At 65.8% G+C, this 56,686-nt stretch carries 59 protein-coding genes and 2 pseudogenes; 9 read left to right on the top strand and 52 right to left on the bottom strand.

Features of this window, described 5'->3' with window-relative positions; all coding sequences use genetic code 11:
• Positions 1–142: 142 nt before the first annotated feature.
• The 8 genes from RMCN_RS03930 to RMCN_RS03895 all read right to left on the bottom strand — a co-directional run bounded on the left by RMCN_RS03930 (position 143) and on the right by RMCN_RS03895 (position 10,184).
• A complete protein-coding gene (locus RMCN_RS03930) occupies positions 143–1,054 on the bottom strand; it encodes a hypothetical protein (RefSeq protein WP_067387447.1) in 912 nt (303 codons plus the stop codon).
• Positions 1,051–2,982: a hypothetical protein gene (locus RMCN_RS03925; RefSeq protein WP_067387446.1), complete on the bottom strand. Its 1,932-nt coding sequence runs from the start codon at positions 2,980–2,982 to the stop codon at positions 1,051–1,053. Before RMCN_RS03925 ends, RMCN_RS03930 begins: the two co-directional genes overlap by 4 nt.
• Complete coding sequence (locus RMCN_RS03920) at positions 2,979–5,816, bottom strand: ATP-binding protein (protein WP_067387445.1); 2,838 nt, start codon at positions 5,814–5,816, stop codon at positions 2,979–2,981. Before RMCN_RS03920 ends, RMCN_RS03925 begins: the two co-directional genes overlap by 4 nt.
• A gap of 4 nt (positions 5,817–5,820) precedes the next feature.
• Positions 5,821–6,063 (bottom strand): hypothetical protein, encoded by a 243-nt coding sequence (locus RMCN_RS03915; protein WP_131808505.1) that lies wholly within the window; start codon positions 6,061–6,063, stop codon positions 5,821–5,823.
• 209 nt (positions 6,064–6,272) lie between these two features.
• On the bottom strand, positions 6,273–7,076 hold the full coding sequence (locus RMCN_RS03910) for a hypothetical protein (RefSeq protein WP_131808504.1): 804 nt from the start codon (positions 7,074–7,076) through the stop codon (positions 6,273–6,275).
• Positions 7,077–7,160: 84 nt separating this feature from the next.
• Positions 7,161–7,892: a hypothetical protein gene (locus RMCN_RS03905; protein WP_067387441.1), complete on the bottom strand. Its 732-nt coding sequence runs from the start codon at positions 7,890–7,892 to the stop codon at positions 7,161–7,163.
• Positions 7,889–9,817 carry a hypothetical protein gene (locus RMCN_RS03900; RefSeq protein ID WP_067387440.1) on the bottom strand — a complete coding sequence of 643 codons (1,929 nt, stop codon included), beginning with the start codon at positions 9,815–9,817 and terminating at the stop codon, positions 7,889–7,891. Before RMCN_RS03900 ends, RMCN_RS03905 begins: the two co-directional genes overlap by 4 nt.
• A gap of 31 nt (positions 9,818–9,848) precedes the next feature.
• Positions 9,849–10,184, bottom strand: a complete 336-nt coding sequence (locus RMCN_RS03895) for a helix-turn-helix domain-containing protein (RefSeq protein ID WP_110765747.1) — start codon at positions 10,182–10,184, stop codon at positions 9,849–9,851.
• Positions 10,185–10,500: 316 nt separating this feature from the next.
• On the opposite strand from RMCN_RS03895, the gene RMCN_RS03890 reads away from it, so the two are divergent.
• Both RMCN_RS03890 and RMCN_RS03885 read left to right on the top strand, forming a co-directional pair.
• The gene (locus RMCN_RS03890; RefSeq protein ID WP_067387439.1) at positions 10,501–11,100 is read left to right on the top strand and encodes a chymotrypsin family serine protease; all 600 of its coding nucleotides are present in this window, start codon (positions 10,501–10,503) and stop codon (positions 11,098–11,100) included.
• Positions 11,101–11,125: 25 nt separating this feature from the next.
• Complete coding sequence (locus RMCN_RS03885; protein WP_067387437.1) at positions 11,126–11,839, top strand: hypothetical protein; 714 nt, start codon at positions 11,126–11,128, stop codon at positions 11,837–11,839.
• A gap of 37 nt (positions 11,840–11,876) precedes the next feature.
• Here the strand turns inward: RMCN_RS03885 and RMCN_RS03880 are convergent, their stop codons facing one another.
• The 22 genes and pseudogenes from RMCN_RS03880 to RMCN_RS03780 all read right to left on the bottom strand — a co-directional run bounded on the left by RMCN_RS03880 (position 11,877) and on the right by RMCN_RS03780 (position 36,241).
• A complete protein-coding gene (locus RMCN_RS03880) occupies positions 11,877–12,596 on the bottom strand; it encodes a hypothetical protein (RefSeq protein ID WP_131808503.1) in 720 nt (239 codons plus the stop codon).
• A gap of 253 nt (positions 12,597–12,849) precedes the next feature.
• Entirely contained in the window at positions 12,850–13,614 is a 765-nt protein-coding gene (locus tag RMCN_RS03875) for an ESX-1 system-associated protein (RefSeq protein ID WP_067387435.1), read from the bottom strand.
• Positions 13,615–13,711: 97 nt separating this feature from the next.
• Positions 13,712–13,924 (bottom strand): hypothetical protein, encoded by a 213-nt coding sequence (locus RMCN_RS30775; RefSeq protein ID WP_131808502.1) that lies wholly within the window; start codon positions 13,922–13,924, stop codon positions 13,712–13,714.
• 181 nt (positions 13,925–14,105) lie between these two features.
• Complete coding sequence (eccA, locus tag RMCN_RS03870; RefSeq protein ID WP_067387434.1) at positions 14,106–15,944, bottom strand: type VII secretion AAA-ATPase EccA; 1,839 nt, start codon at positions 15,942–15,944, stop codon at positions 14,106–14,108.
• Between the two features lie 30 nt (positions 15,945–15,974).
• On the bottom strand, positions 15,975–16,709 hold the full coding sequence (locus RMCN_RS03865) for a hypothetical protein (protein ID WP_067387433.1): 735 nt from the start codon (positions 16,707–16,709) through the stop codon (positions 15,975–15,977).
• Positions 16,710–16,718: 9 nt separating this feature from the next.
• A complete protein-coding gene (locus RMCN_RS03860; RefSeq protein ID WP_067387432.1) occupies positions 16,719–16,976 on the bottom strand; it encodes a hypothetical protein in 258 nt (85 codons plus the stop codon).
• Between the two features lie 19 nt (positions 16,977–16,995).
• A pseudogene (eccE, locus tag RMCN_RS03855) lies at positions 16,996–18,583 on the bottom strand (type VII secretion protein EccE).
• A gap of 11 nt (positions 18,584–18,594) precedes the next feature.
• Complete coding sequence (gene mycP, locus RMCN_RS03850; RefSeq protein ID WP_067387430.1) at positions 18,595–20,280, bottom strand: type VII secretion-associated serine protease mycosin; 1,686 nt, start codon at positions 20,278–20,280, stop codon at positions 18,595–18,597.
• Complete coding sequence (eccD, locus tag RMCN_RS03845; protein WP_110765746.1) at positions 20,265–21,875, bottom strand: type VII secretion integral membrane protein EccD; 1,611 nt, start codon at positions 21,873–21,875, stop codon at positions 20,265–20,267. Before eccD ends, mycP begins: the two co-directional genes overlap by 16 nt.
• Entirely contained in the window at positions 21,872–22,897 is a 1,026-nt protein-coding gene (locus tag RMCN_RS03840) for a CpaE/TadZ family protein (RefSeq protein WP_110765745.1), read from the bottom strand. The genes eccD and RMCN_RS03840 overlap by 4 nt, the downstream gene beginning before the upstream one ends.
• A gap of 214 nt (positions 22,898–23,111) precedes the next feature.
• Entirely contained in the window at positions 23,112–23,624 is a 513-nt protein-coding gene (locus RMCN_RS03835; protein WP_067387428.1) for a hypothetical protein, read from the bottom strand.
• Positions 23,625–23,668: 44 nt separating this feature from the next.
• Positions 23,669–24,508, bottom strand: coding sequence for an ESX secretion-associated protein EspG (locus RMCN_RS03830; protein ID WP_067387427.1), 840 nt, complete (start codon positions 24,506–24,508; stop codon positions 23,669–23,671).
• Positions 24,509–24,638: 130 nt separating this feature from the next.
• The gene (locus tag RMCN_RS03825) at positions 24,639–24,923 is read right to left on the bottom strand and encodes a WXG100 family type VII secretion target (RefSeq protein ID WP_067387426.1); all 285 of its coding nucleotides are present in this window, start codon (positions 24,921–24,923) and stop codon (positions 24,639–24,641) included.
• Positions 24,924–24,959: 36 nt separating this feature from the next.
• Complete coding sequence (locus RMCN_RS03820) at positions 24,960–25,280, bottom strand: WXG100 family type VII secretion target (RefSeq protein ID WP_084377116.1); 321 nt, start codon at positions 25,278–25,280, stop codon at positions 24,960–24,962.
• 133 nt (positions 25,281–25,413) lie between these two features.
• On the bottom strand, positions 25,414–26,625 hold the full coding sequence (locus RMCN_RS03815; protein WP_067387422.1) for a PPE family protein: 1,212 nt from the start codon (positions 26,623–26,625) through the stop codon (positions 25,414–25,416).
• A 5-nt stretch (positions 26,626–26,630) separates the two neighbouring features.
• Positions 26,631–26,933, bottom strand: coding sequence for a PE domain-containing protein (locus tag RMCN_RS03810; protein WP_067387420.1), 303 nt, complete (start codon positions 26,931–26,933; stop codon positions 26,631–26,633).
• Positions 26,934–27,059: 126 nt separating this feature from the next.
• A complete protein-coding gene (locus RMCN_RS03805; protein ID WP_067387418.1) occupies positions 27,060–27,428 on the bottom strand; it encodes a histone-like nucleoid-structuring protein Lsr2 in 369 nt (122 codons plus the stop codon).
• Positions 27,429–27,558: 130 nt separating this feature from the next.
• Complete coding sequence (eccCa, locus tag RMCN_RS03800) at positions 27,559–31,785, bottom strand: type VII secretion protein EccCa (protein WP_067387416.1); 4,227 nt, start codon at positions 31,783–31,785, stop codon at positions 27,559–27,561.
• Between the two features lie 64 nt (positions 31,786–31,849).
• Complete coding sequence (gene eccB, locus RMCN_RS03795; RefSeq protein WP_067387415.1) at positions 31,850–33,343, bottom strand: type VII secretion protein EccB; 1,494 nt, start codon at positions 33,341–33,343, stop codon at positions 31,850–31,852.
• Positions 33,344–33,346: 3 nt separating this feature from the next.
• On the bottom strand, positions 33,347–34,243 hold the full coding sequence (locus tag RMCN_RS03790; protein ID WP_067387460.1) for a transglycosylase: 897 nt from the start codon (positions 34,241–34,243) through the stop codon (positions 33,347–33,349).
• On the bottom strand, positions 34,236–34,580 hold the full coding sequence (locus RMCN_RS03785) for a DUF2710 family protein (protein ID WP_067387413.1): 345 nt from the start codon (positions 34,578–34,580) through the stop codon (positions 34,236–34,238). The genes RMCN_RS03790 and RMCN_RS03785 overlap by 8 nt, the downstream gene beginning before the upstream one ends.
• Positions 34,577–36,241: a DUF5631 domain-containing protein gene (locus RMCN_RS03780; RefSeq protein ID WP_131808501.1), complete on the bottom strand. Its 1,665-nt coding sequence runs from the start codon at positions 36,239–36,241 to the stop codon at positions 34,577–34,579. The genes RMCN_RS03785 and RMCN_RS03780 overlap by 4 nt, the downstream gene beginning before the upstream one ends.
• Before the next feature lie 400 nt (positions 36,242–36,641).
• Between RMCN_RS03780 and RMCN_RS03775 the strand changes: the two genes are divergently transcribed.
• Positions 36,642–37,373 carry a hypothetical protein gene (locus RMCN_RS03775; protein WP_067387411.1) on the top strand — a complete coding sequence of 244 codons (732 nt, stop codon included), beginning with the start codon at positions 36,642–36,644 and terminating at the stop codon, positions 37,371–37,373.
• Positions 37,374–37,866: 493 nt separating this feature from the next.
• Here RMCN_RS03775 and tnpB read toward each other — a convergent pair whose 3' ends face one another.
• From tnpB to RMCN_RS30770, 7 genes and pseudogenes are all read right to left on the bottom strand, one after another.
• Positions 37,867–39,324, bottom strand: a complete 1,458-nt coding sequence (gene tnpB / locus RMCN_RS03765) for an IS607 family element RNA-guided endonuclease TnpB (RefSeq protein ID WP_067387409.1) — start codon at positions 39,322–39,324, stop codon at positions 37,867–37,869.
• Positions 39,317–39,445: pseudogene (locus RMCN_RS03760) on the bottom strand (IS607 family transposase); the annotation flags it as partial. The pseudogene RMCN_RS03760 and the gene tnpB, both read right to left, overlap by 8 nt.
• A 111-nt stretch (positions 39,446–39,556) precedes the next feature.
• On the bottom strand, positions 39,557–39,817 hold the full coding sequence (locus RMCN_RS03755) for a hypothetical protein (RefSeq protein ID WP_067387408.1): 261 nt from the start codon (positions 39,815–39,817) through the stop codon (positions 39,557–39,559).
• Between the two features lie 8 nt (positions 39,818–39,825).
• Positions 39,826–39,990 carry a hypothetical protein gene (locus tag RMCN_RS30980; protein ID WP_165604408.1) on the bottom strand — a complete coding sequence of 55 codons (165 nt, stop codon included), beginning with the start codon at positions 39,988–39,990 and terminating at the stop codon, positions 39,826–39,828.
• Between the two features lie 8 nt (positions 39,991–39,998).
• Complete coding sequence (locus RMCN_RS03750) at positions 39,999–41,033, bottom strand: hypothetical protein (RefSeq protein WP_067387406.1); 1,035 nt, start codon at positions 41,031–41,033, stop codon at positions 39,999–40,001.
• Positions 41,034–41,630: 597 nt separating this feature from the next.
• A complete protein-coding gene (locus tag RMCN_RS30975) occupies positions 41,631–43,802 on the bottom strand; it encodes a DUF5631 domain-containing protein (RefSeq protein ID WP_165604407.1) in 2,172 nt (723 codons plus the stop codon).
• A gap of 96 nt (positions 43,803–43,898) precedes the next feature.
• Positions 43,899–44,483 (bottom strand): hypothetical protein, encoded by a 585-nt coding sequence (locus RMCN_RS30770; RefSeq protein WP_131808499.1) that lies wholly within the window; start codon positions 44,481–44,483, stop codon positions 43,899–43,901.
• 253 nt (positions 44,484–44,736) lie between these two features.
• On the opposite strand from RMCN_RS30770, the gene RMCN_RS03730 reads away from it, so the two are divergent.
• Together RMCN_RS03730 and RMCN_RS03725 are read left to right on the top strand one after the other, a co-directional pair.
• Positions 44,737–45,024, top strand: a complete 288-nt coding sequence (locus RMCN_RS03730) for a hypothetical protein (protein WP_067387404.1) — start codon at positions 44,737–44,739, stop codon at positions 45,022–45,024.
• Positions 45,021–45,350: a YlcI/YnfO family protein gene (locus RMCN_RS03725; protein ID WP_067387403.1), complete on the top strand. Its 330-nt coding sequence runs from the start codon at positions 45,021–45,023 to the stop codon at positions 45,348–45,350. Before RMCN_RS03730 ends, RMCN_RS03725 begins: the two co-directional genes overlap by 4 nt.
• 373 nt (positions 45,351–45,723) lie before the next feature.
• Here RMCN_RS03725 and RMCN_RS03720 read toward each other — a convergent pair whose 3' ends face one another.
• From RMCN_RS03720 to RMCN_RS03700, 5 genes are all read right to left on the bottom strand, one after another.
• On the bottom strand, positions 45,724–46,149 hold the full coding sequence (locus RMCN_RS03720) for a hypothetical protein (RefSeq protein ID WP_067387402.1): 426 nt from the start codon (positions 46,147–46,149) through the stop codon (positions 45,724–45,726).
• A gap of 1 nt (position 46,150) precedes the next feature.
• The gene (locus tag RMCN_RS03715) at positions 46,151–46,345 is read right to left on the bottom strand and encodes a hypothetical protein (protein ID WP_067387401.1); all 195 of its coding nucleotides are present in this window, start codon (positions 46,343–46,345) and stop codon (positions 46,151–46,153) included.
• Positions 46,346–46,688: 343 nt separating this feature from the next.
• A complete protein-coding gene (locus RMCN_RS03710) occupies positions 46,689–47,120 on the bottom strand; it encodes a PIN domain nuclease (RefSeq protein WP_067387458.1) in 432 nt (143 codons plus the stop codon).
• Complete coding sequence (vapB, locus tag RMCN_RS03705) at positions 47,117–47,338, bottom strand: type II toxin-antitoxin system VapB family antitoxin (protein ID WP_084377112.1); 222 nt, start codon at positions 47,336–47,338, stop codon at positions 47,117–47,119. The genes RMCN_RS03710 and vapB overlap by 4 nt, the downstream gene beginning before the upstream one ends.
• Before the next feature lie 76 nt (positions 47,339–47,414).
• A complete protein-coding gene (locus RMCN_RS03700) occupies positions 47,415–48,404 on the bottom strand; it encodes a hypothetical protein (RefSeq protein ID WP_131808498.1) in 990 nt (329 codons plus the stop codon).
• Positions 48,405–49,346: 942 nt separating this feature from the next.
• Here RMCN_RS03700 and RMCN_RS03695 point away from each other — a divergent pair.
• The 3 genes from RMCN_RS03695 to RMCN_RS03690 are packed head-to-tail and all read left to right on the top strand — an operon-like array spanning position 49,347 to position 50,608.
• Positions 49,347–50,150 (top strand): DUF4226 domain-containing protein, encoded by an 804-nt coding sequence (locus RMCN_RS03695; RefSeq protein WP_067387399.1) that lies wholly within the window; start codon positions 49,347–49,349, stop codon positions 50,148–50,150.
• Positions 50,147–50,296, top strand: coding sequence for a hypothetical protein (locus RMCN_RS30970; RefSeq protein ID WP_165604405.1), 150 nt, complete (start codon positions 50,147–50,149; stop codon positions 50,294–50,296). Before RMCN_RS03695 ends, RMCN_RS30970 begins: the two co-directional genes overlap by 4 nt.
• Positions 50,297–50,608 (top strand): type VII secretion target, encoded by a 312-nt coding sequence (locus tag RMCN_RS03690; protein ID WP_067387395.1) that lies wholly within the window; start codon positions 50,297–50,299, stop codon positions 50,606–50,608. It abuts the gene before it with no gap.
• Between the two features lie 39 nt (positions 50,609–50,647).
• Here RMCN_RS03690 and RMCN_RS03685 read toward each other — a convergent pair whose 3' ends face one another.
• Genes RMCN_RS03685 through RMCN_RS03645 form a run of 9 tightly spaced genes read right to left on the bottom strand, consistent with a single transcriptional unit; the run spans position 50,648 to position 54,593 of the window.
• Entirely contained in the window at positions 50,648–50,812 is a 165-nt protein-coding gene (locus RMCN_RS03685) for an antitoxin (protein ID WP_110765744.1), read from the bottom strand.
• A 15-nt stretch (positions 50,813–50,827) separates the two neighbouring features.
• Complete coding sequence (locus RMCN_RS03680; RefSeq protein ID WP_067387393.1) at positions 50,828–51,232, bottom strand: hypothetical protein; 405 nt, start codon at positions 51,230–51,232, stop codon at positions 50,828–50,830.
• Positions 51,232–51,528: a hypothetical protein gene (locus tag RMCN_RS03675; RefSeq protein WP_067387392.1), complete on the bottom strand. Its 297-nt coding sequence runs from the start codon at positions 51,526–51,528 to the stop codon at positions 51,232–51,234. Before RMCN_RS03675 ends, RMCN_RS03680 begins: the two co-directional genes overlap by 1 nt.
• A complete protein-coding gene (locus RMCN_RS03670) occupies positions 51,525–51,848 on the bottom strand; it encodes a hypothetical protein (protein ID WP_067387390.1) in 324 nt (107 codons plus the stop codon). Before RMCN_RS03670 ends, RMCN_RS03675 begins: the two co-directional genes overlap by 4 nt.
• On the bottom strand, positions 51,845–52,576 hold the full coding sequence (locus RMCN_RS03665; protein WP_131808496.1) for a hypothetical protein: 732 nt from the start codon (positions 52,574–52,576) through the stop codon (positions 51,845–51,847). The genes RMCN_RS03670 and RMCN_RS03665 overlap by 4 nt, the downstream gene beginning before the upstream one ends.
• On the bottom strand, positions 52,560–53,168 hold the full coding sequence (locus RMCN_RS03660) for a DUF4326 domain-containing protein (protein ID WP_084377110.1): 609 nt from the start codon (positions 53,166–53,168) through the stop codon (positions 52,560–52,562). The genes RMCN_RS03665 and RMCN_RS03660 overlap by 17 nt, the downstream gene beginning before the upstream one ends.
• 24 nt (positions 53,169–53,192) lie before the next feature.
• On the bottom strand, positions 53,193–53,612 hold the full coding sequence (locus RMCN_RS03655) for a hypothetical protein (RefSeq protein WP_131808495.1): 420 nt from the start codon (positions 53,610–53,612) through the stop codon (positions 53,193–53,195).
• Positions 53,613–53,667: 55 nt separating this feature from the next.
• Complete coding sequence (locus tag RMCN_RS03650; RefSeq protein ID WP_067387384.1) at positions 53,668–54,009, bottom strand: DUF4031 domain-containing protein; 342 nt, start codon at positions 54,007–54,009, stop codon at positions 53,668–53,670.
• Positions 54,006–54,593, bottom strand: a complete 588-nt coding sequence (locus RMCN_RS03645; RefSeq protein ID WP_110765743.1) for an HIT family protein — start codon at positions 54,591–54,593, stop codon at positions 54,006–54,008. Before RMCN_RS03645 ends, RMCN_RS03650 begins: the two co-directional genes overlap by 4 nt.
• 382 nt (positions 54,594–54,975) lie before the next feature.
• Between RMCN_RS03645 and RMCN_RS03640 the strand changes: the two genes are divergently transcribed.
• A complete protein-coding gene (locus RMCN_RS03640; protein WP_067387381.1) occupies positions 54,976–55,491 on the top strand; it encodes a hypothetical protein in 516 nt (171 codons plus the stop codon).
• A 207-nt stretch (positions 55,492–55,698) separates the two neighbouring features.
• Here the strand turns inward: RMCN_RS03640 and RMCN_RS03635 are convergent.
• The coding region (locus RMCN_RS03635; RefSeq protein ID WP_067387379.1) for an RNA-guided endonuclease InsQ/TnpB family protein at positions 55,699–56,686 on the bottom strand (988 nt) is incomplete at its 5' end.

Below are 56,686 nucleotides of genomic sequence, written 5' to 3'. Positions count from 1 at the left end.
GGCGACGATGAGAGCGATGACGCCGGGGCTCATCGTGACCACCCGTGGCGCGTGACCTTGGCAGCGGCATGATCGCGCGTGCAGGAGTCGGTCGCGATCGCCAGCGCTGCACCAGCAGTGATCGCCGTTCCGATGAGAGCGCTCATTGTTGCCGATCCTCCTGTGGGGCACTGTGTTCTGGCTGGCTGTCCTGTGTGATGCTCAGCGCGCTGGCGTTGGTGGGGATGGGCCAAAGTTGCACTCGTGCAGGTGTGCAGCAGCTGCCGGTGGTGAGCATGGCTTGCTCGCTGACGGCGACACCGAAGTGTGCGGCGCCGGCTGTGGTGAAGTCGTAGAGCACGATGTCGCCGGGCCGGATCTGCGTAATTGGCCAGTAGTCGAGGTAGAACTGGCGCGGATCGGCCTGTGTGGCGTCGGGGTCAACGGCACGCAGCAGGCCCAGCGCGTCGGTCACCGCACCTTCCAGGCCGGCCAGGTTCGCCGGCACTCTCCGGGCCGGTGCGGCATCGATTGCTGGTGTTGACGGTTCTGTCTTCGTCGCGCGACTAACGACGGCCGCGCAGGCACGGGCATAGTTGCCGCTTGGCTGGTATTGCGCTGGCGCAGCGTTGGTTTGGTCGGCAGGCAGCGGTGGCAGAGTATGAGCGCCGACAGGCAGCGGCGACACCGGCGGGTTACGCGCCCAGCGGTTGAGTTCATCGACCGGCAGGGTGCGCCAGTTGTCGATCGTGTTCAGCGACGTGACGAAGTCGTAGGCTTGCGCACCGAGCAGCGGTGGAGGCGGCGGGGCGGTCGTGGTGGTCTCGACTGTGGGGTCTTCGGCGCCTGCCGTGGTGGTGGTGGTGGTGATGGGCGCGGCGGCGACCAGCTCGGCGTCTGCGCCGCCGAACTCCGCAACGGTGGATTCCGGCTGCGGCGCGACACCGAGCACGGTGCGGCACGCCGCCACGATGTTGGTGACGTCGGTGGCAGCTTGTGGGCCACCCAGGAAAGCCATGAACGTAGCGGGAATCAGAAAGACCGCGGCCACCGCGATCGCCAGGACCTTGATCATTGCCGGCCCTTACGGAAATTGCGTGCGGCGTTACGCGCGGTGTTGATCGCGCCGGATCGGCGCAATGCCTGGTTCACTCCGGAGCGCGCCGGGCCTGCGGGTGGAGGTGCCGACCGTCCGTCACTGCCCCCGGCGGGCTGGACCGGTCCTGCTGAGCTGACCGGACTCTGTGGGGCGGCAACCGCGACAGCCGACGGCGATTCGGCGACGCTGGAGCTGCGGGCACCGGAGCTAGTGCGCAGCGGGGCCGGCCGGCTCGGCGGACGCACCGACGAGGTCCCGGCGGCGGCTGGGACGGACACCGATTCCGCGGCGCGGGTTTGTGCTCGGCGTTGACTGCTGCGCCGGGCAAGCTCGCGTGCGCTGCCAACGGCTCCCCCACCAGACCCGCCGTAGTTGACCGACTGCGCGCCGCCACCTCGACCGGACCCAGCCACACCGATCCCGCTACCGCGGCCGCTGCCGCCCTGGTGCACCGTGCGGTAGTGGTGCGCGGTGCGCAGCACCTCATGGGCGAATGCGTTCATCACTTGGGTGGGGATCGCGATTTCTGGGGCGACCGCACCGGCGCCGGCCTTGGCCGCAGCGCTCTTGGTCGCCACCCGAGCGATCTGGCGCCGGGTCCGGATCCCGTCAGCGGCGTAATGCGCCGCCGACAGCGCGGCATGCCGTGCAACTGCCGGCGCGCGTGATGGCTGGCCGTACATTCCCGGGCTGCCCGCCGGCAGAATCGCCCGTCCCGCAGCGTCTTTCCACCCACGCATGTTGGCCCCGGCGTAGCGCACGCCGCCGATCGCGAACCCGACCACGAGCAGTGTGATCAGCATGCCGACGTCTGAGGACGGCACCACTGTGCCGAGGATTCCGACCAGGGCCGCGGTTATGAACAGGATCAGCAGGTACCCGCCGAACACGAGTGCCGCGGTGAATCCGTCGATCACGTTCCGAATGAGGAACCGCTGCCCGACAGGTGTGCCGACAGCGATGAGACCCGGTTTGATGAACGCGGCGTGGATTAGCGCACCGACGGCGGTCGAGCCCATCTTCACCACGGCCATCGCGATGAGCACCGCAACCACGACCATGAACAGCGGGTACAGGATGCTTTCTGTGAGCGCCCCCGCAGGGTTCATCGCGTGGGCGTGCATCCTTGCACCCAGGTCACCTCCAGGACAGACCAGGGGGGCGTCCTTCATTTTGTCGGCGTCGCCGGCGCGGATCTTGTCGTCCCAGGCCCACCCGCACCCCAGCGAGTCGAGGTCCTGCCCGTACTGCCAGCGCTGGGTGGGTTTGCGCACGTATTCGTCGATGAGGCCGGCACTTGGGCTTACGGCGGCCGGGTGCCCGGTGACCGCGGTGCCGGTCTCGGCGGCGATATCGCGGCCCATCTTGAGTAGGTGCGCGGCCTCTCCGACGGGCAACACCATCAACACACCGATGCCAATGGCCACGATGGTCAATGCGACGTGATGCCAGGCTCTGTTGGCCTGGTTACGCAGCGCGTACACGGTGATGGTGATCAGCATGGTCGCGGTTACCACCCAGTAGATGAACTGCTCGCCGAACTGGTCGCTGATGCTGGTCGAGACGTTCTCGGCCACGCCGACGATTGGGGTGATCCAGTCCATTTTCTGGAAGAGGTTGAATACGGTGAACACCAGCCACCACCCGGCGATCCAGACGCCGAACATGATCGCGGCGAATCCGGCGGGAAAGGTGGTGTCGGGTGTGGCCGCTACGCCGAAAACACCTGCGCCGTAGTTGAATCCGAACAGGTAATCACCGATAGGGATGCCGTGTGAATCGGCCGGGGTGACACCGTCGCCGGTGTCGGCCATCGCCGCCGGCGCCGCGGCAACGGTCGCGACGGTCAGCGCCGCCAGCATCGCGACAGCGCTGCCGCCCAGCCTTTTCGCCGTTGCGATCATGCCGCCTGGTCTTTGCGCTTGCGCTGGTCGCGCTCTCGGCGGCTCATCGGTTTGGTGTTGATCGCTTCGCGCACCGTTTCATCGGCGGGCAGCAGGAATTGCACCTCGGTGACCTGGCTGACACCGGCTCCGTCGCCCTCGATGTCGTCGTCGTCGTTGATCATGGACATGAAGAACCGCCCGTTCTTCATCGCCATCACTTCGGCGATCGTGTCCTCAGTGATCGGCATCGATTGGAACCAGCCAAGATTGGCGATTGCCAGCTCTCTGTCCTCGGCCTTGCCGAGGAACTTGATGGTGATCAGCTTGTAGATGTCATCGGCCAGGTCGATGGCCGCTGCGTGGGTCATGAAGACCGGGATCAGATCGTGCTTGCGGGAGTCGCGCATCCGCGGCTCCATCAGCTCGTGACCCACGGGGGTTCTCGTGACGGTCCATGCCTCGTCGATGAACAGCCACGCCGTTCCGCCGCGCTGCTCGAACGCCGCCGACAGGAACGCCGCCACAAGCGGATAGATGGCCAGCGCGTAGCGCTCCTCGGGCTGCAGCTTTTTGTAAAGATGTTCGTTGAACACCTTCTGAGCCCCGGGCAGTGCGAACCCGTGGGTGCGAAACACCGTCCCTTGAGCTGTCAGCTTCAGTGCCGGCAGGTCCTCGTCGAACACGGCCGCCGCGAACGGGCGATAGGCCCACGCTGCGATTTTGCGTCCGACGAGCACCGCCGCCCGATCCGGTTGGGCCTTGAGGTAGCGTGACAAGGCCATCATCGAGCCAATGCCGTTGGCCGACAGACCCTCTGGATTCAGCGCCTCGGCCAGCGCCAGCTCCTGCTCATCGTCGGCGAGGTTGAGCAGTTCCATCAGCAGCGCATAGGCGCGCAGCGACGCGCGTTGCGGATCGTGCGCCCACACCCGCAGCGGATCCATCGTCCCCGGTGGGGCGGCGACGTCGATCACCTGAACCTCGCCGGCGGGCAGCGCCTCGGTGAACTTCACCCACTCACCGGTGCGCCGCGGCGGGGACACGCTGACCTCGATGTTGCTGCGGTCGATCGCTCCCCACGACTGGCGTCGACCGTGCGCGAGGTAGGCCAAAGTCTTTCCTGCAGCAGACTTTCCGCCTCCGGGGCTGGAGATGAAGGCCATGCTTGCTGACCGGTTGGATTGCAGCACCTTTTCGGCGGCCACCCGCACGAACTCGCGCAGGCCCGACGTGAGGTTTCGCGCCCAGATGGGGCCTGTGGCGTGTCCGATCGACGCGGTGGTGAAGGGGATGAACTCGGCGAACTCGTCGATGGTGGTTTCATCGGCTAGGCGATCGAGCACGGGGCTGCGCGGGGCGCCGGGTTGCATGGCCGCCCACAGCTGCTCCTGCTGGCCTGGCTGAGGCGCCCGGAACTTGATATTCATCCGCGAAAAGGTGGTCTTGAGCGATTCGATCAGATCCGCTACCTCTTTAGGCGTCTGGCCGCCGATCGCGATGAAGATCGTGAACGTGACGCTGTGGGCGTCGGGGTCTGCAGATAGTTTCTCCGAATAGATTTGCAGCAGCTGTTCCTCGCGGCTGAACGCCTTGACCTGCGAATTGAGGTGTTCTGTTTCTTTCTGGTTGTCGGTGATGATGGTGTCGGCCTTTTTGTTCTCCTCCTCCACCACGCCCCGGTCTTTCGGACTGCACCGAATCACGACGTCTATGGGCGCTTCCAGATGCGCGAACAGCGAGAACATGTCGGTGTCGGGCCAGTCGACAATGTCGGGCAGCTTCGCGGTGAGTATTGCCTGATACGCATGCCGGTTTCCGGTCGATACTTTCAGCACCGGCGACAGGTCACCGCCTGCGAAGCTGAACCGGCCCCGCAGCGAAACGTCGCTGCGCGCTCCGTCATCGAACTCCAGATCAGGCAACGTTTCGGGAATGTCGGTGCGACCGGCGGTGGGCACCAGCTCAGCTCCGCGCATGCAGTGCCCGTAAAGCGCCCAGTACATCTGTGCGGGGGTGGCCGGCACGAGGTGCCAGGTGAACGGCAGGCGCGCGATGATTTCGTCGCGGCGTGCCGCGGCACGCGCCTCGTCGTCGCCGACGTAGATGGCCACGGTGAACACCATTCGGCTCGGCCACACTGACGGGTCCTGCTTCGCCTTAGCCACGAGTTCGTCGAGTGTGCCGACGGTGGCGTGGACGTACATGCCGATCTGCTCCATGTCCTCGCCGGTGGGGTCATCGTCGGTGAAGGAATCTTCGAGCAGTTCGTCGTAGGGGATCGGTTCTTTGCTGATGCCGATGTGGTGGCCATGGCGCAGCAGGACCCGGAACAGCAGCTTGTGTTCCTCCAGCACTTCCAGACTGCGTTGCTCGGTCACCCGGCCGTTGGGCAGCGGGTGGGGCACCCGGTACTCGGCCCAGAACTTGCCGCCGACGTCGCGGATGTTGCCGTCCACGATGCGGGTGGTGGCCAGCAGCGGATGCTTTTTGACCTGCGGGGTGGCGGGGTGAAACGGGTTCGGCCCGCCCAGGTGCGTTGGGCGCGCCAAGATCATGTCGACGCGCGACGTCAGCCAGTCTTGCGGGGAGGCGTCGTCGGGCATCCGGCGCAGCCGGCGGATGATGCGCACACCGGTGTAGAGCACGACGCCGGCCCCGAGAATCCCGACCCCCAGCCCGGTGACCTTGCCGAGGGTGAATCCGACGGCCAGGATCGAGCACGCCAGAAAGACCGCGACCGCGGCGACGGGTAGGTCGCGGTCGGCGCGGAAGGGGCCACCGAACAGGGGCTCACCGCGTCCGGTCGTGCCGACGAGCCGCGCCACACGCCGGATTGCTGTGTAGATGTGCATCGGCTCAGAACAGCGATTGCCACACGTTCATAATCAGGCTGCCGAACTGATTCCAGGCGCCCGGAATGAGCATGATCGCGCCCAGCGCCCACCAGGAGGTGATTCGCTTCCAGCCGCTGATGTTGATGTCGTCATTGCCATTGTTGGCCGCGTGTACGGCGAATCCACCTTTGAGCATGCAGAACACCCCAGCGGCCATTAATCCGAGGTTCAGAATCGACATCAGGAGGTCTTGCGCTTGGTTCACGGTTTATACACCTCCGTGCAATTTCTGGAATGTTGCTGTGACGCTGAAGGGCCACATTCGCGCCGTTTTCGTACACGGCGACAGCGAAAGCCACTTTCCGTCATGCCGGGGACATTACGTCCGTTAGCCGACCTGGGCCACTCACCCTTAGCACGCTGCGATTAACAGGCTTCGCAGCCGTGGCGGGACCGCTCGCTGCCCGCCGGTTGTTACGGGCCGGCCGTCACCGCCGGCGTATCGCCCTTGGTCTCGGTGACCAGTGGGTGCGCGGCGATATCCGACACCACCCATCGGCCCGCGGTCGCAGTGAGGGTGACGGTGTAGGACAGCTGGTCGGTCGAGGTTTTCGTCGCCCACACAGTGACCCCGGCGGTGATGGTTCCCTCGGGTTGCTGGGGAATCTGCGAACCGGCGTAGGCCTGCACGAGTTGCGCGCGGGTATACGGCGGCGCGGAAAACGCCGGCACGGTGGCGGTGTCGGCGACCCGCCCCAGATCTCCGCGCCCGGTCAGCCAGGCGTCGAAGAAGTCGCGCAACGTCACCGCGATCGCTTCATCCTTCGAGGTCACGTCGATCGGGGCCGCGGCCTTGACCGCCACCGCCGGCCCCGCAGACACCCCGGGGACCACCCCGGGCAGCTGCAGAACTCGAGGACCGCTGGGGAAAACCTGCACCGGCACCTGCCACGACTCCTGGCCGTCGGCAGTGATGGTGCTCAACGTCACCCACCACGAATCATCCTTGCTCGCTGGTGGTTCCGCGCTGGCGAACGACGCCAGCACGGTGCGCCGCGGCAGCGGGATCCCCTGCTGGCCCTCCGGCGGTTTGATCAGCTCGCCGTAGATCGCGCTCAGTTTGGCCGAATCCGCCGGCGTGGCGGTCACAAACGACAGGATCGCCACCGCCCCGTAATCGGTCACCTGCTGGCGCTCCGTCTGGTCGGCCTGCCCATCGGTGGGTGCTGAGCGCACGCAGCCGGCGAACACCGCAAGCAGAATCAACGGCCAAGCCACAAACCACACGTAGCGCTGATAATTCTGCGCAATTGCTGTGCGCGCGATTTCCGATCGCCACAACATAAGGCCGGATGCTAACAGTTATTCGGCGACGCTGATTTCAATGATTTCGCTCACTTCAAAATGCCGTTCGGCCGCACCGACCCATGGGAACTGATCGGCGGCCAGTTCACCCACCAGCGTCCGCACACCGCTGAAATCGCCGCTCTGCGCCGCCTCCACGACCCGCGCCACAGATACGCCATCCACCGTGATTTCGGTCGCCCAGAGCTGATCGGTCTTGTACCGCTCCCCCTTGCTGATCAGCGTGGCCACCATGGCGACGAAGAACCGCAAACTTTCCGGCACCACCTCAGGCAGCGGGCCGCCACGCTCGCGCCAGCGCACCACCGCCCGCTCGGACATGCCTTGTTGGCGAGCGAACTTGGCGATACCTCCGGCCGCATCGATGGCGGCCTGGCGGCCCAGCTTCTCCGCGTCGACGCCACGGGGCACCGTCCCGGCCGCTGCGTGGCGGCGCAGTGTGCGCTCCGATGGCCGACGACCGGTCTGGCGTTCGATGCGCCGCGCCAACTCCTCGCGAGCACGCCGGTCGGCTTCCCGGCGGCGCTGCCGCTCGGTGGCGGCCTCCCACCGCCGGCCCCGCAGCTCGCGCAGCTTGCGGCGAGCCAGCGCCCACATGCCGGCCGCCGCGCCGCGCCGGCCGCCGGTCAAGTCCTCGGCCGTGCGCGCCGCCGGCGCCGGCGGTGCCGGTGGCGGGATCGGCGGTGGCGGCGGTTCGGGCGTGCTGCGTCGCTGCCGGATTTTCCTCATGACTTCGCCGGCGGCAGCTCGACGGTCTTGATGCGGTACTTGCCGTTGTTCTCCGACGGCTCCTCCAGCACCGTCAGGTCGGCGTCGGGCGGCAGCCAGTAGCTCCAGGCGTCGACATCGGCAGCAACCGGATACCAGCCGTGCGTGTCGACGATGTGACGCGCGTAGGTCATGGCGCGAAAGCGGGTGTCGGCCTGGATCGCCGCATACCAGGCGGGCTGATGGTGGTGGTACTGCTGGGGTGACCACTTCGACGACTGCATGCGCCCCAGATACGCCTTGTACATCGCCTTGAGCATGTCCTCACGGTCTTTGCGGCCCTCGGCGATGGCCGCTTTCAGCCGCACCCGGATCGCTTCGGCCCACGACCGCAGCAGCCGCGCCTGATGCGGCCACACCCAGGCCGCGTCGATCGCCAGCTCGGCCGGGGTCAGGCCTGCACCGCCTTGGTCGACGGGGCTCATCAGGTGCTGAGCTCCGCGCGTGGTCGTCCAAAACGTGCGCTGCTCATCGGTGGCCATGTAACCGACTGGCAGCGGCAGCCGCTGATCCAGGCCGTCGATCGTGTTGGCCGGCGGCGTCGTCACACGCCACAGCGCGAACGGGGGCTCTTGGGTGTTCAGCACATCCGGGTCGGGATTGTCGACACGGCTGGGCTCCCCGTAGCCGAAGTTCAGCTTGATCGCCGATGCCAGATATGCCGCGCGTTGGTCGACCTCGACCTTGAGTGTGTCCCCGCGCGCCTTGTGCGCCCCGAGTCTGCCCTCATGTAGGTCGGGGTCCAGATCTGTCTGCGCGGCAACGATTTCGCCGGGCCAGGGGCACCCCTTGACCCCTTTGATCGAGCTGCGGCGGCGAACCACGTCGGCGAACGCAGCGCCCACAGTGCTCCATCGCGACGCCGGCGCCAAACCCTCACCCAGGCTTGCCACCCAGGCGATGCGTTCAGCCAGGATCGGCACGGCCTGGTCCTCGTCTTCGGGCAGCTCGGTCTCGGTATCCTCGATGCCCGCGACGCCCATATCTTTGGATCGGGCTTCGGAGGGATCCAGGGGCAGCCACGGCACAAACACCAGCTGCACCGATCGATTGGCCACCGAGGCGCCCTCGGCGCCGCCGGCGTCGTCGCCGGGTCCCCACCGGCACGTGAAGAATCCCGATTGTGACCAGCTGACTTTGCAGCCGAAGATGTCGGCCACCAGCTCTGCGACAGTGCCCGGGTCAGCGTCTTCGACGGGGATGCCGATGCGTTCCATGGCTTCGGCGGTGAACCACATCTGCGGCAATGCGCTGGGTTTCTTGCGCCAGTGCCAGGCCACGAACCGCGGCACGTTCTGCGGTGCCGGAAGCGGCCCGGTCAGCACCCACCCTGATGGTGTGGTGATTCCGCGTGAGGTCACGATGACGACGCGCTCGTCGGCCGCGCCCGGGGCCTCCCACTGGCGGGTGCCTTTCGGGAAGTTCGGCTTGCCCTGGTCGTCGCGGTCTGCTTCACCGGTGGTGACAGCCGTCGGCGTGGCCGGCTGTGCCTGGTTCTGGTCGCTCTCGGCGGCGGGCTGATCAGTTACCTGCGAGTCTGCGGTCTCGGGTCCTTGGGCGTCCGTACCGAGAATCTTGGTCGCCATTTTCTGGTCTTGCCAAGCGGTGATCTGCGAGTCCAGCCAGCCTCGGGTGAATGCGCCGCCGCTGTCCTCGTCGCCGATGACCACTGCGGGCGCCGGGAACGGGGTCTCTTTGTCTTCGGGCAGCGTCGCGCGGCCCAGCTGGGCCAGGACCTGCTGGCGTGACAGCGCTCGCAGCGGGGCAGGCCCGCTGACCGACCCCGTGGTGGCGTAGTGGTCCAGCAGCGCGATCAGGTCACCCACGTCGTCGGCGTCCTGATCGATGCGGTATGTGCCCTGTGGGGTTGTGACCAGGTACTCCATGCTTGCCGTCCCTCTGTTGCTGGTCTGTCGGTCAGGGCGCGGGGGCGCCGTCGGCGGAGGCGCCCGGTGGGCGCGGCATCTGGTCGGCCAGGACCGCCGGCAGCCGGCCCGCGCGCCAGCGGCGGCGCAGCGATTCCACGGCGCTGGCCGAGCGGCCCAGTGTTTCGGCGACTTCGGGAACGCTGCGGCGCACATCGAGTGCGAGGCGGGCGTCGGCGATCGTCCAGCGGCGGCCGTGCTCGGCGCCGTCGGCAGTTCTGCGGGTCCGTCGCTGGTGGTACTCGCGCAGTTGGCGGCGCCGCCGCTCAGCCGACGACTCCGGATCAGGGATGTCCCACGCAGCATCGGAGCGCTCCGATTCCGTCATGCGTACCCCTTTGCAGAAACCCTATTGTCACAGGCCGGACTCCCAACGTGACTCAAGCCTAACAACTGGACGGCTTGAGCGTATTCATCCTCGGGTGGCTACTGTTGTCTCGTCCTCATCGCCGCCCGCCCAGCGTCGCCCCGCAGGTACGATCACCTGCCGTTGAGCGATGAAACGGCGGCGGCAAATTTGAACTAGTGTCCGCCTCGTGGCGGCAGAAAGACACCATGATCAGCAGCCGTTCCCGAGGCGCCTGCTGAGATTCCCAGCGCGAATTGCGGGCCTACTTGTTGCCGTCGCGATGTTTGCGACGCTAATGCCTGCGGCACCGGCCCACGCCGACGAAACCAAACCCGTCGCGGCCGGCGACACCATCACCCAGGGCGGAATCCGATGCACACTCGGCTACGTCTATCGTGTGCCCGGACACACCATGGGCGTCAGCGCGGGCCACTGCGCTTCCCCAGATGGTGGCCCGATCACCAACGTCGACGCCGGCGTCACCGGCCGCACCGTATCGGTCACTCTGCTCCCCGGCAAGGACACCCCCCACCCTCCCCAAAAAGACTGGTGGCTCATCGATTTCGGCGACGTCGCCTGGTCCGATCGCATCGCTGGCACCTCCTATCGGGTGGTCACCTACGTCAACGCCCGCGAATCGGACTGGGTATGCCACTACGGCGCGACCTCCGATGAAGAGGTCTGCGGCTTCGTCAGCGCTGTGAACACCCCTCTGATCACCGTCACCCAGACCGGCCGCAAAGGCGACTCGGGCGGGCCGACATACCTCAAGATCAGCGACACGCTCGTGGCTATTGTCGGTCTATGGCAAGGCCACTTCACCGAGCCTTATCGCGGCGGCTATGTGATGTCGCTGCCCGCCGCGCTGGCCTCCTTCCGCGACAACAGCGTCTGACTACCGCCCACTGACCGATGACGCCATGACCGGCCACGACCAACCAGACGACCCAGCCGCAGCCGCCAACCGCCGCTACCAAGCAGCGCTAAATGCCTTGCGCGACAGCGAGCGCCGCGTCCGCGAAGCCCACCAACAGTACGGATCGCTGTACTACCGCACCAAGCGATTCCAGACCATGACCACCATCCTCGAACGCGTCCGCGTTGGGCTGCTGCCCGCCGACTGGCGCGATCGCCTGCAGCCGGCCGACTACACCGATCTGATCGCCCACAACCCCGGCTACCAGTTCTACAGCGACGCCGACATCCTGGTCGTCGCCGAGCTGCAGGCGCGCCCGATCGCTGACTGGGAGCCGCACCGCGGTATCGGCTGGCGAGCCGCCCTGACTGCGTGGCGGGCCGCCGGCCACACGGTGCTCGACGACTACCTCGCCGCACACGACGCCACAGTGGCCACCATGCGCGCCAGCGGCGCCGCCCAGGCGACGATCGAGGCATTGCGAAACGCTCACCGCTCGCTGACCTCGCGCGCCCGCGTTATGCACGAGGCGTCGTATCGAGCCGGTCTGGCCGCCGGCGGCGACCCGATTGACTGGCGCGCCTGGCTGCGCGAACGGATCAGCACCTGGCCCGACATTCCAGTGCGCGCAACCGAACTCGACGCACTCAACGATCCGAACTACCGAAGCGACTTAGACGCCCTGCCCGCCTACTGGACATCTGGGTCGTCGCTTTAGACGCCGAAAGTCAGGCCCTCACACCCGAACTGGAGGATCAGAAGGTCAGGGTCTCAGCGCGGTACCGAGCAATCTCGGCATCACTGGGAATAATCCGGTCGCGGTCGTCGTCAGGGGTCGGCTCATCGAGCGGCCTGCCGATCTCCCGCCACGACCGCATGACTGCGGATTGAAACAGGATCATGATGCGTTCGCTGACCTCGGCCGCGGTCCAGCCGCCGGCCAGGATCTCGTCACCAATTTCGCACCACAACAGCCGCCCTGCCCCGTTTACGGCGAGTTTAAGCGCGCCGTCGCGCGAAGCCTCGGTGAAGACTCCTGCAGCATCACGGGCACGGTCCAATGGAATGTCGTAGCCCAGCGCTGCGTACTCCTCTTTGGCCGCAGCCATCACCGCGTCCCATGTTCGCTGCATGACATCGGTGACGGCCCGCCCGAGCTCCTTGGTGGTGTAGCTGTAGAGGACAGCCGCATCGATATCAAGTGCAGTGAGCGCACCGTTGCCGTCGAATCGCGCTACCACATGATCATGGAATCTTTGCTGAGCCCTCTCAGTAGCTCTCGCGCTTGCCGCATCCATCGCCGCTAACATCTCTTCCAACTGGGCTGCGCTTTGCCCTAATTCGGCGAGATCGTGCTCGATGATCGCTTGTTTGTGCTCGGCGCCGACCTCATCCCACGCCTTCTGGTAGGACATGCCTGGGTTCTCGGCCTGCTTGCGGCGGGCGGCTTTCTTTCGAGCGTTGTTGCTGGACAAAGTATCTCACTCCCATCAAAGGTCTCGCCCTGTCAGCCCACATCTGTACAAGGCGATGTTTCTTTGCTGGGTCTACCGCGAAACCCTGGGGGTCTTCGGCCCGGCAGGTAGGGGCTGTCCGATGTGGGCGGATCAGCCTGTTGCGGGCCTGGCCGTCGCGGGCGGCGCTGTGTCACAGCTTAGCGGATGTCGTCGGCACTCGTGTTCATCATCACCGCGCCGTGAACGACCCAAGGCGTGCAGTGTGTGGTGATCATTGTCGGGCGCACATGGCGCGGATGCCGCCGCTGAACGAGATGACGGCCTCCCAGTAGCGTTGATCGCTTGGCTGGTAGTTCGGCAGTCGTTGGACAAATTCATCTTCGTAGACGGCTTGTGCGGTCATGAGGCCGGCCAGAAACGGGTCCTCGGCCTTTTCGGCTAGTCGACGCATATCGGCGGCCTCGGCTTCTAGTACCGGGATCACCTCATTGGTGAGGGCGCGCCGGTGGGCAGGCCAGCGGTCGGCCGGCACACTCGGGTCGGCCGCCTTAGCCCAGGCCCTGCGGCGGTCGTTGTAGGAATCCAGCATCGATGACCATTCAGCACACACTGGCTCGGGCGCCGCCGGGACTGTCGGTGTGAACTGCACCGGCTGCGCCGCCTCCGGCGGCTGGCTGTCGCCGCTGCGGGAACCACTAACCAGAGTCCCGACGAGCCCACCGACGATGAGCGCGGCAGCGGCGGCCGCGCCGGCGATCATCGCGGTGCGGCGCCGAACTCCGCTGCTGGTCTCGACCGCAAAACGCGGTGTGAGCGTCCCCCCGAACTCGGTAGCGGGCCGATCGATGACGTCGCTCACTGCGACGTCGATGGCCTCGGACGGTGTCTGAATCTCGGTGAGCTGCTTGACGAATCGCGCCACGGCGAGATGATGCGCGTTGTACAGCGGCCCGGATGCGGTTTCGACCGGCGGCACGAACCGGGTCACCAGTGCTCGGTGCAGCCCGGATTCGCGTTCCACCTCAGCTGCGCTCATCCACGGTCCGCCAGGACCTGCGGCCTGTCCGGTCCCCACGTGGGCCGTCCCTCCTGTCAGCTTCTGCGCTTCGGCCGCGGGCCGCGGCGCGATCGTCTTACTCTTCCCGCCACGCTTTGGCGTCGACGAGGCTGCGGTCGTCATCGGCTAGCAGCGCACCGACGGCCATGGTGGCACCGATCGATTCCGGGCACGGGCTCAGTGAGCCATCGACGTCGCGGTGATCGGTTGCCTCACCGCAGAACTCACATCTGTGCCCCGCCATCACTGCCTCTGCTGCGCCCGCGCCCAGTTGGCGATCTGCGCGCACCGTTGCGCCGCACGACGATACTCATGTGCCTGCGCTCGGAAGTGTTGAGCCTTTTTGACCGCCCAGTACGCCGAGAACTGTGGCGACATTAGCGGCCATGTCCCACCCGTGATCCTGTGCCGGATCGGTTCGTCATCGCCGGGCATGGTTTCCTCGCTCTCTCTATCGCGGCCAGGACCGGCTACCAGACGATGGCGGCCATGTTGCGATTGTCGGAGACGACAGCGCGCACGGCGGCCTCGACGTCGGCAGCGGTGAGGATCTTCAGATCGTCGACCGACACCGGCGTACCGGAGCGCTTTTGGGCCGCCAGGCGCCGATCGCGGAACTCCTCGGCTCGCTCGATGACATTGCGGGCGAACCGCCCGTTGTGCATGGCGTCGATCCCGTGCTGACCGTCTGGGGTGGTGTAGGCCCGGATGGTGGTGGCCGCGTCCAGGAACGTCTGCCGCGCAGCATCGTCGAGCACACTGGCGCGTGGTGCGGCGTAGCGATGACCAATCTCGACGATCTCACCCGGCGAGTAGGACTCAAACCGCAGCTTGCGGTTGAACCGACCTGCCAACCCTGGGTTGACGGTGAGGAATTCGTCGACCTGATCCTCGTAGCCGGCGCCGATGAAGCAGAAGTCGAAGCGGTGTTTCTCCAGAGCCACCAGCAGCTGGTTGACGGCCTCCATGCCGATCATGTCGGGTCTGCCGTCCTGGTGACGCTCGACGAGGGAGTAGAACTCGTCCATGAAAAGGATGCCGCCCAACGACTTTTCGATCAGCGCGTTGGTTTTCGGGCCGGATGTGCCGATGTGCTCACCGCAGAAGTCCGAGCGTTTCACTTCGCGGATCTTGGGGTTGCGCACCAGGCCCATGCCGGCGTAGATCATGCCCAGCGCCTCGGCGGTGGTGGTCTTGCCGGTGCCAGGCGGGCCGACCAGCAGCATATGGTTGGTCTGTCCCTCCACGGGCAGCCCGGCCTCCAGCCGCATGGCGCGAACTTCGAGCTGGTCTTCTAGCGCCTGCACGGCCTGTTTGACCGCGGTGAGACCGACCTGCTTAGCCAGGAGTTTGCGGCCCTCGGCCAGCAGCTCCGCGCGCTGGCCCTGGGCCGCGTCGTCGTCGAGCTGGTCGCGGCTCTTGGCGCTGTTCACGTCCCAGCGGTCCGTGCGGCTGGCGATGGTCCGTTCGTCGGTGACCACCAGGTTCAGGTTGGGATCGTTGAGCGCGGCTTTGGCGTCCTCAGTCAGCACCCCGTTGATGGTGGCCTTTGACAGCCAAATCTGGGCCTTGTCCTCCTCCCCGAGCTGGCGGTACGCCATGCCCCGCATGTAGGCCAGGTCCGCCACCAGAACCGGAAAGTCCGCCAAATCGATCGAGGCAGTCAGCACCTCGGCGCCGAACCGGTCCGACGACCGGCTCTGCCCGCCGATATCTACCCGGTCCAGCCAGTCCAACGCCACACGGCCCTGCCCGAGATGCGCGGCGGCGTGCGCGGCCAGCGCGCAGATCGAGGCCGTCACTGCCGCCATGATGGTCGCCTTGCCCGGCAACTCCTCGGCGGCGGTGGTCAGCACGTCTGGCCACCGCTGTGTGGCGAACATCAGAAAGGCACGCGCGAGCTGATGCCACTGGTGATTAACCCACGAGTCGAGCAGTTCCTTGCGGGCGAGCAGTTCATTGGCGGCCTCATAGTCGCCGGCCATCGTCAACGCCGACGCCAGCGCCAACCCAACCTGTGAGGCATCGGTCACGGTGATCGACAGGTAGGGACCCAGCGGGATCTCGGCGGCCAAATGCTTGCCCAGCCGCGACGTTTCGCGGTGCAGCCAGTCCCCATTGGCGTAGAGCCGCTTGAGTGCCTCCAGGTCGCTATCACCACAAGCGACGCGCCCCAGCCAGGCATCGGCCATCGACGAATCCGCCTCTGTGGCTGCCATGAACTCACCCAGCGCCGCCTCGCGTCCGCGCTGCTCCATGATCACCATGGCCTTGTCGAAATGCCTACGCGCGGTGAGTAAGTCACTCATGGTGTGCTCCCCTGCCCATCGTTTTCCCTTCTACGACATCCAGCCACGTGCACCTGTGCCGCCGACGGCGCGCAGAGCCGGCGCGCGGTGATCATCAACCAAGCCCGGCCCCGCATGGTTGACGTCGGCCTGGCCGCGAATCAACGTCAGTCTCGGCCGTGGCGGTGTCGGCGCCTTGCCGTCCGGCAGCGGCTGACGGCCGGGGTCGGCCCACGCGTACAGCTTGGCCCAGTCCGTGTTGAAGTGCCGCGCCAAGACACCGCCCTTGTTGGCCGCCGGCACCGGCTCACCGTTTGCCTTCCATTGCTGCACGCGGTCCTGGGCGCGCTGCTCGGCTTGCGGGTTGTAGTGATCGCGGCAGTATCCGACCTCAGTGGCTTCGCCGGTCTGCGGATCACGATCAATCCAGTGGTGGGCCGGGTACCGCCCGCAGGGCTTGCCGGCGTTCTTGCCCCGCGTTTTGGGCACCGGGCAGCGGCCACGACTGTACGGGATCTCATAGCGCGGTATGTCGTCGGCGATGACGGCGCGCACCACCTGCGACGGCCGATAGACGCGGCGGACGTTTGAGTCCGGCGGGTCCATCATTTCGCCGACCGCCTGGGTCCAACTGCGTTGCCGGTCACCGTTGTTGCGCTGGGGGTCGACCAGGTAGGCCAGCAGGCACAGCGCGAACAGCTTTGCCTCGCGGCTCAGGTCGGGGTCGGCGCTGATGGCCAGCATGCGGTCACGTGCGGCGATCGCGCCGGGCAGGTCTGGACTCACAGCCACCTGCTATCGACGCGACGGCCGCGATAGCGTGCCCAGTGGCCGCAGCTCCTCAAGGAACCGGGTGTCTGGGCGCTGCCGAATCACCTCAGGGTCGTAGTTGCCTAGGATCGTCGCCACCTGATCGGCAAGCCGTGACAGCTCGGTCTGTACCGACTGCAGCTGCGCGCGGTCGGAGTCGGCGATCGGCAAAGTCAAGGCGTACGCGACGACCGCGTTGAGGTTCACGAGCGCACCGGACGGTTGCGAAGTTGGTTCACCCATGTGCTGTGCCCGCCTTTCGCTAGTTTGCGACCGACATGGTGATCGGCTCGCGGCTGACGTATCGGTTTTCGGCCCGAAACAGGTCCATCTCGACCATCCACGACTTGCCGGCCGCGCTGACGCGCAGCATCGCCCGATTGACTTGTTCGATGGTCACGTCGGCGGGGTTGATTTCGGGGGGCCGTGTGCCGGCCTCGGCGATGGTGATCAGTGTGCTCGGCCGAGGGGTGGGTGAGATCGGTCCATCGATGACGCTGACGGTGGTGCGTGGCGCCGGGCGCGGCTCACCCACAAGGGATAGTTCGGGCATGCGCACGCTGGCCCAGCGGGCTTTGTCGCGGGTGTGCACGCTGACCCGCTCACCGGCACCCACGGTGCGGATCACGATCCGCTTGGCGATCGCGTCCTCGGCGGCGACGAACACTCGTGAGGGCTCGCCCGGGTCGGTCAGCGGCATCATCAGCCGATCCCCGTTGGCCAGCTTGCCGATCAGCACCCCCGACGGCCCGATCTCGATGGGTAGCCGCCGCGGTATCGGACTGGGTTGCAGGCCGCGCAGCCGCGGACGTGGCCCGCACATGTTGGCCGCGGCGGCGGCTGCCTGTTCGCCGTTGAGGCGGCGCAGGATCACCGTCGGCGGTGTGGGCAACGGCATCGGGGTGCGCACGCTGACGGTGGCCGTGCAGGTGCGGTCGGGGTAGATGGTCACATTCTGGACCACCTCGTCGGCGGGCAGATTCCATGCCTGCGCCAGTGCCTGGGAATTGAGGTGCTTGGCCGGATAGGCGTAGGCGCTCACCCAGCCGGCTTCGGTGCGCAGCGCCTTCCACTTCTGGGCCGCCGGCGAGGCCAGCGCCTCGGCGCCGAGGCGCCGATCGAGCTCGACCAGTTCGGTCGCGGTGCCGACCCGAGCCCGCAGTCCTTCCACCCGGAGGGCAGCGGCTATCCGCTGGGCCAGCGCCACCGTGGCCGCGCCGACGGTGGTGCGCCAGCGCAGCGCTTCGGTGTTGGTGATGACCGGCAGCCGAGCAATCAGCCACGTCTCACGCCGGCCGGCATACGGTGGTGTGCCGATGAACTGGTCGTAGACCCGCGGATAGTCGCCGGTGATACCGCGGCGTGACCCGATACTGACCACACTGAGCGAGTCCAACTCGAGCCCCAGTGGCTGGCGCAGCATCGGCATGAGTGTGGCGATGTCGATGAAGTTGTCGGTGTCGACCAGAGATCCGGTGACCGTGGTGGCCGAGTGCGCTTTGCCGAGCAGCTGCACCGCAGCCACCGAAACACTACTGCTGCTCAATTCGCACCCCACCGCCAGATCTGTTGTTGGCCACCGTAATCGGATCATTCCAGCTGATCACGCTGCGCCGGGACCGCAGCGCTAGCAGCGCCCACGACCACACCGGCTGACCCCACCACGGAACGAACACCACGACGATAGCCACGCCGGCGGCCACGGCGGCGCCGACGATGCCGCCGGTGGTCCCGCCGGCGGCGACGTAGCCGCCGATCACCCAGCCGAGGAACCCGGCCAGATACACCACGCTCACCGACACCAGCCGCCGATTACTGGCCGCGCTGAACCCGGTCAGGTTGGGCTGCAGACGCCGCCTGCTCATCGCGCCCTCCGTATCCGCGCAGCGATCATCACGATCAGCACGCCGCCACCGATCACCCCGAGGAATCCGATGGCGATGTTGCGGGCGCGGTGATCCGGAGGCGGCGGCGGCGGCGCCGGCGTGAGCACCCGCGATTGCGACCCGGGCGCGATCCGCTCACCGGGCGGGATGTTGAACGTCAGCGCCGCAACGGGATCCACCAGCCCGTAGCCGACCTTGTTGTCCACCCCGGTCGGCGGGTTGTGCGCGGTCTGCACAATCCGATTGATCACCTGATGGGCGGTCAGCTCGGGGTATTTGGCCCGTACCAGCGCGGCCAGCCCACTGACGTAGGCCGCCGAGAAGCTAGTGCCCCAAAACGGGGTGTTCTTGTCCCCGGGCTTAGACGGCGGGTAGGCGTTGACCGGCCCGCCGCCCTGCGGCGACAGGCCCATGATGTGCGTTCCGGGTGCCGCCACCGCCACCCAGGGGCCGGACATGCTCTTGTCCAGCGGGGCGCCGCTGGCATCGACCGCACCCACCGAGAGCACATAGTCGTTGAACCACGACGGACTCGACACCACTTTGACCTGGTCCCAGTCGCGAACATCGTTGGGGTTCAGCGGGTTGAACATCGGGTTGTTGTCGCAGCCACCCTCACCGACGTTTCCGGCCGCGGCCACGATCACCGCGTCTTTGACCGTCGCGGCATACCACAACGCCGCCCCGAGCGCCCGCTGATCCAGCGTGCCCGCCGCCGGCAGACACGAGGTCACCGAAATGTTGATGACCTTGGCGCCCATATCAGCCGCATGCACGACCCCGCGCGCAACCGTCGACAGGGTGCCGGCCTTGATGTGCTCCTCAGAGTTGGCGCCCCGCGGCGGGGGATTGACCGGCTCGTAGGCACGTGAGGACTGCCGGATCGAGATGATGGTCGCGTGCGGGGCCACCCCGACCACCCCGTCGGGAGCACCCGGCGGTGGCGGCGGCACCGCGGGCTCATCGTCGGACTGCGGGTCCGGCGGCCCCTGCGCCGGCGCGACCGGCGGCGCAGGTGGCGGCGGTTCGGGCGGCGGCGGCGCTGGTGTCTCCACCGTCGCCGTGATGGTCACCGGGGCCGGCGGCGGTGGCGGCGGCAGCGGCGGCGGGATATCGACCGGCGGCAACGGCGCTGAGGTGACCGGCGGCGGACCGGCCGGGGCCGGGAACGCCGGCCGCGCCGGCAACGGCTTGGGCATCGGCAACAGACCCTGCGGGGAGCCGGCGATGATCGAGGCGACGATCGTGCCGTGCGCGTCGCAGTCCTGCAGCCCGGCCAGCCCGTCGTCACCGCCCATGATGTAATCGCCGCCAGCCACCACCGGCAGCCGGGGGCTGGGCTGCACGCCGGTATCGATCACCGCCACCGGCACCCCGTTACCCGTCGAGTATTCCCAGGCCTTGCTGATCGACAGCAGATCAAACCCTGGCGCCATCAGCGACACGTCCGGATTACGCACGGTGATCGGCGTACTGCAGGAGTTCGACCGCCGCATCGGCTCATCGGGTCCCGGCGTCCCACCTGCGGGCACCATCGCCGGGTCCACCGACGGCGGCCTGATCGCATGTGCTGCAGGAATATTGGCCGACAGCGCCACGAGACTGACCACCGCCCCGACGGCGGCGGCCCGCCAGCACCCCCGATTCAGTTGCGCACCCACGCGAACAGTCCCCCCAACCAGGCGGCCAAGGGAAGAACCGCCACCAGCGCCAACACTTCCAGCCACTCCACCGCCAGGCGGATGAAGGGAATAAACCGAGTCACAGGAACCAAAAGCCCAGCGGCCAAACCCAATCCGGCGAAAATCACCGCCGCGGCCACCGGCCACAACAGCCCGGCCGCCGAATCGCCGGGCGCATCCAGCGCGTACTTGACGATGCCGGCGAACACAGCCGTGCACGATCCGCACACCAGCGCGATCGCCTGCCAGCGGGCGGCGAATCCGCGACCCTGGGTGATGAAGATGCCGGCCACCAGCGCGGCCAGGATCAGCGCCGCCCACTGTCTGGGCTGGCCGGGAGTGAGTACCAGCCACACCGCCACCGGCAGTACCGCCGAGACCGCCGCGCACATCCCGACCTGCACGGCGTTAACCAGCCGCGCCGACGCGGCGATCGCCTCACCGCGCGCGGAGGTGTCGATCAGTTCGTCGTCCTCGTCCTCGTCTTCACTGACCGGCGACACGGTGTCCACCGGCAGCCCTTCGCGGCGGGCGAACAGGTCACGCCCGGTGATCGACCCGAAATACGGGGGCCGCACCCGCGCCACCCACAACGCCACAGTCGGGGTCAGCCGCACCAGCAGCAGCAACGCGAACAGCAGGCAGATACCGATGACTTGCGGCGTAACTGACCACCACATCCGCGCCGCGGCCACGCCCGCCGCGATCGAGCACACCGTCACCAGCCCCGCAGCCACCGCGGTCTGCGACCGGGTGATCACACTGATAGCGATCGCACCCAACGCTACGATCACCACGCCGATCAGCGCATGAGCGGCTGCCAGCGCCCCAGGCGGCGCGCACGCCGCCGCCACCGCCACCGCCGCGACCGCCAGCCAACCGAATCCGCTGATCAGATCGCGCCGCGCCGGCCACATGCTCCACACCACCGCGGTGCCGACCACCAGTAGCGCACCGACCCCGCCGGCCAGCGCCGCCGGCGCCCAATGATCGGTGAAGGTGCGCGCCCGCAACGTCAGCGCAACGACGACGGCAACAGCCATCGCCAGGATCGCGATCGCGGTGTGCGCGGCGGTCAGCGCGGTCACCGGCGTGAACATCCGATCCACCTTGACCTTGAGCAGGTTGGCCACGGTCTGCTCGTCGAACTGATGGCGGCACGCCGGGTTCGGGCACACGATTTCGGGCTGCTTGCCCAGCCGCCGGCCGACAGCGGCCAGCGCGCTCGACAGCGACTCATATTGCGGCTCAAACGAATCCCCGGCCGCAGCCGGAACCAGCACCAGGGTGTCGCCGTCCTGCACGCCCAACTCGTCGAGGCTGCGCGCGATGTCCAGCCGCACCCCGTTGACCTTCTGCAGCTCATAACTGCCCGGCGGCAGCGAGACCCCGTCGGACCCGCGCCGCTTCAGGTCCTCGTCGAGCAGTTCCACCATTCCCTCGAAGAATTCCTCCACCGGAATTCCGGCCGGGACCACCTGGGACACCAAATGCTTGTCGTAGGCCAATGTGACCTGGCAGCGCGCTGGGAAAGCGACCTTTGTGGGGGCGGTGGCGGCGGTCGGCGATGTCACTGACGAGACCTCTCGGTATCGGGCACGTATTTGTCGGCGAGGCCGGCGGTGATTTCAAAAAGGCGCAGCCGCGTCTTCTTATTCACCTCGTTGACGGTATCGATGATGCCGCCTTTGGCTAGCTGCGGATCGAACGGCAGCACCTCAACGTCGGCGCCGATCTTGCTGAACCGGTCGGTCAGGTAGGCCACCGCGTCACTACTGGTCGCATCGGTGCTGTGGTTGATGATCACGGTGGAGCGCGACACCAGCTCGTGATAGCCCTGCGAGCCGAGGTAGTCGATGGCCCGCGACACCGGCCGTGACCGATCGGGGGTGATGCCAGCCACGAACACCAGGGTGTCGGTGCTGTCCAGAACCGCCTTCATCACCGGATGCTCAAGGTCGGTACCGGTGTCGACGATGATCACGTTGTGGGTGCGCCGCAGCCGCGACAGCACACCGCTGAACATGGCCGGCACCAGCGGCCGCGGCTGGTCAGAGGTGCGGTTTCCGGCCAGCACATCCAGCCCGATCCCGTTTTGGCCCAGGTGCTCGCGGATGTCGGCGTATCCCTGAACGTCGGTGTCTTGCAGAATGGCCGAGTAATCGCCCGGCGGGGACTCGTCGATGCGGTCGGCCAGCGTGCCGAATCCGGGCACCGCGTCGATGGCCACAACCATTTCGGACCGGACTTCGCGGAACACCCCGCCGACGCAGGCGGCCACCGTCGTCGTTCCGTTACCGCCTTTACCCGACACAAACGTGATGACGTATTGCCGCCGAATATGCCGCCTAATACGGCCCTTCAATTCGCGGTAGTGACGTTCCCGAGGTGATTCGCCGGGATTTATCAATTGGAAAGTGCATTTATACAGGAATTTGCGCCAGCCGGACTTCGGTGGAGGCTTTCTGGGTGGCGCCATGTCGGTAATGCGCATAGAGTCCGCCACCGAATCACGGTAGTGGCGCCCGTACGACGGATCCCCCCGCCCCGGCGGGCCTTCGTCAGGCATATTCGGATCATTCCAAGGGCTCGTCACGAACGCGATGCTAACACGCTGCGCGAAACCTCGTTTACACCAATCTTTATCACCATCACTAACCCCTCAGCTGCGTTAACAGCTAATACCACGTAACCCCGCAGTACGGCATTTCCACCGGATAAAGCCGCCGGTCGCAGACAGCTCTCAAGAGTTCCTTTGGCGAACACGAATTAAGTGCCTGGCGCACGCTCCGCGCGGCCCGATTGATGCGCTACCTCACCACACTGACGCAACGTTGATCCGAGCCGCGATACCAGCCGCCGATGCAGTGGTCGAACCGGCCGGAGGTTCGCACTCGGGCGAACACATCGATCCCCAGGTGCACGTTCGCCGCCCGTCCGAGGAACGCAGCCCTTTGCAGAACGTCCTTCTGGATGTGGTCGCCGTCGCCAACGAGAAGCAGAAGCGGCGGGAAATCAGACCACGACTGCCCCAGACTGCGCCGCAGCCTGTCCTCGACCATGGCGAGGACAGCGTCTACATCCCGCACGCGGGTGCCAACAACCGTTGCACCGGCGGCGACAACCTCGTCACGAGCGGTTTGCGAGATCGGACCGTTGGATGTGCTCTCGATCATGAGGCAATCCCACGCCTCACCGCGAACCTCAGCAACGATCGCCTCAACCCCGCCTGCGTACCAGCCTGGCACCCACGTGTGCGTCAGGCCGACAGCCTGGGCCACGCCAGGGCGCCAGTCGGCGCCAAGAAACGCCTCCGTCAACACGCCTCCCAACGCTCCTGCTTCTTCAACACGGCCCATTTCAACAGCTAGACCACCCGGCGGTAGGAGTGCCAGTCCTGCCCCGCGGGCAGCCGGCGAATGAGGCGGCTGACCGCGCCGCCGATGTCGCTGCGTGTGCCCGGCGAGAGGACCCGGTAGCGGCGTCCTGCGGAGTCGAGATCTTCGATGCAGACCCGCCCGGCGGGGGTATCGACGACCGCCACCACCGCATCGCCGATGGCCAGTCGCGCGGTCTTCTCCGGGCCGGCGCCGGCTTGCATTGCCACGATGGTGGCCTGCGACGAGCGGCCTGAATCGGCGACCGCGGACAAGATCTGCATCTGATCGGCGTCCAGGCGCTGGTCCATCAGAAATGATCGAAGGCTCGCAGCGTCATGCACGCTGCCTAACAGTTCTTTGGTGTCGAGGGTGACCGGTCGCAGCGGCGCGGCCTCGGTGACCCCCAGTAGGCGCTCGATCTGGCCGACCAGCAGATCGCTGGCCGAGGCCTCATCGCGCGATGTGCCCGCCGGGCTGAGCCGCACCAACTCGCCGTAGCGCTCCAGAACGACCCACCAGGATGCAAACCGGCAGATCGAGGCCTGGGTCGGTTCGTGGCCGGGCATGGTGATGGTGACAAGTAGCGCCAGATCGCGGCGCATGATCACGGTGAGCCATTCGCGGATCATGGGGTCCACTTCGCCGGCGGCGTCGATGGCCGGGACCGGGGTGATGGCGCGCAGCTCGTCAGCCATCGGGTGTCTCAGCGCCTCGTGCGCGGTTTCCAGCCGCGGAATCAGTGGGCGCAGCCTCAGCTCCGGGCACAGCTGCTCGATGCCCGTCACTGCTTGCAGCACCCACAGGCCGTCGACTGTTGTTGTCAGCACGCTACTTTCACCTTCACCCGTTGCCTAGACGGCGAAAGGTGGGGCACCCGCGCCCTACTGCGCACATGCCCCACCTTCTCGCCACACTGTGTGAACCGCTGGCGGGCAAGACTTCTGCCCGCCGCGGGGCTCAGAACAGGCCGCGGATGTGCTGATCGGTGCCGATCGCGTTGCCCAGCACGTGCGATGTGGTCGTGCCGTGCTGCGCGACGGTCTCGATGAGGCCCTGCAGACCCGACAGCATCTGGTGCTGGGCGTCGAAGAATCCATCGGCGCCTGAGCCGGCGAAGAACTCGGCCAACGCGTTGGTCTTGTTGGCGACATCGGAGTGGATCTCGTGCAGCTGGCCGGCGCGGTTGCCGGTGTCAGTCGCGAAGTCGGCCACCGCACCGGGGTGATAAGTAATTTTGTCCATGGCTTTGGGAACGTCCTTTCAGAAGAGAAGTTGGGTCTATACCGTCTGGGCGCCCGCGCCGAACAGCCCTTGGAACGCGTGCGTGGAGTCGGCCTCATGCGATTCCATCAGGGCCGCAGCGGCTTTGAGGCCTTCGGCCAGGCGCGTCCCACCGGTGAGAACCTTCTGCAGATCTGAGGTGAGTTGCGTGGCCGTCGCATGCGATGCGTTGACCGCTTGGCCGGACCAGGTCGCAGAACTCATCACGTTTTCCTGGTTGCCCAGATAGCCCCGGGCGATCGCCTGGGCGGTTTCCATGTGCGCCGTAATGGCATCACTGGTGGTGCGCAGCAATTCCGGTGTCACGACAATTGACACTGGATTCTCCTTTTCTGTTGGCATTCCCCCACGACTGACGGGGCATGTAGCGAAGTGTATGAGCCCTATTCAGTTGTGTCGATTCACTCTTGTTCACTTGTGCCCGACCGGCCCGAGCAGCCTTTTTGGCTGCTCACACCCGATCGTCGACCACCCGCACCGTTGCGGCCTGTTGATCGCGACCGCCCTCGCCGCCGCGCAGCGCGTTCGCCGCATGCCCCACCGGCATACCGCCCATCCCGCCACCCATCGGCGTCGTGGTGGTGGGAGCCCGTAGCGCGTCGACGCCGAGGGCACCGCTGGGCCGCATGCCGACCGGTCGCCCACTGGCGCCGGCCTCGAACGCACTGACCGGGCGGGTGAACGTCGACGCCGGCACACCGCCTGCGCCGCCGGCCGCACCGCCGCCGGAGCCCAGCGTCGAACCGGCGCCCGCTGCCGCATTGGCCGCCGGCACTGCCGCGGTCGCCGGCGCGCCCGCGCCGCCAGCGCCCAGAGCGCCGAGCATGCTGGGATTCATGAACATGCCCATCGCCGACTGCGCTGGCCCCATGAAACTCTGCGGCATCTGCGCTAACGACGAGGGCGCCTGCATCGCCGAGGACAGGCCTTGCTGAACCGGCCCCATCAGCGAGCCGACCTGACCACCGATTTCCTGGGCCGCCGACGCGCCCTGCCGGGTTCCGCTGGTAGCGGCTGAGGCGCTTTCATGCGCGGCGCGCATCCCGCCGCCGGCTGCGGTCTCGGCGGCGGCCTGGCTGACCGCGCTCGCCGCCGCGGCAGGCGCGGCCGGTGAGGCGCCCATCGTTGCGGGCGGCGCGGGAATAAGCAGGCTTTGGGTGAGCATCGAAAGCGTTGCCCCGTAGGTGGTTCCGACCGCGGCGTTGTTGGGCCACATCACGCCGAAGTACTCGACGTCCAGCGCCACGATTCGCGGTGTGAGCGTGAAGAACACCGCCGGATTGATAGCGTTGTCGGCGGCCCACTCATCGCGGTTGGCCTGACATTCGGCCGCTGGGCGCATCATCGCGTTGGCGGTCTCAAAGGCCATCACCGCGGCCTGCACCACCGCCGGTTTGACGTCGACCCAGCCGCCCAGGCCATGCAACGCCGTATTCTGCATCGTCACGTTGGCAGCAGAGGCCGCTGACCCGGCGCCCAGCCACGACGCCGAAGTCACCGCGGTATTGATCGTCGACGCGGTCGCCGATGCGTGGTGACTGGCACCCATCGCCGTCCACGCCGCCTCGTTGGCCACCATCGTGCCCACCCCGGTACCGGCCTTGAGGATCAGATCGTTGGCCTCAGGCGGTCGGGCAGGCCAGGTCGGGTCGGCCGCCCCCATTCGGGCTATCCACCCAAAGCGACGGTGGCCGCGCGCAGCACCTCAGTGGCCTCGGACACCCCCGCCGCCATCGTCTGCGCACCGGCGAATGCGCTGCGCTGGCCGACATGCTCAGCGACCACACCCAGATATCCAACGCCGCAGGCGTTGAGCGCCGCGGAGAACGCGATGGAATCCGGATCCCCACCCATCGGGGTGGTGGCGGTCAATGCTGGCGCCGCCGCCGCTGCTGCCGCCGCCGTTTCAGCGCTTATGGCAGCCTCAGCACCGGCGGAAGCCAAAACCGCTGCGGGTTCCACAGACCACATATTTTCCTCCCGAACACGTCATTGACGGTGTGTCCTGCGATGATCGATCAGTCTAGTGTGTGCTCGCCGACCCCGTGTGCACTAAAAACACCCAGCAAACGCTGACCTGCACAAATTCGCGCAACGTTAACCATCGGTTCCGGTGGTCTGCGCAGTGTCGTCCCGCTGACCCTGCGCCTTCTCGAACTTCTCGAACTCCTCCAGCCACGCCTTCGGTATCCGCCCCTGCTTACCGATGTCATATCCCTGTTCGCGCAGCCACGCCCGCGCGGCCTGCAGTTTCTGGTGACGCTCCTCCGAGCGCCGCATCCCGCGCCCGTTTCGCACCCGCCGGCCAGCGTCGATGTATCGCGCCATATCCTTGTCGAACTCGCGCGCATTGGTTTCAGACAAGTCGATCTCGTACTCGGCACCCCTATAGCTGAATGGGATCGTATTCGCGGGTTTCGATCCGTCGAAGTCGTCGACCAAATAGCTCTCGGTCTTTCTAGCCATTTGGACTAATCCCCTTCCTCACTCTCTCGAATCCCCTCGAAAACCCCATACTGCTGTTCCCGAAAACTGTAGCACTACATGGCGGAACAACTTTGTGCTAACGCAAAAACCGGGCACTTATCTAACACGTCTAGCTATTAGCGCTCATTGACGATGGGATCCCGACCAATACGCCTTCGGCGCTGGTGTCATCGGTCATCAACAACCCGCGGCCCGCCGGTAGCGCCTGCGCACGAATTGTCTGGCTGATCCTTTGTTGTGGATCGTTGTCCATATACAGCATCGCGACCTTAGCCGCCCGCTGATAGCGCACCCACGGATCCATTTCCATCGTCGCCCAGTTACCACTGCGGGTGGTAAACACGTGCAGCCCAATAGCGCGAGGGCTTTCCATCAGCTTCCACAGCGCCGATCCGACCGGATCCTTTGGCGGGCCGGGGTAGCTTTGCGCCGGCCGCAAATCCTGCACATCGTCGATCAGCACGAAGTGCCTCGGTCCCTCCCACGGTTTGAGCGCGCGCAACTCCTCCTGGCTCAACCCCGTCGGTGGCCGGCGCGGCAGCAGAATCTCGCGGGCCAGGTGGGTGATCACCTCGTCGATCTCGTCCTGCTCATAGGCGTAGGCATGCACGTACTCGGGCGCGATCAGGTTCTGCAGGGGACCGACCTTGGGGTCGATGATCGTCAGCCTGGCCTCGTCTGGGCTGAATCGGTCCATCACCGCCTCGCCGATGGCCATCAGCGTCGAGCTCTTTCCGCAGCCTTGCCGGCCCATGATCATCATTCCCGGGTGGTCCCGCAGCGATATCGGCACCGGGCGCAGCTCATGCTGCTCGCCGATCGCGAACGCGATCGACAACTCGCGCTGCGGGCGCTGCTGGCGGTCGAACTCCAGAATCTGGGCCAGCGCCACCTCTTTGGGCAGCCGCATCAAAGTCGCGTGCTTTGGCGTACCAGAGACCTCGGCCACCACCTTGCCGATGTCGCGGGTCGCGATCCGCTGCCCGTCGCGACCGACGATCTCGGGCACCCCGATCAGCAGCTCGTGTAAAGAGTTGGTCAGCGCAAACCCCGGCAGGTCCAACGTCTTGCGGGCAGCTTCGCGCCCCTCCATCGAGGCGTTGTTCATCTGGTTTTCGCCGGGCTCGGCCAGCCGCAGCTGGATCTTGACGTTGGAGTTTTGCACCAGCGTTCCCCGTTGCCCGTACGTCCAGCCGCCGCCGGTGGCCACGACATGTACACCGTATTGCGGTCCGATACCGCTGAGCGCGACGATGCGGTCGCCGAGCACGGTGTCGCGGGAGTACAGATCGGCGAAGTCGTCGATCACCAAGAACACGTCACCGAAGCGGTCGCTGGGGTCGGTGTTACCCAGCCCGTCGCTGCCTGGCCCGAACCGTTGTTCGCGAAACTCGTTGATATCACTGGAGGTCCGTCGAAACGCGTCCTCGCGAGCGTTGACGATTCGCTCCATGCTCGCCACGGTGCGCACCACGCCCTCGTTGTCGTTGGGCGAGATGATGTCGGCGACGTGCGGCAGCGACGAGACCTGGTTGAGTGAGGCGCCGCCGATGCAGAAGAACGTCACCCGCGCAGGGGTGTACATCAACGCCGCCGAGCACATCATCGTCATCAGCGTGGTTGTCTTGCCCTTGGATTTCGCGCCGACCACCATGATGTTGTCGCGCAGCACGTCGATGGAAAACACTTGCTGCTTGGCCTCTTCGGGGATGTCCATGATGCCCAGCGGAAACACCAGCCCAGCGTTGCGGCCGTAGTCGACGTGCCAGTCCTTGCCGCGATACTGGCGCACCAGCTCGTCGACGGGCTCAGATTTCTCCAGCGGCGGCAGCCAGATCTTTCGTGGCGCCTTGTGCGGAACCGCCATCAGCGACTCTCGGTACACGTCGACGATCTTCATCTTCTTGAAGCCGTCATCGCGGATCACGAACTCATCGGGTTCGTCGTCGACGGCCGCGGCCTCAGCAAGCGCGGCGGCGTCCTGTTCATCGAGCGGCTGGTATTCCCAGTTGTACAACCGCGGCTTGGTCAACGTCATATCGATGGTCTTGGCCAGTTTCTTCTGCTTGGGCACCACGAACGGCGCCGACAGATAGAAGCACCTGAACGGCTCCAGATCCCGCGGCCCAACCTTGAGCAGACCGAATCCGTTCTCTTTCGACGGCAGGTGGAACGCAGCATCAGAGCCGATCACCTCTCGGCTCTCATCGCCGGACTCCGCGCGCAGCGCGATGCGAAATGCGATGCTGTGCTTGACCTTCATCAGCGACGACAAGTCCAGCCGCTGACCGCCCAACATGAAGAACACGTTCGCGCCGCGCCCGACCTGAGCGATGTGAATAATGAGGTCAATCCACTTCGGCTGCGCGGTGAACAATTCCAGATACTCGTCAATGATCACCAGCAGGACCGGCACCGGCTCCAAATCCCGTCCCGCTAACCGGATTTCCTCATAGTCGTTGGCGTCGCGCGCACCCACCGTGTTGAACAGCTCGTAGCGCCGCTTGATCTCGCCTTGGATCGTTTTGCGCATCCGCTCAGCCAAATGCCGATCGTCTTTACCCATGTTCGACAGCGCCGCGACCGAGTGCGGGATACCGTGAATGTCTTGGGCCGCTGAGTCGAACTTCATGTCGACGAATATGATGTTGAACGTCTCCGGGGAATGGGTCAGCGCTACCCCGTAGGCCAGCGACAGAAAGAACTCGGATTTGCCCGAGCCGCTGGTGCCGATCACCACCGAGTGGAAGCCGAACCCGCCGAAGTCTTTTGCCCGGAAGATGATGTTCTGCAGCTCACCGTTGGGTTTGGCTCCGACCGGGATTTCCGACCACCGCGCATCGCCCCGTCCGCGCCGTTCGGCCCATAACCGGTCCACGTCCAGTTCGCGCGGATCGGCGATTCCCAGCGCGCGCTGCAGTTCGGCGGCACCGCTGCTGGAATCGGTCACCTCGGTGGCGCTGCTCGACGACCAGCGCGCCATCGCCCGCGCGTATCGGTAGGCGCGCGGGGTGGACAGCTGATCGGCGTGGGCGAAGAACTTGCCGCCTGTGCGCAGCAGCGGCGCCGGCGCCGGCCGCGCATCGCCGTTGCGCTTACTGTGCTTGCCGCCGGAGGATTTGCCGTTGGCCGTGCCGCTGCCGTTGCTCTCAGCCGCACCACTGACGCGTTCACCGAGCTCGAAAACCTGATCCTTGCCGAACCCGACGCCGGTGCCCACCCGCGAGGCGACCCGCAGCACGGTGATGCGTTCCTTGCCAACCTGACCGACCACACTTTCCCAGGCCTCAGGGCTGCCGGTGTTGTCGTCGACGATCACCCAGTGCGGCCCCAGATCCGCAGGGCTGTCTCCGTTGGGGGACTCCAGCGGTGAGGCCATCGCGGTCGGGCTGGCCGCCGTGGGCGGCTTCCACGCCCCCCGCTTGCCTTTCATATGCAGCTCGCCAGCCAGGGTCTGCTCCAGCTCGCCGGGAGTCTGAAACACCAGCCGCCGCCACCCGCACGCATCGAACAGCTCATCGTGCTGGTTATGCGGCAGCCACACCATCCACGACCACACGTCCGGGTTGCGGGTCACCACCATCAGCTTGACATCGGACGGACTGTGAAACACCGCCAACGAGCACAGCACCGAACGCATCAGCGACCTCACCCGGTCAAGGTCCTCACCGACGAAACTGAACCCCGGCTGCGACCGCAGGTTGAGCACCTTGGCGATATCGCGAATCTTGCGTTGCTCCAAGATGAAATCACGCAGCGCTTGACCGGTGACCGGCTCCAGCTCCTCCTCGATCGGAATGTCGGGCCAGGTCACCGACAGCACTGAATCCGGTGCGTTCTGCACACCGACACCCAGGCGCACATCCAGGAAATCGGGATCGCTGCGCCGGCGCTCCCACATCCGCGGCCCACCCACAATGGCCCCCAACCCCAAGGGATTGGAGTGCACCCTTTCCTGGGAAGCACGCTGGGCACCCACCGCCTTCTGGATCTGCTCGCGGTCCCCGTCGAGTTCACGCAGATAGGTCCGCCGATTCTTTTCCTGCTCACCCCAGCTGATCTTGCGGGCGCGACCGAACCGGCCCGAAAACATCAGCATCATGAACGCACCGATGCCAAGCAGCGGGAAGAACCCGTTCTGCAGACTGCGATTGCCCGATACGTAGAGCATGACAATCGTGCCGAGCAGGCCCACGATCAGCGCCGGGATACCGATGATGACCCACATGTTGCGCGGCTCCCGATCGGGTAGCGCGTGCGGAGCCTTGGGCGCCACCCGCACCGGCTTGGGGTCGGGAACCTCCGTCCGCACAGGCACAAACGCTCGCTTGGACATTGTTTACTGCCCCCTATTCTCGGCTGGCACCGCAGCTGCTTGCACGTCCAAAGTCCTCACCCTTCTAGCCTCCTGCCTGCTGGCGCGCCGCCGGGACCACAGGTTTGACGTCCCCGGCCACCGGCACCGTGTCACGCTCTAACAGCGCAGTCTCTTGCGACAACGCCGGCCCCGCCGCGAAGGTCCGCAGCAGCGGCCACGGCGCTTGTTGTGCCGATCCCTCGTTTAAGCCCAGCGCGTTGAGCGTCGCATCGGTTGCGGCGATGCCGAACCGAACGCCGTTGTCCGACACCCAAAACAGCGACTCACGCGAGTGGGCGTCCTTGACCGCACTGGTGGATACCACATAGTTGGTCGCACCCGGAAGCATGAGGACCCGATCAGCCACCACCGAGGCCGGGTCACGGTCATCACGCACCAGCGACACGATCCGCTGATCCATCGACGACGGCACCGGAAGGCCCCGCCCGCTATACACTGTGACGCGCGCCTGCGGATCAGTTGAGGCCTTCTCCCACCCGACACAGGTGGTCGGATTAGCCGCGGTGTCAACAAATTTCAGCCGCCCATCCGGGTAGTAATCGACTGGCAGCGAGTTCACTTCGGGGATGTCGACCAGCACGTCCGGACTGACTACCTTCGGTTCGGCCGACCCGAACGAATTAGAGCTGCGCAGCAAGTCGGCCACGAAACTGGAGATCTTTTGCACCCCGTCGGCGAGCAACACATAAAACTGTGTTCCCCCGCCGGCGGTCTGGGCCTGCAACACCGCCCCCACCTGCGAGCCCGCCACCAACGTCGAGTCAGCTCCCGCCTGCGGCACCACCGGCACCCGCAGCGGCTCCGTCGACGGCAACCCATCAAAAAGCGCACGTGAAATATCCACCGGCACAGTCACACCCGGATCGATCCCCAAACTCAGGGTGACTGCCCGATCGGCCGGGTCGATGTGCGAACGCTTGCCGTCCCAGATCACATATTGAGCCCCCTCGAACCGCACCAGCACACCCACGCCGTCGGGCAGCGGCTCGGCCCGACCCGCCCGCGAGAGCTGACCCCCGATCGATGTCACCACCGGCTGCCCCCCGCCGCGCTGCGGCCCCGCGGTATCGCAGACCGCCCACGCCGACGGCGCGCCATGGTTGACCACCATCGCCGCCGGCGCCCCCGGGATGCCGATCAGCGGCGCCGGCGGGTACTTGGCGATCTCGGCCGGTTTGACCCATGTCGGCGATCCAGCGGTACCGGTCGCCAGCCGCGCCGAGGTCAGATTCAGCGCCTTATACAGCCTGCCGTCAATGCGGGCGTAGATCGCCCCCGTGTCACGATCGCCGATGATCGCCGAATCCCCCACGGTGCCCGACGGTTTGAGCACATTCAGCAGGACCATCCAACCCATACCGATCAACACGAACACTATCGACAGGGCGATCGCGGCGGTCTGCTTGCGGTCGTCATGCTTCATCCGCACCGAAAACCGCGTCGTGGCCGCGCGCAGCCGGCGGTTGTAGAACAGATGCCCGGAGTTCTGATCCCGGTTCGACAAACTCAGCGGCATGATTCAGTACCCCCTCGGTGCTCGGCGCGGATCGGCCTGCTGGATCCGATCAGCCAAATTCGATCCGTCCGCAAAAACGCCGTACCGGCCTTGCGCGTAGTTGATGAAGGCTGCGGCCTGCGCCGTCAGATCGTGGATATTCCTTGAAGTGCCCGGCTCGTGATACGCGCGAAAGGTCGGCTCGATGAACTGCCAGGCACCCTTGCTCGGCGTACCCTTCGCGGCGTTGGAATCCCAGCCGTTGACCGCGGCAGGGTCGTAGCCCGACTCCCGCTTGGCGACCAGATCCATGCCGCGTTCCCACCGCGCCCGCGCCACCGGGTGGTGAATACCCTTGATATCCAACGCCCGACGAATCGCCGCCAGCACCGCACCGCGCCCACCACCGCCGACCGGCGCGGCATCCGCCGACGACCGCGCGGCCAGCTGATGCCGACGCAGATACAGCAGTCGCCGCAACCGCAGCGCCAACACCCGCGCCTGCGACCGAGACCGCACGATGTGCCCGTGCTGCGCCCGCAGCCGCGCCACCATCCTCGCCATCGCCTCACGCCGACCCATCGGCGTATCACCAGCCGGCATCGGATCCGCCCGCGCCGCATCCAAAATCACCCGCGTCGCAGTGCTGGCATGCACACGGTCGGCCCGCGCACTCTCCAAGATCTGCGCCAGTGCCCCATCAGTGGAGGCCAGCCGCCGCAGATCCCCCACCGCGGCCCCCGACCGCACCACCGCCGGCGCGGGCAGCCCACCCGAGCCGGTCGACGAGCTGATCTGATCGGCGCGCGCAGACAACGACGCCGGCCCGTCTCCGACACCACCAGCAGGGGTGTTTCCCGCAAAAAGGTTGTGGCCGCGCGCAAGCGCAGCCACCGCCTCAGCCATCAGCGGGTCACTCAACGGATCCCTCGCCATAGGTGCGCTTGAACTCCGCTTGCGCCTCTTTGCGCAGCGCCTCGAAGACAGCGTTGAGCCGAGCCTGCAACTCGATATACGTATACGACGTCATCACATCGGCAGCCATCTTCAGATCCAGCAGCTGCCCATCCAAGTCACACATCGCGTAGATGTCACCCAGATCGGCCGTAAACGTCTCCAGCTCCTGGGCGGCAAGAAAATCTTCCCACTTCTCGGCGTTCTCCCGCAGCTCGGCCAGCGTCTGATCGACGAACGCCTTATCCGCCGCCGCGCCGTGCCGCACCGGATCATCATCGTCGGGCTCCTCGGCCACGCTCATTCCCACCTCCGGCCAGCTAACGTCTCATACCAGGCGTAGTGGTAACTCGCCAGCACCGTATGCCCAGCCGCCATCGCCTCAGCGGCACCTAAAAGCATGCAGGAAAGCACCTGCGCCTCGCTGACACTCGGATACGCGGCCAACATCGACTGCGTCGCGGTCTGCACATGCACCGCCAACACGTCCAATTCCGCCTCAGGAACACCCGTATGCGCAGCACCAGCCTTAGCCAACGTGTGCGCGATGCGCGGCAACCCCTCATGCAGCCGAGTCGCCTCCCCGAGCCGCCAACCCAGATCCTCGACGATCTCGACCACCGCAAAAGGCTTCTCCGCCAACGCCGGAACCGCACTCGGCGCAATCCGATCACCAGGCCCATAGCGGGCGCTGCGCTCCAGCGGCCCAACCCACTCCTCGAGCTTGCCTGACCGCCGCGCGGGTTCGAGCACCACCACACCAGCCGGCAACACCACACCAGGCGGAACCCACCCCGACATCACATCGGTAGCCACCACGATGCTGCCGTCAGCGCGTTCACCGACCACCCACTTCAGCGCCGGCTGCTGGCGCGCCACGATACCGGTCACCTGCTGCAGCCACTCTTGCAGCTGGTCCGGCCCGGCAAACGACGCCCGGCCCTCCACGTGCCCTCTCGACACCGGTGCCGGTGCGGGCCTGACCTCGGCGGACGCAACCACCGGTGCCGGTGCGGGCCTGACCTCGGCAGGCCGGACCACCGGGGTCGTCTCCTCGACCGCCGGTTGACCATGGGCCACCACCTGCGTCGACTCGTCGGGCCGCAGCGTCTCGCGCGCCACCACCTGCGTCGACTCGTCGGGCAGCACCGACGCCCGGGCCACCACCTCCGTCGTCTCACCGGCATCATCGTCGGGCTCATCGGCGTCGACGATCACCACCGGCTGCGGCCCCGACATCGGCCGGGTGTCATGGCTCGCATTCGACGCCGAAGCGACCGCGGGCTCGTACTCGTCGGTCTGGGACTCATCGGCGTCCACGAAGTGCCCGGCAGCGGGCCGCGGCGCCGCCAGCCGCTCGTTCGGAGGCGGCGGCACCGGCGGACGTGGCGGCGGTACAGGCGCAGGTCGCGCACCGGGCTGCGGCACCCCGTGCGCAGGACCGCCGCCCGGCGCCGGCCGTCCAGCGCCATCACGGTGCGGCGGCGGCGTCGTTGGACGGCCATCCTGTCTGGGAGCACCCCTCCCACCAGCGCTATTAGGACGCCCCGCTCCCGGACGCTGCATCAGATCGGCCTCGATTGCCTTGGTCACCTCGACGACCTTCGGCGACACGGTGATCGCCCGCCCACCCAGCGACCGCACAGTCGATTCGACCCGCAGCACCGCCAACGCCCGCGCGACGTCGATCGCCCGCCTCTCCAAATCCCGCCGCTGCTCATACGGCATATGCGTCCAGCGATCCATCTCCGCCAGCCGCTCGTTGGTCCGCTCGACGATCTTCATCAGGTCCTCGTGCAGATATCGGGCAACAGTCTCGGTCTCCGGACGCGGAGTCATCAACTCGTAAGGCCACACCCCGTCAAGCACTACCGCCGAGCAGTCACGCGGCATCCGCTGCGGACCGCGCTGCGGGTCCTGCCGACCGTGCATGCCCCCTGGCACCTCGTACTGGGGAACTGCCATGTGGTCCAGCGCGCGCGCTTGAATGTCCGCTCTGACCCGGCGACCCCTACGGAATAACCCCACGGCGACGACATTACTGCCGTTAGCGAATACTGACCACTCACCCTTAACGCTAACGTTAGCGCCAGAATTACAAGAGGAATTAGGCATGCGAATTCATAAATGCGCCACAAATGGCACCCCAAGTATCCGAGCTCGGCGCGCCCCACGCGCCCACCGCTGTACGATACCGCCTCGCACCACCACTCCGGTGCACAAAGTTTTCCGAGGCTCGACGCTCCGGTTAGCGCACACGAGGCAACCACAGCGGAACCAAACCGACTGCCAGTGAGCGGCGCATGTCACCGCGATTTCGTATGGTCCTCTCGACGTAAAACGCAGAAAGGGTGCGCACGAAACCATGGACGCCCTCAATAAGTTCGTCCGGTGGTCACCAGAGGTCAAGGAATTCCTCGGCCCCGACGCGCTGACGACCCTGTGCCGAAGCGCCGGCGATTACACCTGCATTACCTGCAGCAAGCCCGGCAAGGCCACCCGCGAGCGCACCAGCGTCATCGTCGTCAAGGGCACCCCCGAAGCCCCGCCTGTCGTCCAGCTCGCCCACGCCCGCTGCGCCCCGTCGCAGATCATCACCCTCGACACCGCAACCATCGACCCCGACAATCCATCGATCAATCTCGACGAGGACATCATCAGCGTCACCATGCTGTGGCAAGCAGCAGACGGACCTCTCGCAGGCCTGATCCTCGACCGCCACGCCGGCATCTCCCTCATCCACGGCTCCGGCGACCGCGAAGACCTCTGGGTGCAGTTCCTCCTCGAAAAGCAGTGGGCACTGGTCCTCGACCCAGCCCAAAACTTCCCCCTCATCACCACCGGCACAATTGAACTCAACCGCAGCGGCCAGGGCCGCGTGGTCAGCGACCCGGCCGGTACCGTGCTGCTCGACCCGCTACCGGACCCGTCCGAGCAATGGGTCAGCGCCGCGCTGGACCGCGGCCTGGTCCGCGTCTACGCCGGCGACGTCGGCATCAGCGACCACCCCGACCACGACGTCCAGAACACACTTTTCACCGCGATCAGCGCCGGACGAATCGCCGGCGCCTACCTGCCCGTGACCCGCCTCGCCTAACCCGTGAACCTGCAGCCTTCATCGTCGACCACCCCGGCACACCGCCCGGCCGACGACCACCCCGGCACAGATGACACGCCGATCCGTGACCTCATCCCTGGCCTCGACGAAATCGCTGCTCTCCCAATACCCTACACCCGCCTACCCCCGCGAGTCCACGCCGCCTACGCCGACGCATTCACCCACTGGGCCGACATCGCCAACCAGACCATCGAGTCCCTGAGAACCCACCCCGGGGTCGGCGAAGCCGCCGTGCAGGCCCTACTCGCCGCAGCCACCGACGCCATCACCACCAAACGCGCCGCCGACGCCGACCTCGACAACGGACCAGCCACAGAGCTCAGCCGGCTCCTCGACAGACTCGACCCACGCGACCGGATCATCCTCTCCACGCGCGTATGGGCACCACACCCAAAGTCACAACGCGCACTCGCCGAACACCTCGGCGTCAACCGTTGCCTTTTGGTGAGCGAATGTGAGTTCCTGCTCATCGTTAGGCAGCCTCGCCTTGCGGTGAGGCGGTCCCTGTCTGATCCACCGGGTGGTGGTGCGGGGTTGACGCTTCATCGCCTGCTGCGTCGCCCGCTGGCGCGGGTTCGGTCTCATGCGTGGCTCCACGTCCTACCACCGGGCCACTCCCGGCGGGACTCTGATCACCCATGGTGGGTTCGCCGAGTCGGGCGAGGTTGATCGCAGCACCCAGATCACGATCGATCCGCTTGCCGCAGTGCTCGCAGTCGAAGACTCGATCGGCCAGCGTGAGGTTTGGCTTTCGCCTCCCACAGCCCGTGCACGTCTTCGACGACGGAAAATGCCGGTCGGCTTCCTCCAAATGGGAGCCGTACCAACGAGTCTTGTAGCCGAGCATGCGCCGAACCTCGGCCAGGGCGGCATCGGCCAAGGCGCGGTTGAGGCCACGTTTGCGGGCACCGCCGGCGGTGCGCATACCGGCGGCGTTCAGGGTTTCCACCACCACAACGTCGTGCTGCTGAGCTAGCACGGTGGTGGCCTTGTGCAGCACGTCACGGCGCACCGCGGCGGCATGAGCATGGGTGCGGCCGATGCGGGCCTGGGTCTTGCGCCACCGCTTCGACGGTGACTGCCTGACCTTGGCGGCCGGATCGTAGGGTCCCAGCTGGCGGGCCGCCCGGCGCTGCAAGGCCCGCAGCTGGGCCTGGGCCGCGGTCAACGACTTCGGCGCAGGGATGCGGTCGACCTCAATCCCGTCCGGGGTCGCAACCACCAGCAGACTGTCGGCTTTAACCCCGACATCGACACCGACCACTCGATGAGGCGACCGGCGTGCGTCAGCAGGCCGCGTCTTGGTTTCGACGATCACCTGCAGGGCGCAGTGCCAGCGGCCGGCGCTATCTTGGCGCACCGTGGCCGACAAGATCCGCGCCGACCCAGCCTCGATCCGGCGGGCCAGCTTACGGGTCGACTCATGGGTGCGGATCGCGCCCAGCCGCGGCAGCGTGACATGGCGGCGGTCAGCCTCAATCCTGATCGTCCCGGTGGTGAATCGCACCGACTTGTCCGCCCGGGCCGACTTGAACCGCGGGAAGCCGACCGCTCGACCGTTGCGCTGCCCCTTTCGCGACTTCGACCACGCCTCCAGGCCCCGCGCTAGCCCGTCCAGGCCCGTGTTGTAGGCCTCCTTGGAGTTCTGCGCCCACCACGGTGCACACCAGGCCTTGCGCTGATTCCACACCTTGCGCAGCGCCGGCAACGACCACCCCACCACCGGCGTCAACTCAGCCTCGGGCACCCCGTAGCTGCGTTCAGCGGCCCGCTGATCCATGGTCGCTTTCACCAATGCCAGCATGTGATTGTGGGCAAACCGTGCCGCACCAGCATGAGAGGCCAACGCCCTCAGCTGTGTTGGTGTGGGATCCAGGGCAAAGCGATACGCCTGTGCGGTCCACCCCTCGGGTACCTCGAACCTAGCCATCACCCACCGCCTCGGATTGCTTGGCCGCGGTCATAGCCCGCATCGCCCGGTTACGCGCGCCGCGGCGCCCATACAGCCGCGCGCACATCGAGGTCAACACCTCGATCATGTCGCACACCAGCTAACCGTGCACGCACTCGGATGCTTGACTGACCATTGTGCAGCTCGGCTACAGTCCGTAGCTCAATGGCGATCGCGGTGCGGCCCGCTTCACGCGCCTCAATCGTAGTCATCAGTGCCGAAACCCACTCGGGTTCAACCGGACTCGAACAGACAGGTTCGCCGCGATCATCCCCGTTCGAGCATTCGTGGCATGGGCATCAGCCATCGAGCGCCGCCCGTCGGCGACATCGGCAGCCAGCGCGTCGATGAACGCGTCGTAGTCAAACCGTGCCCACCGTGCACGTTCGACCGCCGCATCGAACGACAGATCGCCTGCACTCACACGCGCGGCCAGATCCGCGCAATAGACGTCGAACTCATCGCCAGCCATCGCGGCACCTACTTGTCTTTGGCCGCATCAGCATCAGACTTCGCGTCGATGAACGCGTCGTAGTCAAACCGTGCCCACCGTGCACGTTCGACCGCCGCATCGAACGACAGATCGCCTGCACTCACACGCGCGGCCAGATCCGCGCAATAGACGTCGAACTCATCGCCAGCCATCGCGGCACCTACTTGTCTTTGGCCGCATCAGCATCAGACTTGTCCACGATCCGCTTCGTCGTCGGCACCGGCACGGGTTTGCCCTCAACAGATTTCGTGACCGGCACGTTCGGAGGCGCGGTCATCCGACCCTTCACCGGCTGACCATTCGGAACACCAGGCGCAGCAACCCGCTTCTCATCGGGCTTGTCCTTATTCCCGTCTCCACCAGCACCGGCACCCATCGCGCCCGGCATCATCGGCATCATCCCGCCACCCATCGGCATGCCCGCCGGCGTCGTACCGGCAGACGGGGCCACCGGCGTCGGCTTCGACGGCGCCGCCGCCGGCGTGGTCGGCGGAGACGACATCGGCACAGGAGGTGGACCGAGGTATCCCGTCGGCGAGGTGTCACCACCACCGCCGACACCACCACCGCCACCGCCGCCAGCGCTGACGTCACCACCACCGCCGCCAGCGCCGAAGTCCGAGCCCATCAGCGCCGGATCGTCATAACCCAGGCTGCTCAGCAGCTCCTCATCACTCATCCCAGCCAGTGGGTCACCACCGGCGTCGAGACCGCCCTCACTGCCGGCTTGCATCGCACCCATACCGGCTTGCATCGCACCCATACCGGCTTGCATCGCACCCTGACCGGCCTGCATCACCTGCTGCGGGAACTGGGTAAGCGGACCCATCACACCACCGACCGCGCCGGCCACCGCACCCGCAACCCCCGAGATCACCTGCGGCAACATCTGCGCCATCTGGCCCTGAGCGCCAACACCCTGCATCTCTGCCGCCGAAGCCGCCTCATTCGCCGGGAACTTCGCCGCGGCGTCCGCAGCGTGACTCTTTCGGTCTAGATCGCCCTCAGTCCCGGCAGCGAGGTCACCAGGCACACCGACATTGCCGGCCGCACCCAGGACAGCCGCCGCACCATCAGCAAGCGACGCCCCACCTGCCGGCATGGAACTCGGTGCCAGCGGCGGCGGCGGAGCACCCGAACCAGCGCCCACGTAATCGGCTGTGTTGACTACGATCGCCCCGTCGCCGTCAGCCATTTGGTCACCTCTCCCTCGATTAAGCTCGGATCGCTGCGAAGGCAGCATCACCCGCGGCGTGCACTTCGTGTATCACCGCGCGCAGCCGATCCGGATCGCTGCATTTCACTGCGTCGAGCGCCTGCCACGTCCACCGATCCATCCGCCCCCCGAAATCCAGGATTAGCTGGTTTTCGTGCTGCGCAGCTTCACGAGCAGCGCGTAATTCGCCCCGCATCGTGTCGATGTCGTACTCCGCAATTCCTCCTTCTGGCCGGGTGATCGGTGGTGCGTATAGTCGAGCTGCCCATGAGTCGACGACCGCCGCACGAGCGCGAAATAGCTGGCTAAGTGCGGTGTGGACCGCGCCGCACACCCTATCCACGACCTCAACCAGTTCTTCTAGAGCGCAACGTGTCTCCGACTCTGCGGGCAGAGTTTGCAAACGAGTTCGGAGACGTCGGCCAAATCCCCACTCCAGGCCCTCGACCTCGGGCGGTGGCCCATATGCGCGGGCGAAGGAAAGTGCATCAACAGCGCGATCGAAATCTGACCATTCCATGTCGGTGTCCGCAGATTCAACGGCTGGCCGGAACAGAGCCCCAGATCGGAATGTGGTCACGAGGCTACCGCCTCAAACCAGGCCAAGTGATACTGGGCAATCTCCTCGTGCCCCTCAATGAGCGCATCGATAGCGCCGATCAGCATCCAGTCGCCAATCACCGCCAAGTCCTGCTGCTCGGGATACGCGGCCAGCGCGCGGCTTTGGACTTCTCGTGTCACCTGCGACAGTTGGTCCAGCTCGTTGTCGAGTATCCCCGTTTTACGAGTGGCGGCGAGCACAACTGTCTGCACAATTCGGGGCAATCCGGAGCGCCGACGCACCGCGTCTACAAGGTTTGGCCGCAGCTCGTCGACCTCCGGCCCGTACCGGGCGCGTTCGCCGCCCAGCACCGGATCGTCCGGGCTTGGCTTGGCGATGTAGCTATTCGGCTGGTAGGCCGATGCAACGATCACTGAGCCGAGTAGGTCGACCACACCAGTATCTCGCCTGCGCACTGCCGGCTCTAGCAGCATCACTCTCGCCGACGGAAGCTTGATGTGAGGAGGGATCCACCCGCACGCTAGATCGGTGACGAGCATCGTGGTTGCGCCATCCTCACGCAGGCCGGCCGCCCACGCAAGCGATGGCTCTTGCCGAGCTACCGCATCAACGATTCGTTGCAAGCGCTGCTGCTCGGCTGACCGCGCGGATGCATCTCCCGCCGCTGCACCGGCGGTCGCTGACGCCGTGGCGGCTCCCGCCATCGCCGACGAGGACGCCTGACTCTGCGCTGCTGCAGCTGCCGAGCGTTCCACCGGCGACACCAGCGAACCGCCCGCCGCCGGCGACGAGGCTGGCGGCGGCGCGACAGGAGCGCCCGACACCGGACCGGCCGGCACCGCCGGCGCGGCCGGCGGCGCAACCACCGGAGGACGGAGATCAGACCCATACGCAGGCAGCGGCCCGGCCGGCACAGCCGGCCCACTGGCTACAGGTGCAACCGGAGCCGCCGGCCCAGCCACTACCGCCGGCGCAGGAGCGGGAGCATGGTTGTCGCCACTGCCCGTCGACACCACCGGCGCAGCCGAGGGAGCAGCAGCAGCCGAAGCATGTTCCCCCGCACCGGATTCCACACCACCACCTCCGCCAACCATCGTCGGAGCCGACATCACCGGCGACGCCAACGGCTGAGCACCGGGAGCCTGCGCCGGCTGGCCCGACTCGACAGCCGCATCCATCGTGCCCGCCGTCAACGAATTCGCGCCGGAGGCTGCCGGTTGACCCGCCGCCGCACCCGACGAGAACGACTGACTCAGCGACTCGGGAGACAGCCCGTTGCCGACCGACGCAGCCGGCGACAACCCGCCTGCGCCAGGCGCATCGACCTTCACTCCGCCAGCCTGCACACCGCCCGGGACACGGCCGCCCCCGCCAGCACCGATTGGCGTTGAGCCTGCACCCGGGCCGATTCCACTGCCAGAGCCAGCCCCTGACTGCCCTGAACCGGTTCCTACGAGAGGGTCGGTGTGCGCGCCGCCGCCGGCGTTTGGATCTCCTGAGCCGAAACCAACGCCAACAGCATTCGGATCGCCTGAGCCAGCAGCACCGCCGCCAGCGTTGGGATCACCGGAGCCGTCACCGACCATGTCTTGCACGACCTTGTCTGGATCGGGTGGCGGAGGGGCTTCGGTACTGATTCCCTGGCTTTTGACGAACTCTTGAGGCGACATCGAGATGCCTTCGGCGGTTAAGATTTTTTGTACCGCCTCCATGATGTTGGCTACCGCCGCCGCTGACTTATGCGCGGCGAATCCTTGTGCTTCAGCGATCAAAGATGAAATTGCCGCCATTTTCGCCACGCCGGCACCGATACCACCGGGCCTATTTTCAATCTCAGAAATTCTCTGGTTGTATTCGGCGGCTATCCCGCTCAGACCGGAGCGCAGATTATCCAGTGCGTCTGCGCCTGAATTGAAAGCGTCCCGTTTGGTGCCATATTTCTCAGCAAGGTCCATGTGCAGCTTCTCGCCGGACTGGTAGCGCGATACCAAGTCATCCGCCGTACGACCCGAATTCCCAGCGGCGAGCTGCTGCCATTGCGTCCGCAGATCACCCGCGTACTTCTCCTGCTCCTGTGACTGTGTGCCCCAGTGCTGACCGGCCTGTCTCAGCGTCGCGCCTGACTGGCACCACCACGTACCGACAAGAGCAGGTGACCACTTGCCCGGCGGCAGATCACCTGCCATGTGTCCTCCTCCAGCATCAAGCCGCCTGGCCAGGCTTCACGTCAGAGCGGTTCTCAAGGCCATGGTGGAGCAGGCCGCGCGGCAGGGCAAATCACCCTAAGGGCAAACCGCCTGCATTTGGCGCGCTGCCTGATTCGCTCCGTCCACCGCCTCCTGGAATTCGGGCGTTCCAGGAGGCGCAATGCTACTCACCGCCGTCAAATTTCGATAAGCCCCGGAGACAGCTGCTGCCGCTTCCCTATTTTGCGGAGTCAGTGCAGGATTCTGCGCCGCCGAATCAATCATTGCTGCTGAGTTCGTCAACGCAACGCGGGCCAGCGCAGGGTTGTCCGTCCGGTTGGTCTCCTCTTTAACTGCTCTAGAAGCGGCCGACCAGGTGGTGCACAGCGAGTTCTGCGCCGTAGCAACCTCATCAGCGGTAAAAGCTGGAGATGTCGAGGCAGGCGGCGAAGATGCGGCCGGGCTGCTGGCTGGCGTTGGAGACGGCGACTTGGCGAGGCCGATTATGCCGACGACGAGGGCAGCAAGGGCGACGAGGCCGACCAAGAGGGTTGCGAGCCGTCCGCCTGCGCCCTGGCGCGCGGGCGGGCCGTAGCTGGGCGCCCACTGCGGCGGTGCCGTTGTGGGCGGACGGGTGGTGGTCATGTCGTCAAGGGTATCCGCGACCTGCATCGTTGTCATCGGTAATCACCTCCCAGGCGGGCCGTTCAGCGCCCGTAGCACTTTCACGACCGATTGTAGCACATTGCCGCTGGCGTCATCATCCGCTCAAAGACGAGCTGAGCACCGCCAGGGAGGGTCATCGGGTCGTTACTGCGAACAAATCAAGGCGACGTGTGATGATGTCAATGGTTAGAGACTTTGGCTGGCGGGGCTCAACAGTGACCCGGGTTTTGTACTACACAACTGGGTGGTTTTGTCGTACACTACCTGTGTGGCCATCGAGTTCGCCGAGAGCGCCGGAAAGCACGGATTCAGCGAAGCGGACGCTTTTCACGCAGTGAGCAACGCGCGCTACTACGAACCAGAGTTCGATGAGCCGAGTGACGACCACAGCTCCATACGTCCGAGCCTGTGGATCGGTCCGTCGCTCGACCCGCAAGCGCCGCTGCTGGAGGTGATGGCCGAAGTGATCCCGCCGCGCACGATCCGCGTTTTCCACGTCATGGGTGCCCGCGAGAAGTTCCTCGCGAGGCTCGACAAGGAGGAGGACACACCATGAGCGGCCGCATCGACCAGGAGCGCTATCACAAGCTCGCGGAATGGGCCGAGAGCGGCGACCGCGAGATTCATCCTGACAGGGCGCTACGCGGGCGGCAGGCGGCCGAGGCGTCTCGGGAGCTGCTGCGCCGCGCCGGTGGTCGGCCCAGCATTGACACTGACCCTGACGCCGCCGGCGCGGCCCCGCGTCGGCAAGTCCGGCTGCCGTGCAGTCTCAACACCAGACTCGATAGCTTCGCCGCCGAGCAGGGCCGCAGCGCCAGCGACGTTATGCGCGACGCCATTGCCACCTACTTGGATGAGCACCAGGGGTCAGCCGCCCGGTAGGCGCAACGGTTGTTGTGAGGTGCTTGGGGCGGGGCAGGTCCTCAAGGTTCTGGTCGGCCCACGATTCTGCGAACGTCACATTGTCCGGATGCTTCGCCATCCACTGCGTGTGAGCAGAGCAGCGCCGACGTAAGTCGTCGATGTCGACCAACGACACTGGCCCTGAACTCGTCGACGGTCGGGCAGCATCGTGGCGGGGATCGGGCATCCGTGAAGGGTAGCCGGAAATACTGCCCTCGCTGTGGTCACCAGCTGGTCGGCGTGCCGCCGAGGTCGCCGCCTGTCACGGTGCATTCCTCGCTGCTGTACCTATTGCGCACCGCCTGTGTCGGTGTAGGCGAGGCGGGTTGCGAGGTTTGCCCGGTAATCGTCGTTATGGAGCGGGCGATCGCCACTGGAGCAGGGCCGACGGGTCGAATTCAACGAACCACCGATCGCCTCCGTTCATGATGGCAGCCGACTGCGGTGGCGGGTTGAGGGTCCGGATGACCGCTTGTGCAGCGGCGAGGCTGTCGACGGCGAGATAGGCGGCGTAGGGGTTGCCGGCGGGTGTGGACTCTGCGGGGTGCCGGGATTCGTACAGACGATATAGGTGGCAGTCGCCTTGGCAGGAGTCGTGGGTGGAGATGCCTTGGCTCCACAGGTAGATGACCAACGGTGCGATCCCTTTGTCGATGTCGACGCCGTCGACGGTGACGGTGTCGTGCGGGTCTTCGCACGGGTCAGCCCACGGCACCAGCTGTTTTGGCAGTAGAGACCAAAACACCCGCGCGTAGGCCTTGCGTCCTCTGATCGTCATATCAGGGCCAGTGGAGCAGGTTCTGCATGTTGGCCAAGCCGGTTACTCCTCCCCCGGCGATGGCCAGGACGATGCCTGTGGCTATTAGTCGTCGGATTCGGCGGATGGCGTGGATGATCACGGTGAGCAGGACGCCTGCCAGGATGCCGAGCAGGATCTGTGGGTGTGAGAGCACTGCATCGAGGGCGGCCTTCACGGGGGTTCGATCCTTTGCGCGGTACCGGGGTTTTGCCTTCGGACTGTAGATCAGGTGGCCGCTTCCGCGTTTCGCGCGCGGCAAGCGGTGGTCAGTCGCCGGAGCCGGGTGGTGCCGGTGCGGGTGATGAAGGCTCCGCCAAGGATCAGAACATTTTGCCCGTCTTTCGAGTGCCCCAGACATCTCCCCGGTCTAGGTTCTGGTCGGCCCACGATTCTGCGAACGTCACATTGTCCGGATGCTTCGCCATCCACTGCGTGTGAGCAGAGCAGCGCCGACGCAAGTCGTCGATGTCGACCAACGATCCTGGCCGCCTGTCACGGTGCATTCCTCGCTGCTGTACCTATTGCGCACCGCCTGTGTCGGTGTAGGCGAGGCGGGTTGCGGGTTGCCCGGTAATCGACGTTATGAAGTCGAAATCCTTGTCGACGTGAAGGATGGTCAGTCCGGCGAGTTCGGCAGTCGCTCCGATGATGAGGTCGGGAATCGACGGCCCGCGGTGCTGGCCCCGATCCGCCAGCAGCAACTGGACTTCAAGAGCGCGGTCCTCAATCCTTGGAGTTAGGTACTCGACTGGCATTGCGGCTAACGGTGATTCGCGAAATTCACGGCGCGCAGCGTCACCTGGTTGGGCTGAATAGGCGATCTCCAGTCGTGTCACATTGCTGATGTGTACTAGTCCGCGCTCAATGCGGTTGGCCCAGAGGTCCAGGTCATGGCTGTGTTCAAGTCGGACGAGAGCTGATTTGTCGATCAGCCACCGCTGCTCGATCATCCCCATGCCTCTTGCATCAGCTCCTCGTTGGCGAGGCCGGCAACCGCCTGCCCGAATCGATGTAGATCTTCGCGGGTCACTGGAACTCGCGTTGCTCGCGCGTCCTGAGCCAGCCGCCGCCGTATGTACTCAACGCGCGACAGTCCCAGCTCTGCAGCCCGCGCATCGAGGCCAGCGAGCACCTCATCCGGTACGTCACGGATCAACAAGTCGCTCACGCCGCGATGATATCACTCGATATCAGTGCCGTCAGCGGCGTCGCTAGCTCAGCGCGATTCGGTCAGTGGCACCGCATTATCGGCGTTTGAAGTTTTTCCCGTAGACAGCCGCGACTCGTGGAGGTGGTGGCCCAGTCGGGTCTGGCGCGTCGGGGTGGCCGGCCGTGTGCAGGGAGACGTAGATCAGCTTGCGCAATGTGTTTCCAGGGCCGTATGGCTGGTGGCGGTAGTGACCGCGGACGAACCAGCGGCGGTATGCGCGGTCGTCGTTATCCTGATTCCCGTTGACACCAGTCACCGTGGGTGGGCGCAGAATGTCGAGCATCGTGATGTCGTTACGCGCGGTGCGCGCCGATTTTTTGACGGGTCCGGTCGAGATGCGCTTTTGCGTGACGACGCGCTGCTGACCGATCAATGCCAGTAGTGAGATCACTGTGGCCGTGAGAGTGGGCGGTCCAGGCGTTTGGTCGGGGTCATCGAGCGGGCTGTCAGCTAGGTCCAGTACGCCCGAATCGCGGTCGACCACTGTCGTTAAGTCGTGTTGGTCGAATCGGATTACTTTGCCGGGTGATGTTTTTGGGCGCATGTCGCTGAGCCGACCCTGTTTGCGTGGTTCGCGCATCTGGGACAGCAGGTAGCTGGTGATGCGGGTCTGGTCGTAGATCCATGCAAGACCGTCCCAGGTGACTGGCACGGTGGGTTGATTAGTGTGCATCATGTCGACGCTTCGCCAGTTGAACGTTGCGAGCGGTTTCGGCCACAGCATCAAGCCCACGGGCGGCAGGTCGGATGTCGCGATCAGTTCTTGGAACGTTGTTTCGGGCATATCGCGGCTTGCAAGGTCCGCAGCAACCGATACTGCCGTGCGGCTCATCCAGTACAGCTGGGCGTTTGCGATGTTATCGGCGAACATCTTCATGTACGCGCGCGAAGGATGGTTTCTCATTTCGTCTGGCACGGTGTCGATTTCGTCTATCCGCGCTTGGTAGCAGCGCTCAGAGTCCGCGAGTGCTTCAGCGATCCACGGCATGCTGAATGCATCCCACCGATGCGTGCCTCTTGCCATCGTCCCCTCCGACGCCCTCAGCGGCCCGTAGCGTTTGAAACCGCAATATAGCCGCGTCGACCGACAAATCAGCATTGGCGGGCGGGCGTAATGGCCTTCGAGAACTTCAGCTTTCGCGAGCTGGGGCTTTGATAGAACCGTGCAGGTTGCGAGGTCGAGAGGCGCGAGCCCAACCCACGCGCGCCGGCATTCTGGCGACGCATGACCATCTCGGTCGAAGGGCGGCCTTTCACGCGGGTGGAAATAGCCAGCGCCTTCCAGCGTTCGTACCAGCCGACGCTAGGACTGTGGTGGTTCGCGACCCTCTGCGGCGTACAGGGCGAGCTCGTTGCGAGTGGGCCGCTCAGCCAGGAGTTTCCTGACAGCGGCCGGGCGAACGTAGCCGGTAGGAACCGAACGGTTCTCCAGCTTGGCCGATGCCCTGGTGGCCCGAGCAGCGGCTTTCTTCACGACCTCCTCGTCGACGACAAGCCTTGGGCTGGGCCACGTGGCCGGGTATAGTCACGGTGTCTGTTGCGTTGAGCTTCAGGAAAGTGGACCCGGCAGCCTTCCGGACGGTGGGTGAGCCGGGTTCCGCGTTATCCGGGGATAGCTGCCTCCACGTTCTGGCCACGCCGTCAGAGTATCGGGTGCTCAGTCGGTCCGGGCTGCCACTCGCCCTGGTAGCGTCCGTCCCCGGTCGGCATTATGACCTGCGGCTTTCGAGGCGCCTGCTGGGCCTTTGGGTGGTGGCCCTGGCGGTACTGCGCCGGCGGGCGGCGCGATAGTAGCTGTGTTCTTGCCGGGGCGGTACCCGCCGCCGCGTGGGGGCATCCAGCCGCGCGTTGTGTTTGTCGGATTGCGCATCAGATTCGAGCCTCCTTTCGACCACCCGCATCGACCACACCATCGCATCCTCTGGAGAACGCGTGTGGTGGCTGGGCTGGGTAAACTTTTGCCGTTATGGCGCAGTCAGGGGCTGGGATTGCGGCGGCGCAGCGCCGCGAGGCGCTTCTGGCTGCCCGGAATGCGACGTCGGCGGATGCGGATGCGCAGTTGCAGACGCTGCTGCGCGGTGCCCATGAGACGGCCACCCAGTACAGGCATCGGCTTGATGCGATCGAGCGTGCGATCGATGAGGCCGTGGCGCGTCATGCGGGGATGAAGTTGACCCCGGCCGCGGCGCGGGAGTTTCAGCGGTTTCTGCTGGCCAAGCACAAAGACATTCTCTCGGTGCTCGAAGATGCCAAGCAGTCCGACGCCGCGTTGCAGTCGCAGATGGCGGCGTTGGAGGCCACCTACGCGGCCGGTGACGATGACTGGTTTGAGGGCGACGACAACATCGATCGCGGGCCGGCGCCGATCGAGGCCGGGCCGGGGCCTGGCGTGATTCCGGGATCGGGGATCCCGGCTCAGCTGATCAGCAATCGAACCGGCGGCGGGGGCGAGTTGCCCCAGGATTTCCCGATGCCGTCGTTGCCGGATGACTCGTCGGATTCGTCGCTGTCCAGGGGTGCTATCGACGGTATTCATGGCACCGGGGATCACTCGATGCCGGTCGTCCTGCCGCCTGGTGAGCTTGGCCCGTATGGCTATGAGGAGGCGGCGCCGAACACTGGTGTGTGGATCTGGCACGAGAACTTCAGCGACAAGCTGGTGGTGATTCCGCCGGACTCCGACGCGTTGGCGCCGTCCAATTACTACCTGCTGCGGACCGATCCGGACGGGACGACGTACTGGTGGCCACAACAGAATGGGCCACGGTGATGACCGACGTCAGTGTGCTTCAGCAGCAGTTGAACGATGTGCGTGAGGCGCTGCGCCAGGCGCGCGAGCTGATCGGGGTCAATGTTGTGTCGCCGCCGCAGGGCATTGAGGCGCAGCCGGACGCGGCGAAGGAATGGGTGGTCTAAGTGGCTGATGGCATCCGGATTGAGCAGGAGAATCTGCGGCAGGCGGCTGCCCAGCACCAGGGGGCGTCGGACTACCTAGCCACCGTTCCGAGTTCGCACCCAGATATCCAGGGCTTTCTGGGGTCGCTTGGCCCGATCTTCGGCGGGTTCCGGGCGGCTGGGATGCAGGTACTTGATCGGCGTCGGCAGGATTACGAGCGGCAGGCTCGTCATCATCTGCGTGTCGCCGATGGTCTTCATGAGGCGGCGAATCGGTGGGACACGCACGAGTCCGATTCGGCTCAGCAGATGCGCGGCGTCATCGACACCTGAAAAGGCCGCGGCGGGATGGGATTTCGCGCCATGGGGCGGTCATAGGCCGGCGGCCCGGTTCGCCTGATAGACCTGCTGGGCGTAGTCGTTGATCTTGAGCAGCGGGATGGTCCTCGTGGTGTAGGTGCGTAGGACGGTGCGCAGGTGTTCGTTGCGCATCACTTCGGGTCGGTTCATGCCTGGCATCTTTCTGCCCTGCCTCATCGTCGGGTATGTCGATCACGAAGAACGTGTCGCGACGTCCCAGGAGCCGTCGTCGGTGTAGTCGGTGGGATCGAGGTCCCACATCTGCCCATTCGGGTCGAGCACCGTGTCGTGTTCGCAGTCGGCGCACCGGAAGGCAGTGATCCTGCCCACCAGGTGACGGCCTCGGCGCATACGGACGCGGCCGATCGCGGGCGGCGCTGTCGCTGGGTCGGTCCAGATCCGGCCCGAGTTGATCAGTGGGGGGCGCGTGCTGCCGCAAATCTCGCATCGCTGCGGCGATCGGGGCGGCGGGCAGACGAACACGCCGGCGGTGTCGTCCCAGTCGCCCCACTCCACCACGAGGCCGTCCCAGCGTGGCGGCAGGTCGTGCTCGCGCGGCCACAGGTCCAAGCCGAACTGTCCGCCGCAAACAGCCATCAATGCGTTACCGCGCGATGAAGCGTGGCGCCGGCTTCGCGGAGGACGCTGGTGTACATGTCGACGTGACCGCAGGGGTTGGTCCAGGTCTGAACCCAGTACCAGGCGCCGTCGTCGTGCTGGTTGAGGCCTTGCGGTTGGCCACGGCGCCGGCCGCAGCGCGGACAGTACGCCGAGATGGTGACCTGGCGCGTCACGGGCGCGGTTCGTCCGCTGCCCCACTGGGATTCGGCTGAACGGTCACGTACGGTGACGGTCATTGAGTCGCTCATCATCTTGCTGTCCTCGATCGTCATGATGCGCCTCCTGAGCGGACATCCGCTGAGCTTTCGGCCGCTGCGGCTGCGGCCAGCAGCGCGGCTGCGTCATCGCGAGCATCGGCGGGGTGTTCCCATTTCTCAAAAGCGTCGGAGTCGACCCGGCCGGGGACCGCGTAGTACACGTGGTTTGATCCGGAGAACGCGACGTAGGCAGTTGGTTCGTCGTCCCTAATCGGCTCAGGCAGTTCGACAACGGCTAATCCGTGCTTGGTGAGAGCCTTTTCCATATCCGTCGCCCATTCCAGTGTGGCTCCGAGCTTTTCGGTACACACATCAGTAAACGCACTCATCGTCATGATTCCTTTCGCCCGGTAGCGTTGCTCGCGTCGCCGACTTGGATTTTGTAGTGCTGGCACAGGGCCTGCAGTACCGAGCACGGTGCCGCCACAATGCATTGCTCCAACACGTGGTGTTCCCACTCGCCGGCCCAGGGACCAGCGGTGGCGGTGCACCCCAGACAGGCGACGGTGTGTGCGGGGCACCTCTGCCCGTCGTGGATGTCACCAAACCCGTCTGCGCACTCCTCGCACACCAAGATTTCGGGTTGATGCTGTGCGGCCAGGGCAAGTAGGTCTGACCGCTGTGAGCGACGAAGCCTGCCGGTCGGCTGGCCGAGGTCTTCGTCAGCAGCGATCGCTTCAAGTAGCCACACACCAGTGAGCGGGTCTCCCAGCGCTTCGCGCAGCGCAGGCAGGCTGTCGGCGTCGGGTGCGACGCCGGCAATTTCGGCTGCTATGTCGTCGCGCGCCGCGGCGACGATCCAGGCGCAGGTCTGGCAGTTCACTCGACTGTCCTGATTGAGGTAGAGCGAGTCTCGTTGGTAGCCACCCCATTTCGGGGCCAGTTGCACGATCTGGCCGCATACCGCCGGCGGTGCGGCATCGCGGATCAACCCGGCTCCGACTACCGACAGCGCCATCGTGCGCTCGACGGCATGGCGCCCGGTTCTGTTGATGCCGAACACAAGCTCAGCGTCGGGCATCGGAAACAGATCCACCGGCGCCTCTTCAGTCGTCGCATTCATGTCTGTCCGTCCTCCTGTGGATGTCCGGCATTTGTGTGGCGTTGGCGGTTTCGAGTAGCGCGTCGCCGTGACATGCGTGGTCGAGTGGGCAGTAGCAGGCCACGTCGTATCCGCGGGCTGCGCGGATCCACTTCTCGAAACGGGCGGGCCGCCAGTCGCGTTGACGGACACGCAGCAGCTCGCGATACAGGCCGACGGCACAGTCGACCGCCTCGTATCGGTCGGCTGCCGACACGTAGAGCACATCGGCGTTCGGCATAGCGCCTATGCCGCAGTCCCATTCCACGACGTCAGACCACTCCATGCCAACGACCGAGGACCCCACAACTCGGAATGGATTGCCGTATCTGCTCGGCCGCGCGACGCTCACCGCCCCCATCGGCAGTCGCGAACCCTTGACCCGTGTCCGCTGAATACGCTTGGGGTGGCGGCAGTCTGGACAGCACTTGCGGCCGGGGCCGTACTCGTCGCACCGCGACCCAAGACAGTTACACCATCTGCACGGCGTATCGACGATCCGCGGTGTCGCCACCACAGCCGAGATGACGTCCAGAACATGCTCCGGACTCGCTGTGATGGTGGTGTGCTCCATTTCTCGCCGCCTCGCTTCTACTGCCTACCGGACAGTGAATGTGGTGGCGTGTTGGCGGAGTCGATTCTGCTGTCGGTGTCGCATTACCGTTGCCACCAGAGCCGAAAGCAGTGCATACCACCACAGCAGACTCACGCCCGCTATCGCGTAGCTCAGCAGGCTGGAGTCAGCCACGCGCTGGGCAAGCTGCGGGATGACGTTCGTCGAGCCGACGGCGGCGTGGTGTCCGTTCACGGTGGCGGTGAGGATTCCGCCCGAAGTTATCGCGATGAGAACGCCCGCAACGAGCGGGGCGACGATCATGATTCCGATTCCAGTGACGGCGTCAGCGGGGATGAGGTCGTCACTGTCGCGCCGCAAGGTGTTGCGCACAACCGCGGCCGAGGCGGACACGATGAGGGCGAGCGCGACCCAAAAACCGGCGAGGCTTACGAAGGTCGTCATGATCACAGTTTCCTTGGATGGTCTGACATTTCGTCGCTGCGCTCGCTCACCGACATCACCAGTCCCTGCGCATGACTGATTCGAGCGTGAGTTGTTCAGCAACCGTCGATGACGTGCGCGTACCGGAACGTTGCGCTTCGAGTGCGCGCATCCATTCGGGCGAGCCGCATTCAATTGGGACGGCTCCGGCGGCGATCGCGGCCCGTCGTTTGGTGTCGGTGACGTCGTAATGTGCGCCGCTGGGTTTGTCTTGGAACCAGGCGCGGCGCAGTCCGATTTTGGCTGCGAGTCGGTGCAGCTCCGTGGGGTCGGGGTTGTCGCTGAAGAGGTGTGACCAGCGCGCTTCAATTCTGCCGACGCGGGCGGGCAGTCGCATGTCGTCGACGTAGACCGTCATCGTTGCACCTCAACACGTTGGCTGGCGTCTCGGAGGACTCGGCGAAGCTGCTCGGTGAGGTCCTGGAGGTCGGCGGGGGCCAGAGGGCGATGGATGGGTGCGTGATCCCACGGTGCAAGGCCGCTGTTGGGTTCTGTGTGTCGGCGCGGGATGACCTCGACGTGCACGTGTGACTGCTGATTGCCGAGGATTGCGATGTTGACGCGGGCGACGCCAGGCAGCCGGCGCAGCGCGCGGGATGCGGTTTGGGCGTCGGCCATGAGGTCGGCGAATAGGTCTGATGGCATTTCGTCGAGGTGGTCGTAGTGCTGGCGGGCGGCGATGATCATTCGGCCGGGGTAGCGGCCGTCGTTGTCGAGGCCGGCGTCTGAGACGTTCAGTGCGGCAAGTGGTACCGAGAGCCGGTAGCCGCACGTGGCGCATGGCGTGTTGGGTGCGCATTCGTTGAAGCAGTCTGGGGAGCCGCAGCCGCGGCAGCACACACAGCCGCGATGGCGGCCGCAGGTGGCGCAGACAGGGCGTGCCGGCAGCCGGGTGGGATCTGTGCCCCGCGGGCGCGAGCGGCTGCCGGTGGTGGTGCTCATGGTCGGCAGAGTAGAACAGACAGGCGTTGCCGCGTTTCATCGCCGATTTGCGCTGATCGGAACACTAGCCGCCGCGCCCGCATGTCCCTTTGTGCTGACCGTCATAGTGCTCGCTGCGCAGGTCCACTCGAACCGGCTATCTACGGACACTTGGATAAAAGCGAAGCGACAGCCACGGCATTACCCGCCGTGGCTGTCGCCCTGACTGCACGGATACCGGCCAGCCTTCTGCAGCTGAAGCGCACCGGCCGCTAACCACACCGGTTAGCTCCGTTCCGGAGATTAGCGGAGGCCTGGCGGGCACGCAACGCTCTCTGAGCCGCTGTCAATAGTGCCGCCAGGGTGCTACCGATCGCGCTGATGGCCGGTACATTGCCCTGATATGTCGCAGCGAGATGACGGGTTCAGCTTTGAGCTGATCGTCACGGGGTTACGTCAGGCCGCCGAGACGGTCCGCACGGCGGCGATGGGCCGACGTTTGGAATTCGGGGAGCTTGGCTCGGCGGAGGACAACGTGGTGTGGCGGATCCCGGCTGAGCTGTATGCGTTGGCGGGTCGGATCGAATCGGATGCTCGCCAGCTGGTCGCGACGGAGGCGTACAGCGCCAGCCTAATCAAGCGTGCGGGGCCTGCGGCTGTCGCCGAGGACGACTCTTTGCGTGAATGTTCCGACGCCGCAGCGGCTATCGCCTTCACGCTTCCGGAGGTCGGTACCTATGTTCCGCCGACCGACGGCATGCGTGCTCCGGATCGTGCCGAGGCATTCCGTTCTGCGGCGGCGATCCTCCGCAGCGTCAGCACGGCACTGCGCGGCACGGCATTTCAGACATGTGCCCCGACGGTCGAGCTTGATGACATTGCTGATCGCCTATCGGGCATCGCCGACCGTCTCGAATAAGCCGCTCAACGGTGGTGTTCGTCGGCGATCTCGCGGCGCGCGTCAGCGGTGACTTTGCGGCGATCTCGGCGGCGCTGCGCCCGCACCGCACGCTGGTGGTCACGCTTGTCGGTGGGTAGACGGTAGGCACCTGTCCACGCCGTCACGCCGGCTGTTTTCGCAACGTTGGCCGTGACTTCTCCGGCCGCTGGAAGCGACCGGCTTCTTTTACGCCGCGGTTGCGGTGTGTAGGGCCAGTCCAGCCCTGAGTATGTTGCGTGCGGCGTGTGCGTCGGCGGCTGCTTTGTGACCGCAGCGTTGGCAGACGAATTCCGCTTGGCTGACGCGATTTTCGGGTGCTGCGTGGCCGCAGCACTCACACCCGTCGGAGGTGTGCCGGGGGTTGACCTCGATCCAGGTGCGCCCAGCGTCTTCCGCTTTGGCGTGCAGTATCGAGACGAACTGGCCCCAGCCAGCGTCACTGATTGATCGGTTGAGCCCGGACTTCGCCCGGGCACCGTTGGGGAGGAACTGCCCAGGATTGTTCGGATCAGGTTTGGGCGTCGCCCGGCGCAGCATGTTCGAGATCTTGAGGTCCTCCACCGCCAGCAGGTCGTAGCGGGCGACGAGTTCGCGGGCCTGTTTGTGGTGAAAGTCTTTACGCCGGTTGGCGATCGTACGGTGCCGCGCCGCCACCGTTTCTCGGCGCGCGACCCGGTTATTGGAGCCACGTTTTGTGCGCTGCAATCGTTGCTGAGCCGCCTCCAGTCGGGCGGCCTCCTGACGTGCCCACCGCGGATTGGCGACCTCGGTGCCGTCAGAGAGCGTCGCATAGGTCACCACCCCGACGTCGATACCGGCCTGACCACCCGTGGCCGGTAACGGATTGGTCGGTACCTCGTCACACGAGAGCACCAGCATCCAGCGCCGGCCTTGGCGTTTGATCTGGATCGTTTTCACTCTGCCCTGCACCTGGCGGTGCAGATGCACCTTCACCTGACCGACACCTTGCAGGTACACCCGCTTGGTCTCGGGTAGCCAGCGTGCACCGTCGCCGTCTTTGGGCCACTCCACGCTGTCGAAGCGGGTCTTACCCTTAAACCGCGGATAGCCGGGCTTGTCTCCGCGTTTGACCCGGCGGAAGAATCCATCGAACGCCTTGCTCAACCGGCGCAGGGTGGCCTGCTGGCTGGAGAACGACCACACCGCCTGATCC

It is taken from the genome of Mycolicibacterium novocastrense, from assembly GCF_001570485.1.
Classification (GTDB): Bacteria; Actinomycetota; Actinomycetes; order Mycobacteriales; family Mycobacteriaceae; genus Mycobacterium; species Mycobacterium novocastrense.
This window is presented reverse-complemented; position numbering and strand designations above follow the sequence as displayed.

Bases quoted from the DNA above. Each gene is read 5' to 3' on its own strand.
- RMCN_RS03930 (WP_067387447.1), bottom strand. From the start codon at position 1,054: ATGATCAAGGTCCTGGCGATCGCGGTGGCCGCGGTCTTTCTGATTCCC.
- RMCN_RS03925 (WP_067387446.1), bottom strand. From the start codon at position 2,982: ATGATCGCAACGGCGAAAAGGCTGGGCGGCAGCGCTGTCGCGATGCTG.
- RMCN_RS03920 (WP_067387445.1), bottom strand. From the start codon at position 5,816: ATGCACATCTACACAGCAATCCGGCGTGTGGCGCGGCTCGTCGGCACG.
- RMCN_RS03905 (WP_067387441.1), bottom strand. From the start codon at position 7,892: ATGAGGAAAATCCGGCAGCGACGCAGCACGCCCGAACCGCCGCCACCG.
- RMCN_RS03900 (WP_067387440.1), bottom strand. From the start codon at position 9,817: ATGGAGTACCTGGTCACAACCCCACAGGGCACATACCGCATCGATCAG.
- RMCN_RS03895 (WP_110765747.1), bottom strand. From the start codon at position 10,184: ATGACGGAATCGGAGCGCTCCGATGCTGCGTGGGACATCCCTGATCCG.
- RMCN_RS03890 (WP_067387439.1), top strand. From the start codon at position 10,501: ATGCCTGCGGCACCGGCCCACGCCGACGAAACCAAACCCGTCGCGGCC.
- RMCN_RS03885 (WP_067387437.1), top strand. From the start codon at position 11,126: ATGACCGGCCACGACCAACCAGACGACCCAGCCGCAGCCGCCAACCGC.
- RMCN_RS03875 (WP_067387435.1), bottom strand. From the start codon at position 13,614: ATGAGCGCAGCTGAGGTGGAACGCGAATCCGGGCTGCACCGAGCACTG.
- eccA (WP_067387434.1), bottom strand. From the start codon at position 15,944: ATGAGTGACTTACTCACCGCGCGTAGGCATTTCGACAAGGCCATGGTG.
- RMCN_RS03860 (WP_067387432.1), bottom strand. From the start codon at position 16,976: ATGGGTGAACCAACTTCGCAACCGTCCGGTGCGCTCGTGAACCTCAAC.
- RMCN_RS03825 (WP_067387426.1), bottom strand. From the start codon at position 24,923: ATGGACAAAATTACTTATCACCCCGGTGCGGTGGCCGACTTCGCGACT.
- RMCN_RS03815 (WP_067387422.1), bottom strand. From the start codon at position 26,625: ATGGGGGCGGCCGACCCGACCTGGCCTGCCCGACCGCCTGAGGCCAAC.
- RMCN_RS03810 (WP_067387420.1), bottom strand. From the start codon at position 26,933: ATGTGGTCTGTGGAACCCGCAGCGGTTTTGGCTTCCGCCGGTGCTGAG.
- RMCN_RS03805 (WP_067387418.1), bottom strand. From the start codon at position 27,428: ATGGCTAGAAAGACCGAGAGCTATTTGGTCGACGACTTCGACGGATCG.
- eccCa (WP_067387416.1), bottom strand. From the start codon at position 31,785: ATGTCCAAGCGAGCGTTTGTGCCTGTGCGGACGGAGGTTCCCGACCCC.
- eccB (WP_067387415.1), bottom strand. From the start codon at position 33,343: ATGCCGCTGAGTTTGTCGAACCGGGATCAGAACTCCGGGCATCTGTTC.
- RMCN_RS03785 (WP_067387413.1), bottom strand. From the start codon at position 34,580: ATGAGCGTGGCCGAGGAGCCCGACGATGATGATCCGGTGCGGCACGGC.
- RMCN_RS03780 (WP_131808501.1), bottom strand. From the start codon at position 36,241: ATGGCAGTTCCCCAGTACGAGGTGCCAGGGGGCATGCACGGTCGGCAG.
- RMCN_RS03775 (WP_067387411.1), top strand. From the start codon at position 36,642: ATGGACGCCCTCAATAAGTTCGTCCGGTGGTCACCAGAGGTCAAGGAA.
- tnpB (WP_067387409.1), bottom strand. From the start codon at position 39,324: ATGGCTAGGTTCGAGGTACCCGAGGGGTGGACCGCACAGGCGTATCGC.
- RMCN_RS03755 (WP_067387408.1), bottom strand. From the start codon at position 39,817: ATGGCTGGCGATGAGTTCGACGTCTATTGCGCGGATCTGGCCGCGCGT.
- RMCN_RS30980 (WP_165604408.1), bottom strand. From the start codon at position 39,990: ATGGCTGGCGATGAGTTCGACGTCTATTGCGCGGATCTGGCCGCGCGT.
- RMCN_RS03750 (WP_067387406.1), bottom strand. From the start codon at position 41,033: ATGGCTGACGGCGACGGGGCGATCGTAGTCAACACAGCCGATTACGTG.
- RMCN_RS30975 (WP_165604407.1), bottom strand. From the start codon at position 43,802: ATGGCAGGTGATCTGCCGCCGGGCAAGTGGTCACCTGCTCTTGTCGGT.
- RMCN_RS30770 (WP_131808499.1), bottom strand. From the start codon at position 44,483: ATGACAACGATGCAGGTCGCGGATACCCTTGACGACATGACCACCACC.
- RMCN_RS03725 (WP_067387403.1), top strand. From the start codon at position 45,021: ATGAGCGGCCGCATCGACCAGGAGCGCTATCACAAGCTCGCGGAATGG.
- RMCN_RS03720 (WP_067387402.1), bottom strand. From the start codon at position 46,149: ATGACGATCAGAGGACGCAAGGCCTACGCGCGGGTGTTTTGGTCTCTA.
- RMCN_RS03710 (WP_067387458.1), bottom strand. From the start codon at position 47,120: ATGATCGAGCAGCGGTGGCTGATCGACAAATCAGCTCTCGTCCGACTT.
- RMCN_RS03700 (WP_131808498.1), bottom strand. From the start codon at position 48,404: ATGGCAAGAGGCACGCATCGGTGGGATGCATTCAGCATGCCGTGGATC.
- RMCN_RS03695 (WP_067387399.1), top strand. From the start codon at position 49,347: ATGGCGCAGTCAGGGGCTGGGATTGCGGCGGCGCAGCGCCGCGAGGCG.
- RMCN_RS03685 (WP_110765744.1), bottom strand. From the start codon at position 50,812: ATGAGGCAGGGCAGAAAGATGCCAGGCATGAACCGACCCGAAGTGATG.
- RMCN_RS03680 (WP_067387393.1), bottom strand. From the start codon at position 51,232: ATGGCTGTTTGCGGCGGACAGTTCGGCTTGGACCTGTGGCCGCGCGAG.
- RMCN_RS03675 (WP_067387392.1), bottom strand. From the start codon at position 51,528: ATGACGATCGAGGACAGCAAGATGATGAGCGACTCAATGACCGTCACC.
- RMCN_RS03670 (WP_067387390.1), bottom strand. From the start codon at position 51,848: ATGACGATGAGTGCGTTTACTGATGTGTGTACCGAAAAGCTCGGAGCC.
- RMCN_RS03665 (WP_131808496.1), bottom strand. From the start codon at position 52,576: ATGAATGCGACGACTGAAGAGGCGCCGGTGGATCTGTTTCCGATGCCC.
- RMCN_RS03660 (WP_084377110.1), bottom strand. From the start codon at position 53,168: ATGGAGCACACCACCATCACAGCGAGTCCGGAGCATGTTCTGGACGTC.
- RMCN_RS03655 (WP_131808495.1), bottom strand. From the start codon at position 53,612: ATGACGACCTTCGTAAGCCTCGCCGGTTTTTGGGTCGCGCTCGCCCTC.
- RMCN_RS03650 (WP_067387384.1), bottom strand. From the start codon at position 54,009: ATGACGGTCTACGTCGACGACATGCGACTGCCCGCCCGCGTCGGCAGA.
- RMCN_RS03645 (WP_110765743.1), bottom strand. From the start codon at position 54,593: ATGAGCACCACCACCGGCAGCCGCTCGCGCCCGCGGGGCACAGATCCC.
- RMCN_RS03640 (WP_067387381.1), top strand. From the start codon at position 54,976: ATGTCGCAGCGAGATGACGGGTTCAGCTTTGAGCTGATCGTCACGGGG.